Here is a 57671-nt window from a genome sequence, read left to right on the forward strand (position 1 = left end):
AAGTTGAACATTTGTTGGGGCTAGACTGGAGCCGAATTGCTGAATTGGCCGATTACTATGCTGCCGATGGTGCGCATTTTAAATTGCTGGCAAAAAAATGGCGCGATGACCACAAACTACAGCAACTCTTGACGCTCAAACTTCCTGAATTGTTAGCGGTATTAAAGCAGCAAGGCAGCTATGCCTTATTTGCCCCTCTATATGCGGAAACCCTGAAAAATCTGAGTGATGCAACGAATAAAGTATTGAATAAATGCCCTGATGAGGTCTTACAAGGCTTTCAACAGCATGCGCTGATCCGTGAACTCACCGCATTTATGCAAAGTCTGGACAAGCTCAGTTTTGACCTAGACACGCTGGATAGCTATTTGCAATTCTATCTGGCTTCTCAAGTGAAAAAACGTTTGCCACAAGTCTTGCAGCAAAAAGGTGAAACCACTTTTGCCCAGCAAATTCGTACCTTGGCTGATGCCTTGCAAGATGCGCAAGGTGCGCGCTTTGCGCGTTTTGTCCAAGCGCGTTATCCCTTAATTTTGGTGGATGAATTTCAGGACACCAATCAGGATCAGGACAATATGTTGGCACGCATCTGGCGCGATGCAGGGCATTATGCCAAAGGTTGCATGATCATGGTGGGTGATCCGAAACAGGCGATTTATGGCTTCCGTGGCGGCGACATGCTGACCTATAACAAAGCGCGTGTCGATGTACTGAGTAAGCAAGGTCGCTTATATAGCCTGAAATATAATCACCGCTCTGTGGCTGAACTGGTCACGGTGGTGGATGCCTTATTCCAGAGACAAATCCGATTTGGTGAAGAGGTTGAATATAGCGTAGTTGAGGCAGGACCACGGCCACATCCAGTTTTGGTCGATGCACACGGTCAAAATCATCAGCCTTTACGCTGGCTAATGCTGCAAGACAAGAAAGATGAATTTATCCAAGTGGCGTGGAAAATTCGTGATTTGTTGAATCAGGGGATTCAGCAGCAACTGTATCTGGCGGAAAGTGCAGGCAACCGTGGCATCGATGAAAATGACATTGCGATTTTGTCTAAAAACCATGATGGGCTGGATAAGGTGCAATATGAGCTCGAGCGTTTGGGGATTCGGGTCAATCGACCGTCCAAGCGCAGTGTATTTGATAGCCCGATTGCGCAGGATGTTGCGGCTATTTTGACGGCAATTATGCATCCTTTTGATGAAGCCAAGGTCAAGCGGGCTTTGCTGACACGCTTGCTGAATTTTCAACTCAGTCAGTTGATGGAATTGGAGCAACGTCCTGAAGGCTTAAGCCAGTTTATTGAGGATTTTGATTACATTCGGGAAATGTGGTTTAACACGGGTTTTTTAAGTGCTTGGCAATATGCCTTGAATTTGTTTAAGGCGTGGTCGAATCTGGTGGCCAGCCAAAGCCGCGACAATGAACGCAGTGTGGTGAATTTACGCCATTTAACCGAATTACTCAGTCAGCACAGTGAGCATTTTCAGGGACCGCAGGCGCTCTATCACTGGTATCTCAGACAGATTCAAGCGCCAAGTGAGCGTGAGTGGGAGCTGGAACGCAAACTGTCGAGTGAGGCAGGCGTGCAGTTAATGACCATTCACCAATCCAAAGGTCTAGAATTTAAGATCGTTTTCCTGCTGGGCGCAGATAAAGATTTTCGGGAAATGAATAAGACCCTGAATTTCTCCACCCAGCAATTGCCCGATCCTGTGACAGGGCAGCCTGAAATGCAGCGCGTGATTGCAGTGAATGATAAACATCTTTTGGATGACGTGGCGATTCAACAGCACAATGCCCGTGCCGAAGCAGAGCAGCATCGGTTGTGGTATGTGGCACTGACCCGGGCCAGTCATCGGGTTTATGCCATGTTGCAAGATCAGGCGGGGAAGTCGACCACCGGTTTGGCATTCTGGCGTGGGCATGCCGATCAGGTTTTTCAGCACCCACATAGTGCAGATGAAGCGGTATTAAGCGAATGTCCTATAGCTTTAAAGCGTACACAGGATCAGCAGCTTCCTGAGTTGTATGCGATGGCGTTTCCAACGCAACGTTTTTATCCGCGTGCCAAAACCAGTTTTAGTGCCTTGGCACAGCATCTGAGTCGGCAGCAAGCACTGGACGCGCTCGCGGTACAGCGTGAACAACTACAAAGTGCCGCGGATGAAATCAATCTGAACGTGATGGAGCAACCTGAAGCAATTGCCCAACCGATCAGTTGGATCAAACGTCAATTTCCGATGGGGACACTGGCAGGTAATTTCTTGCATGAAATATTTGAGCATATTGATTTTCAACAGCAACAGGACTGGAAAATCGAAGTGCGTCGCCGTTTTAAAAATGATTATCCAAGTTTGTGGAGCGCCTTGTGCGAGAAATATCAGCAAGACTTTCAGCAACTGGATGAAGAGCAGTTGCTGCTCTGGATGAGCGAATGGCTGGCGCAGGTGTTGTCGACCCCATTGCATCAACAGTTTTGTCTAAACCAGTTGAGTGCAGAGTCTCATTTGGCAGAATTTCCATTCTATTTGGCGTTGTCCAATCATGTCTTGGCGATTAAGCGCATACAGGACTTATATGCTGAATACGGCATTTTCATGCCTGAACTGAATGCTGCCAATTCAGCACGCTATTTAACCGGTTCCATCGATTTGGTCTATTTTGATGGGCAGCGTTACCAAATTGCCGACTACAAGAGTAATTTCTTGGGTGCCGATATTGCCGATTACACGCCGTCAAAATTACAGGAAAGCATGTCACACGCCAGTTACTGGTTACAAGCGGGGCTGTATTTGGTGGCATTACATCGTTATTTACAAGTGCAGTTGGAAGATTACGACATTCAAAAACATTTGGGCGGTGCCAGCTATCTGTATTTGCGTGGCATGCGTGGCGATGCGCAATATGGGGTCAACTATTGGTGCCCTGATGCAGAATTTATTCTGCGATTGGATGCATTATTGGGCTATTTTGCTGAAGAGCATGTTCATAAAAGTGCATAAGTAGCGCTTACTCTGATGTAAAAACAATGAATTAGATTGTGGATAACTTTGAGGATAACTGTGTGGAAAACAAGCAGGAACAGCCATTGAATGCCGAATGGATCAAGTCGTGGAGCCAATACATTCAGCAGCCTCCTTTTTGTGCAACACCTAATCTACAGGCAGATGCTGTTGTCCAGGCGGTGTTCGAAGCGATGTTGCAGGGCAATAGTTGTGTGCCTGTTGAGGCAAATGCCCTGCAAAATCTAGGTCACTTGGCAGTCAGTGCGGGAGAAGTGTCGAGCCGAGTGGCGCCTTTTATTTACGACACGCAGTATTTATATCTTTACCGTTATTGGAAACAGGAAGATAGTTTGGCACGGCATGTAGCACGCTTACAGCAACAAGCCGTCGCAATGGTTGATCCGCAAGCGTATGCCACTTTGCTGAGTGACCAGCATCAGCAACAGGCACTGCGTATGGTGTGTCAGCAAGCCTTGAATATTATTACGGGTGGACCAGGCACAGGCAAAACCTATACCTTGGCACGTATTATTGCAGCATTGAATCAGTCATTACCCAATTTACGCATCGCCATGGCAGCTCCGACCGGTAAGGCAGCGCAGCGTATGAAAGAAGCCCTGCAAAAAGCCCTGAATGATGAAAACCTGCAAGCTTTGGTCACACCTGCATTAAAGCAATTAAATCCGGTTACCCTGCATCGTTTGTTGGGTCTGGGGCATTCCGCACGACCTCGCTATGATGCCACACAGCCTTTACCTTATGATGTGATAGTGGTGGATGAAGCGTCTATGCTGGATCTGAATCTCGCCAGCATGTTGTTTGCTGCTGTACCCAATCAGGCGCGACTGATTCTCTTGGGTGATGCCAATCAATTGGCGTCGGTTGATGTTGGGGCGGTGCTGGCAGATTTGCAACAAGTTCCTGCGTTGCAGAGCAATCGGGTGCATTTACAGACCAGTCGACGTTTTGATGGAGAGGCTTTGATTGGACAAATGGCTGCATTTATTCAGCAGCCTCCTGAAGTCACTTCTTCTCAAGCTTTACTCGAGCAGTTTCAGCAACAAGTGATTGCTCCGACTGAACTTGAAACTGTGCCACTGCTAGCCAATATGCCGAATGTGTTGCAATTGGAGTATTTCGCGGAGGAGGTTCAAGTCACAGAGCCGTATTACGATAAACTGATGCTGGGCTATCTGCGTTATATTGAAGCCTTGAAGACCCATTTGAGTGCTGAAGATCCTGAAGCGTCTATTCCGCATGTCATTCAAGTTTTTGATGATTATCGTATTCTCACGGCCATTCGCCACGGTGCATTTGGCTTAAAGCAACTCAATCAACAGATGGAGCAGCGCTTACTGCAAGGGCTGAGCCGCTATACGGCCAAACAGGGCGACTGGTATGTCGGACGTCCTGTGATGATGACCTACAATGATTACCAGTTGGGACTCTCGAATGGTGATATCGGCATTTGTTTTAAGCGGCAACGTCAGGGGCAGACACAGTTTGAGGTCTACTTCCCGAGTCTGGAGAAATGGGTGCTGGCAACCCGTTTACCTAAGAACATAGAAACCGCTTTTGCGTTGACCATTCATAAATCTCAAGGTTCGGAGTTTAGCCATACGGCTGTGGTCTTAGATGCGCAAGCACAAAACTTATTGAGTCAGGAGTTGCTTTATACCGCCATTACGCGTGCTAAAACCGTGGTAAGTGTGTTGGCAGATCCTCAAGCATTGATGCAAGCTTTGTCAAAAAGAACCACCCGAGTCAGTGGAGTTTTAGAAAAAATAAAGGGTATTCTGGATTATTAACCTGTACTACATAATGTGTGGTTTTGTACGAAAAAGCTTACATTGATTCGAGATATTTGCGCATAGAGCTTTGATTCGGTTTCTGAGAAGATGAGTTCACATAAAGAGCACAACACGGAACGTTGAGCCATAATCGCAAAAGGATAATAACAAAGTCGGAATAGGACAGCGAACTTACAGTGAAGTAGGTGAAAGAGGAAACTTACAGCCGCTAAGCCTTGTAGTTTTGGGAGAGACTACAGGGCTTTTTTATTGCTGCGAGTTTTGTATGGTTTGCGGCATTCAACTTCTTTAATCCAAATCCACGCCGTTCAGCGGCTGTAAGTTTAAACGTACATCGTGTTAGGAAAAATACCTCTAGTCTTCTTTTTTTATTGTGGCAAAATGTTACACATAAGGACATCTTGGTGGAAACAAGGACTGTTTGCACAATAAGCGCATAATGCGCAAAAATAAGAACAATGATAAAAATAAATATAAGAACTACAGCGCAATGAAAAAAGCCCAAGCTGAGCTTGGGCTTTTTTCTTTTTGCGATTATTGAGTTGGTGGATTGGCATAAAGTATCAAAAAGGGACTTGTTTATATTTAGAGGTAATCGGTATTTATTGATGTTTTATGAGAATTAACGCACGGTTTTTAGGGGGGTGTATCTGCTTGTAGGGGATCACTCAGCTGCTTTTGATTAGGCTTAAATTTTATTCTGCACTTGCCGCATTAAAACGCTGCTTGATTAAAATGTCGGCTGTGTATTCTGGCTTAAGACAAGCGGTCTACAGGATTTGCATCTCACTGCATATGACAATGTGGTGCTAAGAGTTAAATGGATGTAAAAATGTGATTTATTATTCATTTTTTATTTTTAAATCCAAGCCTAAGCAACATTTCATACCAAAGTTGTATGCGAGTGATTGAAAAGAAAAGTTTATTTATTTAGAAAATTTAAATAGTGCGCATATTTTGCAATCAGCACCGTTTTCCCTTAAAATATCGCTCTTGCTGTAGTGATGCACGGCAGTCAAATTGGTTTTGAAGAATCAGTTTGATTTGTATCAAATGTAACTTATTAAGCATCTCGGAGAAATCGAATGGCTTTAACAAACGCAGATCGCGCAGAAATCATCGCTAAATTTGCTCGTGCTGAAAACGACACTGGTTCACCAGAAGTTCAAGTAGCGCTTTTAACTGCTCAAATCAATGACTTACAAGGTCACTTTAAAGAGCACAAACACGACCACCATAGCCGTCGCGGTCTTATCCGTATGGTTAACCAACGTCGTAAGTTACTTGACTACCTAAATGGTAAAGATCACGGCCGTTATGTTGCTTTGATCGGTGCTTTAGGTTTACGTCGTTAATTCGATTGAAACTTTTATTTTCGGATTATTGCATGTTGAATGCTGTATTGCTGAAAACTAAAGTCTATCTAGCTACGTCTAGATAATGGGGAAGGGGCGAATGTTTCGCTCCTTCTTTGTGTTTAAAAATGGTGTATCTAGTGAGGTCGGCTTCTAAGCTTTGTCATTTGCGCAAACTTTAGGTTGTGAATGCCAAACCTTAGGGGTCTCCACTAGAATAAAATCAGGAAAGAAAAATATATGTCGATGTTTAATATTGTTCGTAAAGAATTCCAATATGGTCAGTACAATGTAGTACTTGAAACAGGTCGTGTTGCACGTCAAGCAAATACAGTTTTAATCACCATGGGTGGCGTGACTGTATTGGTTGCAGTTGTGGCTCAACCGACTGCTAAAGCGGGTCAAGACTTCTTCCCATTGACTGTGAACTACCAAGAAAAACAATATGCAGCGGGTCGTATCCCAGGTGGTTATGGCAAACGTGAAGGCCGTGCTTCAGAAGCTGAAACTTTAATTTCACGCTTAATTGACCGTCCAATCCGTCCGTTGTTCCCAGAAGGTTATTACAACGAAATTCAAGTTACAGCAACGGTTGTGTCTTCTGACAAAACGATGGATGCTGACATTGCTGCAATGCTTGGTACTTCTGCTGCATTGGCAATTGCGGGTACACCGTTCCGTGGTCCAATTGGTGCTGCACGTGTTGGTTTAATCAACGGTGAATATGTTCTTAACCCGAACTTTGAACAAATGGCGCAATCTGACCTTGACCTTGTGGTTGCAGGTACAGAATCAGCAGTATTGATGGTTGAATCAGAAGCGAAAGAACTTTCAGAAGACCAAATGTTAGGTGCCGTGCTTTTCGGTCATGACGAAATGCAAATTGCTGTACAAGCAATTAAAGAATTTGCTGCTGCTGCGGGTGCAACAGAGTCTACTTGGACTGCACCAGCGAAAAATGAAGACCTTCGTACTAAATTAAAAGAAGCGTTTGAAGCGAAAATTTCTGAAGCGTATACCATTGCGGTTAAGCAAGACCGTTATGCAGCATTAGATGCAATCCAAGCAGAAGCGGTTGCACAGTTCGTTCCTGAAAATGACGAAGCGGGTATTGCAGATGACTTGAACGAATTGTTCGAAGATTTGAAATACCGCACTGTGCGTGACAACATCTTGTCGGGTAAACCACGTATCGATGGTCGTGACACCAAAACTGTACGTGCATTAGACGTACAAGTGGGTGTTTTAGGTCGTGCGCACGGTTCTGCATTGTTCACACGTGGTGAAACTCAGGCGTTGGTAACCACTACTTTGGGTAATACACGTGATGCCTTGATGGTTGATACCCTTGCAGGGACTAAAACTGACAACTTCATGTTGCACTACAACTTCCCTGCATACTCTGTAGGTGAAACGGGTCGTGAATCTGGTCCTAAGCGTCGTGAAATCGGTCACGGTCGTTTGGCACGTCGTGGTGTACAAGCGGTTCTTCCAGCAGCTGATCGCTTCCCATACGTCATCCGTATCGTATCTGATATTACAGAATCGAACGGTTCATCTTCTATGGCTTCTGTATGTGGTGCTTCATTATCACTTATGGATGCAGGTGTGCCATTGAAAGCACCAGTTGCGGGCATCGCAATGGGTCTTGTGAAAGAAGGCGAGCGTTTCGCAGTTCTTTCTGACATCTTGGGTGACGAAGACCACCTTGGCGACATGGACTTTAAAGTAGCTGGTTCTGCCAACGGTATTACTGCACTTCAAATGGACATCAAGATCGAAGGGATTACCGAAGAGATCATGGAAGTTGCGTTAAACCAAGCGTATGCAGGTCGTATGCACATCCTTAACGCCATGAACCAAGTGATTTCACGTGCACGCCCTGAAATTTCAATGCATGCGCCAACATTCCAAGTCATCAACATCAACCCAGACAAAATCCGTGACGTGATTGGTAAGGGTGGTGCAACAATCCGTGCCATTACTGAAGAAACTAAAGCAGCGATTGACATCGAAGACAACGGTACAGTGCGCGTATTTGGTGAAACTAAAGCGGCTGCACAAGCTGCGATTGCGAAAATCCAAGCGCTGACTGCTGAAGTTGAACCAGGTACAATTTACACAGGTAAAGTGATTCGTATCGTTGAATTCGGTGCGTTCGTAAACATCCTTCCAGGTACTGACGGTTTACTTCACATCTCTCAAATTTCAAATGAGCGTATTGCCAACGTTGCGGACGTATTATCTGAAGGTCAGGAAGTGAAAGTACAAGTTGCGGATGTTGATAACCGTGGTCGTATTAAATTGACGATGAAAGATATTGAGCAAGCATAATCTACTGCGCTTAATCTAAAAAAAAGCCTGCTCAATTGAGTGGGCTTTTTTATGCCTGAATCTTAGGAATAAAGATGAAATAGAGAAAGTTTGTGGTGAAATTGCGATAAAAATGAATCTTTTCAGTTGAATGCAGTACACTCGAAGCCATGAATTGAATAACAAGATTGACGGAATAGAGTGACGAGATAGATGCAGAGTTACTATTTTTATCAACATCTGACTGATGCTTATCTGTATGTACAACAACAGCCATTGCAAGAGATTGAGCCAGAATTTATTTGGGTCGACAGCACGCGTGATGATGTGGTGAATCATGCTGAACACTGGCAAAACCAAATCTTTGAACTGACTGGCATTAGCCTGAATGAATTCCATCTTAAGGATATTTTGAATCTGGAACATCCCTGTGCTTTCGATGCCATGGAAGATTATGACCTCTTAATTTTCCGTAAATTGATTACACCCGATGACAAGATTCAGGTTGGTGAGCAAGCCTTAGAGCAGCATGAGCGTTTTTTCGGACTGTCGACTACACCCATTAGCTTTGTCTTGACCTCACAAGTGTTGATTACGGTGCGGGAAAAGGGTAATCAGGTGGTGGAGCAATATATTGAACGGATCAACGCGATTGCAGCCCGTGCATTGGATGAGCAAAACAAGCCGCGTAAACTGTCGCACAGCCCTTTAGATTTAGCATTGCGCCTATTGAACGCCATGGTGGATGGTTATTTGGATTTGCGAGTGCCCTTAACTAGACGGGTGGAATATTGGCAGCAGGAACTGTTACAAGGACATCGTCGCTTTACTAGATGGAATCAGTTGTTGCAAGAGAACATGGCCTTTCAGCAAATTGAAAATTTGTGTGAAGAACAAATTGAAGTCCTGCAAGAATTACGCGATGAAATTGTGGAAAACTATTCCCACTTAAAACCGAAAAAGCGCTCGGAAAAACGCGATATTGTCTTGGTGCGTACCGATGATTTGGTCAGTCATGTCGAGCGCATTCAAAAACACACCACGCGCTTACGTAGTGCGGTGCAGGCGGCAATTGAATTGCATTTCTCCGCCATTGCCAATCAGACCAATGAAAACATGCGCATTCTTGCGATTATTACCGCCATTTTTGCGCCACTGACCTTGCTCACGGGAATTTATGGCATGAACTTCGAGTTTATTCCAGGGCTGAAATCTCCGATTGGATTTTGGATCATGTTGATGGTGATGCTGGTGACGACTATCTGGTTGATTTTGTATTTTTATCGACGTCATTTGGTTGGACGCGGAGAAAAAAGCGTGATTGATATGCTGGCACAGCAACATCAGGACCAGCATGTGGGCTTGTTGTGGTTCTTGGATTATGAGCCGATCAAGCAGGGCGTTAAAGTCACCTTAAAAGAAGTGGAAAAATTGACCAAGTTGAAATAATCACGATCTAATACAAGAAGATGTCATGAAAATGACATCTTCTTTTTTTATGCTTTATACAGCCAAAAGTGGATGATCTGATTTTATTCTAATGCACTTATCATTCGGCAGATAAAGTATAATGCGCGTTCGGAGTTCACTTAGACTTGTGAACTGGCATGATGCTGAAGCAGGCGATAAATTTCATCTTTAAGACGGAGTTTTTTACGCTTGAGGGCTTCAATATCATCATTAATACGAAACACAGGATTGAGCTCACGCTGGCAAATTTCCTGATCGAGTATTTCGTGCTCTTCAAAAATTTTCGCAAAATGCGGATTGTCTTGGCGTAATTGCGGAATAATTTCACGATGCTCTGGGAACATCAGTTTGACTTTTTTATTGCATTCTTTTGTTTTCATGGAACCGTATTTCTCTCGTATTAGCGATCAAAGAAGAAACCCATTCAATGATGTTTTGGCATCAGGGAATGGGTTATGTTTTGGTTTATGATTGTTGATGATGTGAATGTCGAACTTGGCGACGTAATTGTTGTACTTCATCAATCAGGTCCAGCATCATAGCCACTGCGGAAAAACTAGCATCAAAGTCACGTTGTAAACGATAGGCTTTACGCGCACGCGAAACATCTTCACCAAAAAATTGATGAATGCGTTCTTCTGGACGGGTCGGCAAAATATCGTATTCCAACAGCTGTAAAACCCATTCAGGGCTTTGACCACAGGCTTCGGCAAAATGTTTTAAATCGAAACTACGATGTTCATCGACGATCTCTGCGGTGCTATAACCGTCGCAAATAATTTCTCGATAATGAATAGTTGTCATAGCGTTCTCCTTAAAGTTGTCGAGGCTTAAACTGCGAAAAGGCTTCGGCAAAGGCGTGGTAAGCACGTTCTTGCTCTGCACTCTGCGCAGGTGGATTCACAATGTTAAGAATTAAAAATAAATGTCCTGCTATTTTATTGGGAATCCCTTGATTTTTTAAACGTAATTGTTGTCCTGTTTGCGCATTCTTCGGCAGATTAACCTGAACTTTTGTCCCTGCTGGCGTCAGTAATTCGATCTGTTGTCCCAAGGCTGCTTCCCATGGCGTCACGGGAATGGTGTAATAAATATCGGCACCTTCAACGCGGTACTGCGCGGTATCCTTATAATAAATTTCGATATACAGGTCGCCATTTTCGCCGCCACGTACACCGACTTGTCCTTGTCCAGTCAAACGAATTTGCTGTCCTTCTTTCATTCCTTTGGGAATTTTGACCTGTAAGGTCTTGCGCTGAACTTCTGGCTCTCCAAAGGCGTTGATGGTTGGAATTTGCAGGGTAATCTGCTGTGAAGTGCCGTGGAAGGCAACATCTAAGTCAACCTCAAGCTTGGCGTGTTGATCTTCACCACGGAAAGATTGCTGTCGTTGTTTATATTGATAGTTTCCTCCTCCAAAACCTGTACCAAAGCGACCAAACAGGTCTTCAAAGCCTGAAAAATCGGAAGAATTGCCTTGACCAAATCCTTGCCGATAAAATTCAGCCCCATCAAATCCTGAGGCACCAGCTTGTCCCCCAAAGCCTGAAAAACCTTCAGGATGATCTAAGATGAAGTCATATTCTTTTTTCTTTTCTTCGTTGCTGAGGGTGTCGTATGCGACATTCACTTCTTGCATACGGGCTTCAGCATCACTTTCTTTACTTATGTCGGGGTGGTACTTTCGTGCCAACTTCCGATACGCTTTTTTAATTTGATCTGGGGCTGCGTCGCGAGTTACCCCAAGGATTTCGTAATAATTCTTAGGCATAAGAGCATTGTTAAATTGATGATATTTTCATCAATATTATTATGTCTTTCGGAAAGTGGGAAGTAGTGTAGAACTGTTCGTATTTGTTTCAAATCATGACAATGACAAAAAGCCCACTTGGGGCTTTTTATGTGGAACGGGTCGCAGTAGTTAATTCACTTTCACCCATGTCATGTGACGTACATTGGACGAGCCTATAACCTGACCACGAATTTGTAGATATTTGTCTTGCTGACCCAAATGGGCTTCTGAAACATATTGCTGCCCAGAGAGGGGATCCAGAAACTTGCCCTCAATAAATTGGTTACGCTTTTCAGGATCGCGTTTTAAGCCCGACAAAATGGTTAAGCCAATCATCGGTTGATCTTTCAGATTGCCTGTGCATTTTTGACAGGTGCTCAATTTTTCTTTGCCAGGTAGGGGGCGGATTTCGGTGACTTGGGCACTGTACAGATTGTTTTGATCTTTGCTGATGATCACATCTGCCAGTGAATGTCCTGTACGATCATCCATGGTTTTCCATTTACCAATTAGGGGATCTGTCGCTGCCAAGCTGTGCGCGCTATAAAGCAACGCAGAAAGGAAAACCGTGCGGGAAAGAGAAGAAGTTCCCATGGAACATTACCTCAATATCAATGTATAAAATTAGAATGAATCACATATTAAAATTATGGATTTATTGTCATATCTGGACGCTGTTCAACAAATGACTGTTATCTAGGTCGCAGTATTTTATAGAGTGTTTTGGTTATTTGAATAAATACGATTTTAGTCCAATAGATTCAAAAACTAAGATAAGTTTGATGCAGATAAGCACGGTGAGAGGAATGCTGTAGGATGGTTTCGGGAGGGGATGACTGCCTGTAGTTCATGAACGGAGTCGATGTGTACAGGCAGACGAGAACATTTAATCCTTAGCTTAAATGCTCACCAAACAATCCAAGCGCTTCTTCAGCGGTAAATTGATATTGGGTATTACAGAATTGGCAATCCATGGTAATTGGATTTTGATGCTCTAAGGTTTCACGTACTGCTTCGACCCCAATTTGTTGTAGGGCATTGGCACAACGATCTTTAGAGCAGGTGCAACCGAACTTGAGTTGTTCAATTTCAGGCAGACGCACGTCTTCTTCATTGTATAAACGGTACAGAATTTCATTGGCTTCCAAGTCCGTCAACTCTTCCACTTTTAGCGTTTCCGTAAGCATGGTCAGACGCGGCCATAAATCTTCATCTACACGTTGCTGTTCTTCTTCACTGATACGCGGTAACAGTTGAATCAGTAAACCGCCTGAACGTTGTGCCGTACTTGCCAACACAATACGCGTCGGAATTTGCGCAGACAGGTCGTAATACTGCATTAAGCAGCCCGCCAGAGTCGGTTGATCTAGCGGTACGATGCCTTGATAACGCTCACCAAATTCAGGTTCAATGTTTATGAACAATACAGGACTGACTAATGCTTTTAGGACAGTGCTGCTGTCGCTTGCGGCTTGGAAGCGCGGATCTTCTTCATAGTCTGCTAAGGCACGGACTTCACCTAAATGGTTGCATTCCGCCATTGCCCATTTGAATGTTCCAGAGGCTTGAATTTGTAAGCTGATACGCCCTTTAATTTTTAGCGTGCTGGCCAACAAGGCGGTCGCACTGAGCATTTCACCCAGTAAAATTTGTACCGCTTGTGCATAGTCACGTTGGGCAAGAATCGTTTGTAAGGTTTCTTCTAAATGAACGACTTCACCACGCACAGGGCAATCTTCAATATAAAAGCGTTGACGTATATCAGACATAATTTTCTCCAAAACCCTGCTTTAATGGTGGCGATATTGTAAAACACAAGTCATTTTGCTTCATCTCGTGTCACATCTATTCGAGTAGAATCTAAACCGCGCTGTAAATCCACGCCTGTTTCGACTGCACGAATTTCAGCATCACGCTCAAACAGATGTTCCAGTTCAGCCAGGGCATTGCGATGCGATTCATATACCTTCTGTTCGTCGGTATAGACGCGTTGTTGCTGTGCCAGTAGCTGTTCATCATAATCGCGAAAGAGCTCAATACTTTTCTTGGCATCGCTGTCACTCACACCTAAATCACACAAGGCGCGATAGGCCATCCCGAGTGAAGATAAATAGGTTTCTCGCCAAATATGCTGCACACCTAAGTCACGTAATAAGTGTACATGATGTCGGTCTCGTGCTCTGACTAATAACTGTAACTCAGGGTAATTCAGGCGAATATGGCGTGCGACATTCATGGAGTCCTCAATGTCATCAATCGCCAGAATAAATACCTTGGCCTGTTGAATGCCCGCGGCTCTTAAAATGTCAGGATGGGTGGCATCGCCATAATACAGATGACCGCCATAATTACGCACAAAATCGACTTTTTCCAGATTGCTGTCGATGGCAGTAAACTTTTGGTGTTGCAGATGCGCCACCCGTGCAATGGTTTGTCCAAAACGACCAAAACCGGCAATGATCATCGTAGGTTGCTGATCTAGAATTTCATCATAAGCGGGTACGGTGACAGGCCTAAGATGAGGCACAATTCCTTGGCGAATAATCCAGTATAAAACTGGGGTAAGGATCATCGAGATAATCACGATTAAGGTGATTGGCGCGATAATCGCTTCTGATAGCAGTTGTTCACTTTGTGCCACACTGAATATGACAAAGGCAAATTCTCCCCCCTGTGCCAAACAACTGGCCAGAAGTAAGCTGTTGGGCCAAGACAGCTGATAATAACGGGCAATTGCCGTTAATAGGGCAAACTTGATCAACAGCAAGAGTAGTGCGCCCGCCAAGATAAACTGCGGTTGTTGCCATAAAAGCTGAATGGGGGTCAGCATCCCCACGGTCATAAAGAACAGCCCCAGTAACAGCCCTTTAAAAGGTGCAATACTGGCTTCCAGCTCATGCCGAAACTCAGAATCTGCCAGCAATACTCCCGTTAAGAATGCACCTAACGTGGTGCTGATATTGAGCAGATCCATGAGTAACACAACAGCGAGAACAATGAATAAACTGATCGCCGTAATTAACTCATGTGCACCAGTTTTCACGATAAAGCGGAAAAAAGGTCGAATTAAAAAGCGACTAAACAAAAATAGTCCAGTAAATGCCGCCACGATTGCCGCAAAATAGGCGATGCCATAATGGGTGGATTCATTCCCCGCGAGTAGGGGAATCACGGCAATTAGCGGAATTGCGGCTATATCCTGAAACAGTAAAATCGAGAAAGACTGTTGACCATAACTGGTATTCAGTTGCTGCTTTTCGGTCAACAGTTGCAAGACAAATGCGGTTGAGGACAGTGCCAGTGCACTGCCAATCACCAGACTGGTCGCAATGCCTTGTTGTAACAGGAAAAACAGAATGGTACCAATCACCACCGCAGTGATCCCTACCTGCGCACTGCCGATGACAAAAATGGATTGACGCATGGTCCAGAGCCGTTGTGGTCGCAGCTCCAACCCAATTAAAAACATCAGGAAAATCACGCCAAATTCAGCTAATTTGTGTATCGCTTCGGGATCATTGGCAATATTCAGCACATGTGGTCCCAAAACAATACCCGTGATGAGATAGCCCAAGACTGTAGCAATACCCAAGCGTTTTAGTAGCGGCACCACCAGCAGGGCGGCACCGAGAAAAAGCGTGATTTGCAACAATAACGACATGCATCTGTCCTGAAAGATAGTTTTAAGCGTGATTAGCTGGGGATGCTCCCCGTTTAGCTAAATTCTTGTGGATCGACATCCAGACTCAGTTTCATGCTGGCTGGCTTATGCTGCAACATATTTTGCCACCATGCTCTTAAGTAGTAATGTAAACGTGCGCGATCTTTAGACAATAGCACCATATGTGCCTGATAACGACCTGCTTTACGCTCCATCGGTGCTGGAATTGGTCCCCAAATATCGATATTCAATTCCGAGATCTGGCGCAATTGCTGGGCATGCTCGGTCAGGTATTGCTGATTTTGTTCCTGACTTTTCGACTCACAGCGAATCAGCGCGGCATAACGATAAGGCGGAAATAAAGCCTGTTGCCGTTCTTTTAGGGTCTGGCGTGCAAACTGTCGATAATCCCCATCAACCAAAGTATGCAATAAGGGATGTTCTGGGCGCAGGGTTTGTAAATAGACATCGCCTTTTTTCTCGCCCCGACCCGCACGACCTGCGACTTGTACAATCAGTTGTGCGGTACGCTCGGGCGCACGAAAATCAACACTGAGCAAACCTGAATCAATATCCAAAATCGCGACCAAAGACACAAAAGGGAAATGATGTCCTTTGGCCAGCATTTGCGTGCCGAGCAAAATCACAGGTTCACTTTTTTGAATCCGATCATAAATTTTTTGCCAGCTACCCACACGACTGGTCGAATCGCGATCCACTCGAATCACATCAAACTCGGGGAATAACTCGTTTAAACTTTCCTCGACTTTGGCTGTGCCCATGCCAATTGGTTTTAGTTCGGTATGCTGGCATTGCGGACAGTGATCGGGGACGCGATGAATGGTGCCACAATGGTGGCAATGCAAGTGCTGATAGGGTTGAGTGTGTAAGGTGAAATTGGCATCGCAATGCGGGCATTTCGCCTGCCAAGCGCAACTTTCACAAATCAGCACGGGTGCGTAACCGCGTCGATTCAGAAAAATCAGCATTTGTTCTTTGCGTGCCAAGCGCTTGTGCATTTCATCCAGCAAAAACTGGCTAAAGCCATGCTGTTTGCGCCCGAGTTTTAAATCCAAGATATGCAGTTTGGGCAGCAGTGCGGTGCCTGCACGTTCATTCAATTCCAGACAGGTTAATTTACCTTGATTGACCAGTGCATAGCTTTCCATACTTGGCGTTGCGGAACCAAGAATAATCGGGCAGTTTTCCAGATGTGCCCGATACAGTGCCACATCGCGCGCATGGTAGCGAAAGCCTTCCTGCTGTTTAAACGACAGATCATGTTCTTCATCTAAAATGATCAAGCCCAAATTATGCAGTGGGGTATAAATCGCCGAACGGGTGCCGAGAATAATCGAGGCTTTGCCCATTTGTGCACTTTGCCAGGCTTGCAGACGTTTGGCATCGGTCAGTCCCGAATGCAGCAGCGCAATATGACAGTGAAAACGTGATTGGAAACGGCTGATGGTTTGAGGGGTAAGTCCAATTTCAGGTACAAGCACCAACACCTGTTTACCCTGTTTCAGTACCTCATGCATGATTTGCAAATACACTTCAGTTTTGCCGCTGCCGGTTAAACCATCTAGTAAATAGGCGTGATACGACGACAGTGATTTCAATACCTGCTGAATGGCATGCTTCTGATCTGGATTGGCCGTCAGCGGCATTTGCGCCAAGCTCATGCTTTGCGGACTAAAATCTTTCTGTTCTAAATAGGCTTCGCAGATACCTTTCTTTTCCAGAGCCTTTAAAGTGGCAGTTTCAATGCCAGCCAGATTTAAAATATTTTCAGACGTGCCTGCAGGGTGCAGCTTTAAAATTTTATAAGCATGTTGCTGTTTTTCAGAGCGCTTGATTTTGTCTTCAGCATGTTGATCTTGCAGGCGCCACATATGTGCCAGTAAATCATAAGGTTTGCCTTGGCGTAATAAAGTTGGCAGTGCACTCTGCACCACTTCACCAATTGGGAATTGGTAATATTGTGCCGCCCATGTCAACAAAGTTAAAACTTTGCCATCTAAAATCGCGTCATCATCTAACAGGGCTTGAATAGACTTTAGCTTGAACTTGGGATTACTTGGGGCATCTAGTGCCAGTTTCTCCATAATCACGCCAATTAAGTTGCGAGGCCCAAAAGGCACCGCTACGCGTGCGCCAACATGTGCTCGTGCATAATCTTCCGCGGAAATTTGATAGTCAAAACAGTCGTAGACATGTGCTGGAACGGCAACACGGATGCGATATGGGGTTAAGGCAGGCGATACAGGATTTGGCATAAACAGGTCAAAGGTTCCAGCTGAAAGGTCGTCGTGTGTAGTCTAGAGTTATGTTAGAGTGTGCAAATAAAATTTATATTGAAGAATATGAATGATTTTAGTGGTCAGACGCAACTGCGCTGCAACAAATTTTGGAAAATTAGAGCATTACAATGCCTGCATATCAATTTACCGCCATTGATGCTTTAGGGAAGCAGCAAAAAGGGGTGCTCGAAGGAGATTCGGCACGCCAGATTCGTCAGCAGTTACGTGAGCAATCACTGATCCCAATTACTGTTGACCCTGTAGAACATAAAGCCAAACAGCAAGGCACGCGTTGGTTTCAAAAAAGTATTACCGCTTATGATTTAGCGCTGTTTACCCGTCAGTTGTCTGTGTTGGTCGCCGCTGCCATTCCGTTGGAAGAAGCGTTGCGTGCCGTGGCCAAACAAAGTGAAAAAGCCCATGTGCAGCAACTGGTGCTGTCCGTGCGCTCAAAAGTACTGGAAGGGCATTCCTTGGCGAGTGCTTTACAGCAGTCTGGGCGCTTTCCAGAACTGTATCGTGCCACCATTGCTGCTGGCGAGCGTTCAGGGCATTTGGATTTAATTCTGGAGCAATTGGCAGATTACACCGAGAACCGTTTTGCCATGCAAAAGAAAATTCAAGGTGCCATGATCTATCCGATTATTCTGATGTTGATGTCCTTTGCGATTGTGATGGGCTTAATGACCTATGTCGTGCCTGATATCGTCAAAACCTTCGATCAGAATAAAGATGCCTTACCTTGGATTACCGTGGCACTGATGAAAGCCAGTGCCTTTATTCGCGTGGCTTGGCCGTTTTTAATTGTGTTCACAGTATTGGGCATTGTTTTTTTATTACGATTTTTAAAGAGCACAGCGGGACATTATGCTTTTGATCGTTTAACGCTCAGGTTGCCATTATTTGGTAAATTGTCGCGTGGTATTAATTCAGCTCGCTTGGCCAGTACACTGTCTATTTTGACCAAGTCGGGTGTGCCGCTGGTGGATGCTTTACGCATTGGTGCCGCTGTGAGCAGTAACTGGGTTATTCGTGATTCTGTCGATTTGGCCGCAGAAAAAGTCACCGAGGGAGGCAACTTGGCAACCCAGCTGGAGCGCAGTGGTTATTTCCCGCCGATGATGGTACAAATGATCAAAAGTGGCGAAGCCTCGGGCGAATTAGATCGGATGCTGGAGCGTGCGTCCAATATGCAAGATCGGGAAGTGACCACGCTGATTTCGACCTTGCTGGCATTGCTGGAGCCTTTAATGCTGGTACTGATGGCGAGCATTGTTTTGGTGATTGTGATTGCGGTTATGCTGCCAATCGTCAATATGAACAATATGATTTAAGAAGTAAAAGAGTTTAGAGTGAGTTGTTGCATGCAAATGAATAAATATCCAGCCCAGCAATCGGGTTTTACTTTAATTGAAGTGATGGTGGTGATTGTTATTTTAGGTGTATTGGCTGCGCTGATTGTCCCGAATGTGATGGGACGTGGTGAAAAAGCCAAAGTGGATACCACGGTGATTACCTTGAAGGGCGTTGCGGGTGCGCTGGATCAATATAAATTGGACAACGGTAAATACCCATCTATGCAAGATGGTGGTTTAGATGCTTTGGTGAATCAGCCTGCTTCAGCGAAGAACTGGATGCAAGGGGGCTATGTCAAAGGTGGCTATCCAAAAGACAGTTGGGAAAATGACATTCAGTATATTAGTCCGGGTGCGGAAGGTCGTGCTTTTGACTTATATTCTTTTGGTGCTGATGGCAAAGAAGGCGGTGAAGGCACCGATGCTGATATTTATTATCAACCCTAAATAATAGGTTTTTGAATTTATGGAAATTATCACTTTATATGATTGAGTGTTCCAATTAAAAATAAAGTGATAATCTTTCTTATTTATTAATTTAAATATAAGATATTGATAAATAATAATTAAATATAATAATAGTTTTTTGAGAGTTATAATAAGAATTATTCCTAACCGTAATGTTTACAAAAATCGTCAAGTATGTAGATAAATAGACTTTTTATTTAAAAAAAACCTAGCATAATGATTTTAAGAACAAAAAGTGTGCTGGGGAGAATAGAATGAAAGCATTCGTTTTATCAGATGAAATCACCCAATTTCATTGGGCGATGCTGAAATCTGTTCTGTTGATTTTGACCATCTTGCCACTGATGAATGGGGCAGTGACCTTATGGCAGCATACTGAGGGCAGTAGCCAGATCATGATTGGCTTTTTTGCCTTGAGTGTCATGAGTGCTTGGTTGGTGGTGTGTTTCATGACGGCTCTTAAAGCCACGCTCTGGCAGGTGCAAACTCAGCACTCTGTAATGGAGCAAAAAATCTTTCAGGCTTATCGTTATGTGCCGATGCTGTTCTTATCCAGTCTAGTGGCCTATTTGGCGAGTCAATTTACAGTCATGTTTTAAGCTATTTTAGCTTTCAAAAGTTTGCTTGAATTTCAATATAAAAAAAAGGGGATTTTAAAAATCCCCTTTTGATTAGCGTCGTGATTTAAACGAAATATCCACTTTGCGTGGGCGGAAGAACCAGCCCATGATCAAGAGTAGCGCTGAAAATCCGAGGATAGGCCAGTCACTTAGACGGGTATACAGGGTTTGACCTTGCATGGCAGGTAAATCGCCACGTAACACCGTGCGTTGATCAATCGGAGCTTGGCGCACAATATGCCCGTTCTCATTAATAAAGGCGGTGACCCCTGTATTGGTGGCACGAATAAACCAACGTCCATTCTCTTTGGCACGCATTTGCACCATTTGTAGGTGTTGCCATGGACCAGCGGTCCCTGTAAACCATGCATCATTCGACACGGTCACCAAGAAATCACTGTTGCTGGCATTGCGACGAGTCAGATTCGGATAGGCAACTTCATAACAAATCGCGGCAGCTAAATTATGCTGCTTGATGTGTAAGGGTTGCTGATCTGAAGCACCACGTGAAAAACCACTGACCGAAGGATCGTTTTGTAATGCAGGCAACACCCAGCTCAGCATGCCTGACAGTGGAATGTATTCCCCAAAAGGCACCAAACGTTGCTTCTTGTAGAGGCCATCGGCATCATCACCCAATGCCATGATGCTGTTGTAGAACATTGGAGAGCCTTCTTGCTTGGAGGCTGCTAAATCCCAATACGGAATACCTGTGACCCATGCTGTTCCTTTTTTTTCTGCCTGTACTTTCATGGCATCTAAAAAGGGCTGAATGTCAGTCTGGAACATCGGAATAGAAGATTCAGGCCACACGATTAAATCTCGGCCCCATTCACTACGGCTGAGTTCTGCGTAGATCATCAAGGTCTGCGTTTGGTATTCGGTCAGCCATTTCAGGTCTTGAGGAATATTGCCTTGAATTAGAGAAACCGAAAGTGGTTTTTCATTCTTGGGTTGTACAAACTGGATTTGTGCTGCGCCCCAAGCCCCTAGCAGTAACAGGAGCGAAGGAACCAACCAGAATAGACGCTTATTGAGGATTTCCACGATAGCACAAGCCAGCAGGATCACGACAAAAGAAACCCCGAATACTCCAAACAGCGGTGCATAGCCATCGAGGAAACGTTCAGTGAAGGCATAACCGACAAATAGCCACGGAAAGCCTGTAAACACCCAAGTTTTTGCCCATTCAAACAAGACCCAGAGTGGTGCGAAGGTTAACGGTGTTTCAGGAAAAAACCGGCGATAAATCCAAGTTTGCAGTGCCGTAAACAGCCCCATCGCCAAAGCCATGATCGCAATCATGATGACACTGAGGACCGCACTGGTATCGCCATAGACGTGAATTGAAGTGTAAAGCCAGAACGCCCCCACAAACCACAGCCCAAAACCATAGCCCCATCCAATGAAGAAGGCTTGTTTGGCTGAGCGTTGGCGCAGGCAGGCATACAACAAGGCTGGCGAGAGCAGTGCAATCCACCAATAATAGTAAGGTGCCAATGCGAAACTCAGCATGGCACCCGAACATAAGGAAATAATAAAAGGTAAAATCATGGGGAGCTGTTTTTGTTGTTGTGAAGACGTTAACAGCGCATGAAAGTATGTTCTCATTTAAGTACAGCTCGAATCAGATGAATAGTGCGTGCATCTGCTTCTACAATGGTAAATTCCCAATCGCCAATTTCAATGACTTGACCTTGTAAATCGCTCACTAAACCAATTTCTTGAAGCAACAAACCGCCCATAGTTTCTACTTCATCTTCTGGAAAATCAGCATCTAAAAGATTGTTAAAATGTTCAATTGGTGTAAGTGCCTGAACCATCCACGTATTAGCGGTTTTCGGATCATCATCAGGCACGATGTATTGTGCTTCTTCATCGACCATGTCATGTTCATCTTCAATTTCACCGACAATTTCTTCCAAAATGTCTTCTAGCGTTACTAGACCAGATGTCGTGCCATATTCATCAATCACCACCGCAATATGCGTCTGGGTGTTTTTCAGCATACGCAGTACTTGATCCGAGCGCGCACTTTCAGGAACGAACAGTGGTTGGCGCATCAAGACCCGAATGTCGACTTTGCTGGCTTTTTCAGTCAGAAAAGGCAGTAAATCTTTCGCCAACAGAATCCCAACCACATTATCAGGCAGGTCTGAAGAAAATACGGGAAAGCGTGAATGTGCCGATTCAATCAAGACATGCAGAATATCAAGTAATTCATCATCTTCTTGCAGGCTAATCATTGCGGTACGCGGCGTCATGACTTCGCGAATTTTGGTCGCAGGCAGGTCAAGCACACCTTCTAGCATGGCGACCGTATCAGGTTCTAAAAAACGACGTGAATCTTGTACGAGTTTGAGCAATTCGTCGCGAGTTTCTGGTGCGGTTCCTAACCACTTTCTTAAGCCACGCATGCCCCACGACGGGCTGGATTCATCGTGCATGATCTTTCCTAAAGACTCTAGATATGAAAAAAATTATTTTCATCATACCTTAGAAAATGCAGATGTCTATGCAAAAAATACAGCAAAATATGAATGTTATCGTCATAATTTGAGGTCATTCTTCGACTCAAACTGGCATTTGATGGCTGACTATTTTGTGCACCATGGGGTGAATAGCAAGCGCTGCTGTGTCCAGTCGAGTTATGTTAGAATAGCGCTGAAATTGAACCAAGAGTGCCTAGATGTCTGAATCCTCTGTTACCCCGACCCTGCAATTAAATACCCGTGGTTTGCGTTGTCCTGAACCTGTAATGATGTTGCATCAAGCCATTCGTAAATCTAAATCAGGGGATGTGGTGGAAGTGTTTGCAACGGACAATTCAACCTCTTGGGATATTCCTAAATTTTGTATGCATTTGGGGCATGAATTGTTGCTGCAAGAAGAACGTTTAGATGAAAACGGCAATAAAGAGTTCCATTACTTGGTAAAAAAGGGCTAAGTCGATATTGAGCGCTGTTGCTGCTGCGCTTGAACTCAATGATCACAAGTGTTTGAAACAATAAATGCAGTTCATCTCGGGACATAAAATGAAAATGAGTTCGCTATGTTTAGGGTTGGGTATTTTTGCCTTATGTAGTTCAGTGGCATGGTCGAAACCTTGTGAAATTCCAGTACAGAGCATGAATGTCGCAGGTTTAAAAGTTGGGCAAAGCATCGGAGAGTTTCAAAAGCAGCATCCCACAGTGAAATCTGTGGTGTTAGGGGGTAATAATTACCAATTAGAATTTGCTGATGGGGTTGATTCACGGATTAAACAAGCAGGTGTGAGCTGGGTTCAGCATATCCGCTATGATCCGCACTCAAAAATGATTACTTCCTATAGTTTAAGTTTTTTGGATGGACCCATGGCAAGCTATGAGACGGATTTGAACCTTTTTAAAACTAGAATTCTTAAAAAGTTTAAAGTGGCTCAAAAAGGCTGGATAAAACAACAAAATAAATATATTTATCAATGCCATGATTATCGAATTGAAATTTATCAGGATCATGGCGTCGGGCATACAGCGATAGGACCGACCGTCATGGTCTTTAGCAAAAACTCAGAGTTTTTCTAGACAAAAAATCCCCTCAAGTGAGGGGATTTTTTTTATGGAGATCATGCAGATCTCCAGAGTGAGGTCGGGCATAGCCCGAACCTAGGTGAATTACATATTAGGGTAATTCGGACCACCGCCACCTTCAGGCGTTACCCATGTGATGTTCTGTGATGGATCTTTAATGTCACAGGTCTTACAGTGAACACAGTTCGCTGCGTTAATCTGGAAACGTTTTGAACCATCATCATTTTCCATGATTTCGTAAACACCCGCAGGGCAGTAGCGCTGAGCAGGCTCATCCCATTTTGGTAAGTTCACGTTCACAGGAATTGAAGCATCAGTCAGTTTCAAATGTGCAGGCTGATTTTCTTCATGCACGGTGTTTGAAACAAAGACTGAAGACAAACGGTCAAAGGTTAACTTGCCATCTGGTTTTGGATAGTTTGGTTTAACGCTTGCCGCATCGACAGTTTTTAATGTGCTGAAGTCAGGTACCAAGTCATGTAGTGTGAATGGCACTTTAAAGATGTTTTGGTCGATGAAGTTAAATGCACCACCGCCGAACGTGCCAAATTTATGCATCGCTGGACCAAAGTTACGCGCGTTGTATAACTCTTCTTTTAACCAGCTGTTGTTGAATTTTTCAGTATAAGCCGTGAGTTCTTTCGCGAAGAAGTCTTCACCTTCGGTGACACGAGCAATGGCAAGATCACCACCTTTTTCAACACCCGCTTGAATCGCTTCAAATACCGCTTCACCACACAACATGCCTGATTTCATGGCCGTGTGAGAACCTTTAATTTTGGCAAAGTTAAGGAAGCCTGCATCATCACCAATTAAAGAACCGCCCGGGAAGGTGAATTTAGGCAGCGAGTTGAAACCACCTTTCACAACTGCACGTGCACCATAAGAAATACGTTTGCCGCCTTCCAGATACTGTTTCACCAGCGGATGGGTTTTCCAGCGCTGCATTTCTGCAAATGGGTACATATGTGGGTTTTCATAAGATAAATCCACGATCATGCCCAAAGTCACTTGGTTGTTTTCTGCATGGTATAACCACCAACCGCCTGAAGAACCTGTTTCACTTAAAGGCCAGCCTGCACCGTGCATCACCAAACCTGGTTTGTGTTTTGCAGGGTCAATTTCCCAAAGTTCTTTAATCCCGATACCGTAGTGTTGCGGATCGGCATCTTTGTCCAAATCAAACTTGGCAATTAAGCGCTTACCTAAATGACCACGACAGCCTTCAGCAAAAATGGTGTATTTGGCATGCAGTTCATAACCCGGCGTAAAGTTATGCGTTGGTTCGCCATCTTTACCAATGCCCATGTCACCCGTTTGAATACCTTTGACTGTACCATCTGCATGGTAAAGGACTTCAGCTGCCGCAAAGCCCGGGAAAATTGAAACTTCAAGTTCTTCAGCTTTTTGACCTAACCAGCGGACCACGTTACCTAAAGAGATCACGTAGTTGCCATCATTGTGCATGGTTTTAGGTACCATCCAATGTGGCGCTTCTTGCGCTTTTTCAGGCGACATCAAGAAATAGGTTTTATCTTCCGTGACTGGAACATTTAAAGGCGCGCCTTCTTCTTTCCAGTTCGGGAATAATTCATTGATTGCACGTGGTTCTAGTACAGCACCAGAAAGAATATGCGCACCGACTTCGGAGCCCTTTTCTACCACACAAACGGATAAATCAGATAAATTGTTTTCAATCGCAAGTTGACGAATTTTGATCGCAGCAGAAAGACCTGCAGGGCCTGCGCCTACGATAACGACGTCAAACTCCATCGATTCACGTTCGATGTGTTCCATGTAGGACTCCTCATATTACTTAAAGGTGGCAACTGTATGACTCTTTACAGTGCTGCCATGAGTGTTCTTAAATATTCGGCACAGATGGATTATCGTGCCTTTTATATTGTGGGCTAGTATAGTTTTAAACCGCGGTCTAGCCAATTGGCTGAATCATAATATTTTTACGTCAGGGAGGCATTAATTCATGGTAAATCAAACTAATTCCATCAGTCCGACGAATAATTCAGCGAAAAATGATGATAAAAACTTAATGAGTATTGTACAAGACTTAAAAAGTGCACAGGGCGGTCACAAAAGGTCAATCCCCCCTTTGGAGCAATGGCAGCCAAAGCATTGTGGCAAAATGGATTTGAAGGTTTTTGCGAATGGAGAATGGTGGCACGAAGGTCAATTGATTAAGCGCCAGTCCTTACTGGACCTGTTTTCGAGCGTTCTATGGAAAGAAGAGGGGCGCTTTTATTTAAAGACACCTGTAGAGCAAATTGAAATTGAGGTGGAAGACGAAGCGTTATTCGTCAACCAAGTTGACTCTACGGTCATTGATGGGCAGAAATTCATTCAATTCACCACCACCAATCAGGATGTGATTCTTGTGGATGAAGAACATCCAATTTTTATGCGTGAATTTGCAGGAGAACTGCGCCCATATGTGCATGTACGCTGGGGCATGAATGCCTTGATTCAACGTTCCGCCTTTTTTCATCTGATCGAGATGGGCGAGCTGCTTGAAAATGCACAGGGCGATACCATTTTAAACCTACAAAGCGGTGATTTTCACTTGCAATTGGGCACCTGAGGTTTAAGCTTGATCCATTCCCATCTTTTCTTTGTAAATAGCGTGTCATGACAGCGATCCATCCGATTTACCCTTTAGTTAATCCCATGCCCAAAGCGCAATTGGATGCCCCGATTGGTATTTTTGATTCAGGCATTGGTGGGTTATCGGTGGCGCAGGAAATTGCACATTATTTGCCAAATGAACGCATTCTCTATTTTGCCGATACCGCTAATGTCCCTTATGGCCCGCGCGAGGATCAGGAGATTCGCGAGCTGACTGCGCGTGCGATTGAATGGTTATATCGACAAGGTTGTAAAGTGGCTGTGGTCGCCTGTAATACTGCTTCCGCTTTTAGTCTGGATTATTTGCGTGAGCATTATGGGGAGAATTTCCCGATTATTGGTTTGGTGCCTGCACTCAAGCCTGCGGTGCTGCAAAGTCAGAGTAAAACCGTTGCCGTGCTGGCAACACCTGCAACTTTTCGCGGTAAATTAATTCACGATGTGGTGCAGCGCTTTGCCGAGCCTTCACATGTCACCGTCATTCCTGTCACTTGTTTAGATTTGGTGCCGTTTGTCGAAAATGGACAGCAAATGAGTCCTGCCTGTTTAACGACGCTAAAACAGATTTTACAGCCCGTGGTGGACCAAGGCGCAGACTATTTGGTGCTCGGCTGTACGCATTACCCGTTCTTAAAACCAGCGATTGAATCAATTTTTGGGCAAAAAATGACATTAATTGACTCTGGATATGCCGTTGCGCGTCAAACTTCCCGTATTTTGTTAAAAAATGAGTTATTATTTGAACAAAGACGGAAGGATGGCTTACCGCGCATAGAATGTTATGTCAGTGGGAATAATGCCGCGCATTTAGAACCGATATTGCAACATCTGATTCAGCCTGATTTGAGTTGGAGTATCCACAATATCTCGATGCAATAAATGCAGAACAATAATCCGTCTTAACACTTGAGTATCAATATTAAAAATTGGGGTTGTAATACCACAAGACCTTGATTGTGGGATGCAAAGAAAGGATGAGGATAACCAATGATCGATAAGCGTTATCAAGTATTTATTTCGACATCTGGTGCGGAGATGCAACCAGAACGGATGGTTTTGTCCCAAACTTTGGTGGGCATGGGTTTTTTCTCTTGGGGATTAGAACAACGAACACCCCTGAGTACCGCTTTTGCACGTCGCCAGATTGATGATTGTGATTATGTGATTCTGCTTTTAGGCAGCCAATACGGGGAGCAGTCGGTTTCGGGTGTGGGCTATATGCATCTGGAATATATTTATGCCGTGACCAAGCAAAAGCCGATTATCGTATTTATGCATGATGATCCTGCTGCACGTGACCCCGCCTTACATGATCAAAAGCCTGAGCTGAAAGAAAAGTTCAACGAGTTCCGTAAACTGTTGCAGCAGGAAGTCGATCAAGTCTTTAGCTATCGTACTTTGCGTGATCTAGAGATGGCGGTACGTTTGAATATGACGCAAATGCTGGAACGTTATCCTGCTACAGGATGGGTGCGTCCACAAAATACTCAAGCTTTGCATGATGAAATTGATCGCCTAAAAGCCAAAATGGCGCAATTAGAACGCGATTTGGGAACACGAGAAGCAGATCCATTTTTGACCTTGCCCAAAGTGGCGATGAATGAAGCTTTTAGTTTTGAGTATCGTGTACATGCCTATCAAGATGGCAATTTTAAAGAATTGAAAATTCAGAAAACCCTGACATGGGCGGAATTATTGGCGGTATTGGGCAGTACCTTTGTTAATCCCACCCCTGAAGAATATTTTTCAAAACGCATCAATGAGTTCTTGAATGAAATTGGACTGCAAGATGCGCGGATGGAAATGCCACGCGCGCATGCGGTTGCACGTGCTCAAATCAACATTCGAGCTTTACATAATATTAAAATGCAGATGCGTCAGAATGAATGGATCAGTCCTGCGGGGCGGGATGATCGTCAACGCTTGTTGTGGAAGTTGACGCAGAAGGGACATAACCTGATCGAAAGTCATTTGCTTTCAGATGATCGTGTTTCTCTATCGAAATAATTGTATTAATTCATATTTAATTTAACTCAAAAGTTGATAAAGTGAGTGGGTTGAATTAGAAATGAAGATTGCATAATGCCTGCGGAAAAAGCAAAGATCAGCGTTATTTTGGCCAATTTGGGGACACCTGATGCACCCACGGCACCTGCAGTAAGAAAGTTTTTACAACAATTTCTGTCTGATCAACGCGTGATTGAAATTCCCAAGCCGTTATGGCAAATCATTTTGCGCTTATTTATTTTGCCGTTTCGTCCGAAACGTGTGGCACATGCCTACGCCAGTGTCTGGGCTGAAGATTCTCCGATGCGGGAAATTCTCCTCGCGCAAGTCGCACAGGTTCGTGAGACTTTATTGGCACAATATCCAGAGTTTGAGTTAAACGTGGTTCCTGCCATGACCTATGGTCAACCGGGCATGGTCACTGTACTGGACAAGCTCAGTCAAACCCCGCAAGACCATATTATTTTACTGCCATTGTTTCCACAGTATTCAGCGACCTCGACCGCGCCTTTGTATGATTTATTGTCCCAGTGGATGCAAAAGCAGCGTAATTTGCCGGGTATTTCGATTGTGCGGGATTACTATCAGCATCCTTTATATATTCAGTCTTTGGCACAGAGCGTCCAAGAGTATTGGGCAGCTCATGGTCAGGCGGAAAAGTTATTGATGTCTTTCCATGGTATTCCGCAACCTTATGCCGATAAGGGCGATCCCTATGCAGATCGTTGTCGTCAAACCGCGCAATTGCTGGCTCAAGCCCTGAATTTGAGGGAAGATCAATGGGCCATTAGCTTCCAATCTCGTTTTGGGAAACAGGAATGGGTCAAGCCTTATACCGATCAATTGTTACAAGATTGGGCGGAGCAAGGGGTGAAATCGGTGCAGATTATGAGCCCTGCATTTTCAGCCGATTGTTTGGAAACCTTAGAAGAATTGGCGATTCAGAATGCAGAGTTATTCTTGTCTCATGGTGGTGAGCACTACGCTTATATCCCTGCGTTGAATGCGCGTGAAGATCATCTGCAATTGCTCTTGAGCTTATTGCAAGCTAATCTTGATGGCTTAAAACAAACATTGGCATCTGCTTAAGAGAGAGCTGCGACTATGCTTCAAGTGAAAATTGTACCTGTAACTGCATTTCAGCAGAACTGTTCGATTCTTTGGGATTCAGAGAGTAAAGAAGCAGTGCTGATTGATGCAGGCGGTGAACCTGAAAAATTACAGGCAGAAGTTGAAGCATTGGGTTTGAAGGTCAAAGCGTTGTGGTTAACCCATGGGCATTTAGATCATGCAGGTGCAGTCGGTGCGCTGAGCCGTATCTGGAATGTACCTGTGATAGGTCCACATAAAGAAGACCAGTTCTGGTTGGATATGCTGCAAGACGTTTCCGCACGTTATGGTTTTCCAATTCCAGAAAAAGTTGAAGTTACGCAATGGCTGGAAGGTGGTGAGACCTTACAGCTTGGTTCGCAAAGTTTTGAAGTTCGTTTTGCACCCGGTCATACCCCAGGTCATGTGATGTTCTATAACGCTGAAAATGCATTGTTATGGACAGGGGATGTGTTGTTTAAAGGCTCGATTGGTCGCACTGATTTCCCGCGTGGTAATCACCAGCAGCTGATTGATTCAATCAAGCGTGAATGTTTTAGTTTGCCTGATGAAACACAATTTATTTCAGGTCATGGACCTTTAAGCACCATTGGTTTTGAAAAACAGCACAATCCGTTTGTAGCGGGTAAGGCGGGTTAATCTTCGTAATCATCTTCGTGGCGCTGCAAGCCAGCTTGCGGTGCATCCTCGGTAGGTAATTTATATTCATCATTTGCCCAAGCACCCAAATCAATCAATTTACAACGCTCTGAGCAAAATGGTCGAAATGGATTGCCTTCCCAAGTTGAAGGTTCGCCACAACGTGGGCAAGCAAAGGTCTTCGGCATGATTGGCTCCTGAGAAAAGGCTGGGAAGATTTGGTCAAAACTTTGTGCAGTGTTAGACTGGCGCAGATTTTCTTTAGTTTGATCTGATTATGCCGATTCGTCAATTTCAAGCACAGCACATGCATGCCCCTCGTGATTTTATCATGATTGATTCAGACCCGATTTGTGTGGAAATTGGAGCAGGTAAGGGGAAACATGCCTTATTGTTTACCCGTGAACATCCAGACAGCCAATTGATTGCCATTGAACGCACACGCGAAAAATTCTTGGCGATGCAAAAACAGCATCAACTGGAAGGTCAAACCAATTTACAAACAGTGCATGCCGATGCTCTACCGTGGATTGTGCATGCCTTGGCACCACAGCAAGTACAGCAATTCTTTATTTTATATCCAAATCCAGAACCACATAATCCAGCACAGCGCTGGTTAAACATGCCGTTCTTCGAGTTCTTATTGTCTCGTTTACGAGTCGGTGGACAAATTACCCTTGCCAGTAATATTCCTGAATATATTGCAGAAGCAGAACAGCAATTACTCGAAGTATGGAAACTGCCTTATGTGAAAGAAGTCATCGCTTCAGATTCAGCACGTACGCATTTTGAAATCAAATATTTGGAACGTGGTGAATTGTGCCAGCAATTACTGATTCAAAAGCCTGAACATTACCGCACGCGTTTTGATGATTTTCAGGCTTTGGCAGGTGTAAATGTGCCAAAACACACTACTACCGATACGCCAAGTGATGCCTAAGTCATGAAGCAACGCATTGCAATTATTGGGGCGGGTCCTGCGGGTTTAATGGCAGCCGAAGTCTTGAGCCAATGGGACTATGAAGTGCATGTGTATGAGCAGAAACCCTCTGCTGCGCGTAAGTTTTTGATGGCAGGCAAGACGGGATTGAATATTTCACATGCCGAGCCACTTGCGCAATTTATTCAGCGTTATGATCAGGCAGAGTGGTTGGCAGATTGGATCCGCCGTTGGGATGCCACGTGGATTCAGCATTGGATGCAGGGCTTGGGAGTGGAATCTTATGTCGGTTCCTCAGGGCGTATTTTCCCAATTGAGATGAAAGCCGCACCCTTGTTAAGAGCATGGTTAAAACGTTTGGCTGAACAAGGCGTGCAATTCCATTACCGACACAGTTGCATGGGAATTCAATCGAATACCTTGCAGATTAAAGATTTACTCCAGCAACACGAGTTTTCTGAAGATTTTGCTGCGATTGTACTGGCATGTGGCGCTGTTTCTTGGCCGCAATTGGGCAGTGATGGGCAGTGGCAAAACTGGCTGTCTAACGAACAGTTGAATCCGTTTCAAGCCAGTAATGCAGGTGTTGAACGCGCATGGTCGAATTTTATGCAGCCAGTTTTTGGGCAACCCCTGAAACGAGTGGTTGCTTGGGTCGATCCTACACAAAAGAGTCAGGGGGATATCGTCATCACCCATTATGGCTTGGAAAGTGGACTGATTTATAAACTGGGCAGAGCGTTAAGGGAGCAGTCGAAAAAGCAGTTAATGCTAGATCTGTTGCCTGAACTGAGTCATGCACAATTGGTACAAAAACTACAGCCGAGCAAGAAACAATCTTTAAGCAATGTCTGGCGTAAAGCAGGTCTGGATGCCGCAAAGGCCAGTTTAATTCGTGAATTGGTGCCAAAAGCGGGCTGGAATGACCCTGAAAAATTGGCGTCGCAGATTAAACAGTTGCCAATTGCTTTAACGGGTTTTCGTCCAATTGAGGAAGCGATTAGCTGTGCAGGCGGCGTGAAACGTGAAGCACTGACGACTCATTTGCAGTTAAAACAGCAGCCACAGATTTTTTGTTGTGGCGAAATGCTGGATTGGGATGCGCCAACAGGTGGTTATCTCTTAACGGCGTGTTTTGCCACCGGACGTGCCGCAGGTGAAGGGGTGCATGCCTATCTGTCTCAGCAACAAAAAGTGATGTAAAGCCTGACAGAGTCATGCTAGTTTAAAACTCCTCTAATCACAGGGCAGAACTGATGTCACAACAATATTATGCGGGAAGCTGTTTATGTGGGGCAATTCGTTACGAAGTGCGCGGTGAAATTGGCGATGTGGTGCAGTGTCACTGCCAGCGTTGCCGTAAAGCCAATGGGACAGCCTTTGCCACCAACGCGCCAATTAAAAAGTTAGACTTTCAGTTGGTACAAGGTGAACAATTTTTAAAATCGTACCAGTCAACTGCCACCACAGAACGCTGTTTCTGTAGTGAATGTGGTTCACCTATTATGAGCGTTAAAGCGGATACACCAGAGTATTACCGTTTGCGTATTGGGACTTTGGATACGCCGTTAGCACAAAAGCCAAGCATGCATATTTTTGTTGATTCTAAGGCGGAATGGGATGTGATTTGCGATCAATTGCCGCAATACCCTGAACGTCCTTGAGACAGTGATCATGAAAATGAAAAGACCAGAGGTTTATGACTTTCTGGTCTTTTTTATGTGCAGCTCTTTTATTTAACGAGGCTTAAGACTTAGTTTTTTCAGTACTTGGATATTGTGCTTCCCAATGATCCAATTGTTCTTGTGCATGCAGGAATTCACCCAAGCCTTTAATATTGTCTGGGGTCGAGTTGGGAATATCTTGGGAGGTTTTGCTGGTGTTGTTCAGAAGCTTGGCTTGATTTTCCCAATACTGTGCCATCAGTCCTTGAATATATCGCCCTTGTTCGGTTTTTAAATCCAGATCTTTGAGCATGGTCAATGCCGATTGGATATTGTCCTGTTTGCGGCTGCGGGCAAACTCATCGGTGAGGTTGCCATTGTCCCGCATCTTAATCAGTTCATCTTCCATTTCATCGCTCATTTCACTAAAACGACGGTCATAGTCAAGGAGCAGGGCAATATCATGCTGATCATCTGCAGTTTGCGGGAATTCTTTAATTGGGGAAGATTCCAGCTCCTGCATCATCCGATCTTCGGAAGGATCTGGGGCATCAGCTTCGTTGTTTTTACTGCACCCCGTGAACAGTAGCAAGCTGCAAAGCAGAGGCAGTAAATAGGCTTTAAAGTTACGCATCGTGGTTATCCTAAAGAATATTTTATGTTGTTTTCTTAAAATTATACGCGTAGGTGACATAAGGGAAAGCAATTTCGTCATGTGGCGCTTTACCCGTGTAATCGGTAACAATCTGTTCAAACTGTGCTTTTAACTGCTGTTGCTGAATGGCTGGCATTGCGGCAATAAAACTGGTCGAGAGCAAGCGCTTGGACACCACTTCATCAACCCGTCCAAAATGCACATGCGGGAAGGTTTTGATCTGATCCAGTTCAAACAAAAACTGCTGTTCAAACACCTGTTGCCATTGCCCGCTATGAAAGCGCGGCGTGTCACCTTCGAGGGGTTCGAGCACATCTGCCAATGCTTTGACCCAATCGACCTGAATATCGCGTTGATTCCAGACCAAACCCAGTTGCCCATTGGGTTTTAAGACTTGATGGATTTCGTTCAGGCTTTCAATCGTGGCAAACCAGTGAAAAGATTGTGCACAAATCACTGCATCGATACTTTCCGAGGCAATCGGCAGTTGTTCACTGCTGGCTTGCAAGGTTGAAACCTGCGGATAGGCATGTTTTAACTGCGCCAACATTTCACTGATCGGTTCAACCGCGATGATCTTGCTGGTCACTTGTTGCAGGTAAGGCAGGAATTTTCCTGTACCCGAGCCCAAATCGACCACTGTCGATTGCGCATCTAAATTTAATTGTTGTAACCAAGTCACGATCTGCTGTGGATAATTTGGACGTGCTTGTTGATAAAGTTCAGCGGCAGAACTGAAGCCTTGTTGTGCGGCAGGATGAAGTGATTGTGTCATATTTTGCGCTTTTTTATCTGCTGGGCATCTATAAAATAACATAGTCCCTGTTGATGGATATTAGCAAGCCTGAGCTGGATGTGTTTTTCTGATACATACATCTGCTGATGCATACGTTAAAATGCTGCCACGGATCTGTGATGCCGTTGAATTATCTTGTTGTTGATTGTGATTGAGATGACAGTCAGCACATTCTCCTACATAGACAGCGTGATAGGCTGCTGGACTATGAATTTTATTGATACAAAAAATTAGGGCCGATTTGTTTCGGTGTGGACATGGATAAACACATTATTTTTGAAGACGAACAAATTCGCGCTATTTTTTTAAAAGGTTCGTCAGACGAGTTAGTTTTTTCTTTTGGTGACTTGATTACCCGTGCCAAAGGACTTGCAATAAACGCTGAAAAATCATTAGCCAAATTTGAGTTTAATGTGATTGGCATTATGCCCAAAGAAAAATCATGGTTTCCTGCGGAGTCCATGCACAATTTATTCCAAGCCATTGAAGAGCTGATTGCACCCTTCCAAAAACGCATTGGCTATGGTGGTTCAATGGGTGGCTATGCCGCCATTAAGTATTCCAATTTGTTGGGCTTAAGTCGTGTAGTGTCTTTGGTGCCGCAGTTTTCGATTGACCCAGAGGTGGTTGAAGACAGCCGTTATAACATGTTCTATCACCCAGAACTGAATGCAGATATGCAGGTTCAGGCGCAGGATATTGAGGCAGACTGCGAATATATCGTGGTCTATGACCCTTACTGTGCCGAAGATCGCGCGCACTTTGTTGAATTAGAACAAGTGATTCCTGAGATTAAAGTGCTGAACTTGCCGTTTACAGGACATGATGCCATCGCTGTGCTGGCAAGTTCCGAGTTGCTCAAAGACTTTTTAACCCGTGAATTTGACAGTGTCTATTTCTATCAAAAAATTCGTCAGGTGAAAAAGGGCAGTAAGTTCTATTACCGCAAAGTCATTGAAACCCTGTTGCCGCATCACCGCCGTTCGCTGGGGAAAATTCTCAGAAATAATGACATGCAGCTCGACAGCCAGTTCTTCGATGCCAAGCTCAAACAAAGCATTATCCGTCAGTTGCTCAGCAACCGTCAGGTCAGTGAGCAGGACTTGCTGAAACTGGGCATTCAGGTGAACTTGCCACAGGAAAGCAACAGTCAGTTGCTGGACAGTTTTGGGCATGGTCTGGTGTTTAACGTGATTAGCCAGAAAATTGAAAGTTATGCGCAAAATGCGATTAACCTGAACCATAAGTTCCTGATTCCGATTTTTGCCAAGGGTACAGGGCTGGTACAGATTAGTCTGAATGATGAGCGTTATGTGATTGCCATGAATGACCGTCATGTGATGAAACTGTTTAAAGAACAGGATGAATTGTCAGGCGGTATGCATCCACTGGTGTTAAAAAAATATAGCGACTATTACTTGCTCAGCTATAAGCAATTTAACCTCAGCAGTGATGAATATGGCGGCAATGACTTTGTTGAAGATACGCCAGATACTGCCAAGTTCATGACGCAGCCAGAAGAATCGGAAGAACCTGAACAGGCTTAAAAATTAGGTGAATCTTATTCGATTTGTATCGCTTGATTTTTAATTGAATAGGTTTAAGATTGAAGGAGTGGATAAAAAACATCCACTCTTTTTTATTATTCACTCAAGGTCAGGTTGTATGAATAGGATATTTATACCTGCTGTACTTTTGTCTATCACACTGATTCTCAGTTTGATTTATCTCATTTCTCAAGGTTTTGATCTGGCAGCGATGGTCTTTGTCAGTGGCGTCTTGGTGCTGCTGATGTTGGCAAGTTATGTCTATCAGCAAATTCGACTGTCGGTGCGTGAGTGTATAAAGGAATCCACAAAATAGTGGATTTTTCTTTTTTCACACGCATGTATTGAACCCAAACCTGCTTTGGCTTTTAATGAACTGCATACAGGTCATGAGCAACATCAGCAGGAGCGTCGAATGAAAGCAGTATTTTTAGATGTGGAATCTTTAGATCAGCACGATCTGGATTTGAGTCCCTTAACTGCTGCTTTTGATGCGTTGACACTTTATCCTGCCACTGCACCTGATCAGGTGTTACCACGGGTGCAGGATGTGAATGTCATCATCACCAATAAAGTCCAGATTTCTGCACAAGTGATGCAGCAATGTCCGCAGTTAAAACTGATCTTAATTTCTGCCACGGGCACCAATAACGTCGACTTGGTTCAAGCCAAAGCGCAAGGTATTGTAGTATGTAATTGTCAGGGTTATGGCACTTCGGCGGTGGCACAGCATACCTTGGCGTTGATGCTGGCACTGGCGACTTCACTGTTGAAATATGACCGTGCAGTGAAGCAGGGCGCATGGAATACCGCTAAACAATTTTGTTTGTTGGACTTTCCAATTGTGGAATTGGCAGGCAAAACTTTGGGGATAGTCGGTTACGGTGAGTTGGGACAGGCGGTAGCCAAGCTGGCACAAGCATTTGATATGCGGGTCTTGATTGCAGGCTTGCCTGATCGCCCGCAACGTGAAGGTCGTTTGCCTTTGGCGGAGCTATTGCCTCAGGTCGATTTTCTTAGCTTACATTGTCCATTGACTGAATCTACCCGAAATTTAATCAGTACGGATGAACTGGAAATTATGAAAACCAGTGCCTTTCTGATTAATTGTGCCCGCGGGGGCATTGTGGATGAAGCGGCTTTGGCACAAGCATTACGTGAAGGGCGGATTGCAGGTGCTGCAACTGATGTATTGACGGTGGAACCACCGAAAGCGGGTAATGTTTTATTGGCAGAGGATATTCCAAACCTGATTATTACCCCGCACAGTGCATGGGGCAGTGTCGATGCCAGACAGCGTATTGTGCAGCAAATGTTGGAAAACTTTATGGCTTATCAGCAGGGGCAACCGATTCGCCAAGTCGCTTAAGCTGATGTGATATTTTCACGTTTCAAATGAGAAAAGCGCAGTGTTTATGCTGCGCTTTTTAATTTTGAGACAGAGCAAATGGACTTAAAGCTGTCCATTCTGAGCAGGTGCGTTATTCGGTTGACTTAATGGATGTGATTCAATTGGGACAGGTGGGCTGTTTGGATCGCCTAAGACGCTGGCTTTGGCTTCATGCCATTTTTTATTGACTGTCGCAGCCGCTTTTTGTGAGTTTTCCTTGGCAATTTCTGCCTGTTCTTCACTATAGGTTTTGGTGCCTTCCCAAGTTTCAGCCACTTTCGGTCTGACTTTGGCAATGCCTTCTTGGGTAGTACGATCTACGGCATTGGCGGCATCTTGTGCGGTATCTAAGGTTTTTTGCCCCAGCACTTCAAAAATATTGGGATTGTCTCCATAGCCTTTTTTCTTGCTACTTTCTGCGGCATGGGCAGGGAGCGCCATAACCATAAACACCGTACTCGAAATTAAGGCGGCTTTCATCAACTGCATGCACATAGTCCTCTATTGCTCTGCACTATGTAGGCGAAAACACGCTGTGGGCTGGCATGTTTTGCATAGTGTCACGACCGAATGGATACCCCATATTCTGCTGTATCCCATCGGACGTCAAGAATTTTCATTGCGTGCTAATGCACAGCTTGGTTTAAAAATGTGTCTATTCAAACGGATTGGCAGAATTATTTTGGTGTGTTCACTGTTGTTTGTGATGAAACTCCAACCTGAGTTTTGGCAACTGGAGTATGTACTCCCACTTGTGCGCTCACATCTGCCTGTGCGGGTTGGGTCAATGCCGTTTTAGTCTTGTTCCAAGTACGCTCAGTTGAGGTTTTACCTTGCTGCATTTTTTGTCCTAAATAGGCTTGAGTACGTTCAGCTTTCTCTGCACTGTAATTTTTGGCTTTGCTTGCGCCTTGATTAATGTTTTGCGCTTGTTCTGCGCTGAACTGTTTGGTGTTGTTCCATGCCGCTTTACTGGTAGATTTAGTGTGTTCAGCACCATTTTCGATGCCTTGACCGACGCGCTGGGTTGCTGTGCTGAGTCCCTGTCCAACTTGGGTAGTCGCATGTTGAATGCCATGCCCAGCATTTTCTGTTGCTGTACTTAAACCATTACCGACTTTTTGGGTAGATGTACTTACACCTTCATGAATATTGTGTAGTACGCCGTGCGCATTGCCTTGTGCTTCGGCAGAGGCATTGACCTGTCCATTGACTGCTACGTTAGCAAAGACCGATGCAGAAGCAAAAAATGCGGTACTCATTAGCGCTGTTTTCATCATGTTCATGTTAGATATTCCTCTATGACGTCACTCCGTATTATGGGAGTGCTAAATGAGAGCCATCATAAACAGGTTTAAAGCGTGTTTTGCGCTTTGAGATGAAAGTTACACAGTTCCGCACAGCAGTTTTACAGTTGGCGCACGATTGTAGAGATACACGTTCGTTTGAGGGTGTTGATGTGTCTGAATGCTGCCATTTGTTGGCATCAGCAACGTTATGTAAGCGCAGGGAAGATGTGGAAAATGAATTTATGGCTTTGAATTTTAAGCATTCTTGAAAGGCTTTACGTCATGTGGACGCAAAGCCTGTGTGTCTTTTAGTCACATTGTGCAACGGCATCTTTAGCGAAGTTTTTACGTAACTTGATAAAGTTTTGTTGAACATCGGCATTATTCAGGTCAAAATTGCTGGCTTGGCTGGTGCCATCTTTCGCGAAGGTTGCTGTAGCGCCTGTAATGAGCGTGTTGCCTCTAAATGACCATTGTTCAACGACTTTGTTGCCGTCTAAATTCCCCGTAAATTCGATGACGCATTTGTCTGCAAATTTGGTCAGTTTGGCTTTGTTATCAGTGGTGTTCGGATATACATCTAGGTTTTGAACTTCTTGCAGTACACCTGTTTCCATTTGTGGAATTTTAGGAGATGAAGTACATGCTGTAAGTGCTGCGCAAGTGAAGCCCGTAAGTAAAAGTGTTTTTAATTTCATATAACGTTCTTTCTTGTTGAGTGTTGTTAGCTTGAGTATAGGGAATTGAATTTAGATTGGCTAGTTCGATATTAAGGGATATATCCTGAAGCACCTAATCGATCTCGGCTGAGATAATATGCTCCTTTATAATTTAATAAAGTCAGTAAATATTTCCGTAATAGATCGCTAACATCTCTTCGGTCTTCTATAGCTTGCTCCATATAATTTTCATCTCCGAACGGTAATAAAATGCCTTCGTGGATCATTCTATGACGTTTCATTAAGAAAGGCGTTATTTCATCCCTATTAAAATGGGATGCTTCAAACATTCTCAATGTCATTTCAGTTGATGTAATTTGACCATACATTTTATGTACATATTTTTTTCTTTTCCCTTTAGGTAACCAATAATCTTCTACGTTTGTAGGTGGATTATCCAAAGGTGGAAAATCTTTATGCGTGAAATGTTGTCCTGAATATTCATATCGATTATCTAGCGCAAACGTATTTTTTAGATTTTCTATCGCAACGTAATGTGAAATTAGAGTTATCTCTAAAGCTAAAGTGGAGCGATTGGCTTCACATAAATAACCGAAGACTACCGTAAGCTGTCTAATCGATTTGAGTTTTTTAAAAGTTGGATAAGTTTGCTCAATAAAGTTGCGGATTTCTTTACCACTATCTTCAATTATTGTACGAAGTGGATTAACAGCAGCTCCTGAACAGTTTGTTCCATATTCGGCTGAACCGATTTTATGGCTATAGCGTCGAACTGGAGATTGTTGAGCAAACGACAGTAGCCAGCAAAGATCATCAATGACTTCTAAAACATGCTCAACTTGATCGGAACTAATGTTTTCAATAGTAATTTTAGTGGTAATTAAACTTTGATTTATAAATTCACTTTGCTTTAGGTGGATATTAAGCTGCTTAAATTCAAACTTAAAACCTTCACATTCTATGACTGTTGTATCACGAATTCGCTGATTATTATGGTTAGAGAGGTTTTCACCTAACATGAATAAATTGATAAGAAAGACTTCTAAATTTTCCATATTTATTTTTAATAAAAAACCCCACTAATTTATAGCGGGGTTCTCTTTAATTTACAATCAATTAAGGCTTAGTGCTGCAACACTGAAATATCCGCAACACTTGTAAACAAGCCACGTAACTGAGCCAGTAAACGTAAACGGTTGGCTTTCAATTCTGCATCATCCGCCATCACCATTACGCCATCAAAGAAGGCATCAATTGGCGCGCGAAGGGCAGCTAATTTAGAAAGTGCTTCGGTGTAGTCTTTCGCAGCCAATAATGGCTCAACCACTGGAGTAATCGCTTGAAGTTCTGCGAATAAAGCTTTTTCAGCATCTTCAACCAGCTTCGCTTCAACTACTACCGCACCTTCTGGTGTCGTTTCTTTCGCAAGAATGTTGGCAACACGTTTGTTTGCCGCAGCAAGCGCAGCCGCTTCAGCCAAGTTACGGAAGTGATTGACCGCATTCACACGCTTGTCAAAATCAAGTGGAGATTTTGGAGACAAGGCTTGAACCGCTTGAATCACATCAATCGCAACACCTTGGTCTTCATATTTCGCACGGTAACGACCTTCTAAGAATGCAACTGCATCTGCCAAAGTCTTGTCGTGATCTTTCAATACATCGCCATACGCCGCTAAAGCCAACTTGATGAGTGCTTCAATTGAAACGTCAAGGTTGTTTTCAGTCACTAAACGCAAAATACCAATCGCAGAACGACGTAATGCAAATGGGTCTTTTGAACCTGTAGGCGCTTGACCAATACCAAAAATACCTGTGAGCGTGTCTAAACGGTCAGCAAGGGCAATGGTGGTGCCTGTCTTGGTTTGTGGTAATACATCACCCGCAAATTTAGGTAGATACTGCTCGCCTAAAGCTTCAGCCACTTCGTCATTTTCGCCTTCAAGACGTGCGTAGTAAGTACCCGCAATACCTTGAAGTTCTGGGAATTCACCCACAAGTTCAGAAGTTAAGTCACATTTTGCTAGAAGTGCTGCTTTTTCAGCATCAGCAACGGTTGCACCTGTAATTGGCGCAAGCGCTACAGCGAGTTTTGCAATACGTGTAGATTTGTCCCAAAGCGTACCCAATTGTGCTTGGAAGACCATGTTGGCAAGCTTTTCTGAACGAGAAGCCAATGGTTGCTTTTGGTCTTGCAAGAAGAAGAATTCAGCATCCGACAAACGTGGACGTACCACTTTCTCGTTACCTTCAATAATTTGTGTTGGGTCTTTAGACTCAATGTTTGAAACGGTAATGAAGTAAGGTTGTAACTTGTTGTCTGCATTCACCAAACAGAAGTACTTTTGGTTGTCCTGCATGGTGGTAATCAAGGCTTCTTGAGGAACAGCAAGGAAGCGTTCTTCAAAGTTGGCACGTAATGCGACAGGCCATTCAACCAATGCAGTCACTTCATCACGCAGATCCGCAGGTACAATTGCAATCGCATTCACTTCATCTGCCAATGCTTTGACTTGCTGGTCGATGATCGCTTGACGTTCTTCAAAATTCGCTACAACTTTCGCTGCACGAAGCGCATCTAAGTAAGCATCTGCATTCGCTAAAGTAATCGCTTCGGGCGCATGGAAACGGTGACCATAAGTCACGTTGCCAGCTTTGTGATCCTGGATGGTCGCTTCAACCACTTGATCGTCTTTCAGTAATACGACCCATTTTACAGGACGTACGAATTCGGTACGGCTTGCCGCAGAACGCATACGTTTTGCAATTGGCAAGTTGTCCAAAGCTGTTTGTAAAATTTGTGGCAAGAGTGCTTCAAGGCTTTGACCTTTCACATCTTTCAAGAAGCACACTTTTTCAACTTTACCTGCTTGGAACGTCGAAACTTGATCTGCTGTAATGCCTTGACCGCGCATAAAGCCTTCTAAAGCTTTAGTCGGTTTGCCTTCAGCATCGTAGGCTGCTTGAACCGCAGGACCATCAAAACGCTTTTGCGTGTCAGCTTGTGCTGCATCAACATTGACAATTTTAAGGGCTAAACGACGTGGCGCTGCATAGGCTTCAATCGCATCAAATGCCAAGCCTGCATCTTTTAAGCCTTTTTCAGTTTCAGCTTTTAGGGCATCGCGTAAAGTTTTGAGGCTTTTTGGTGGAAGTTCTTCACAGCCAAGTTCAAATAAAACAGTATGTTTAGACATTATTTGTTCTCCGCTGCTTTTTCTGCTTGAGCAGCTTCTGCTTCAACCTGAGCTTTGAGTTGCGCTAAAACTTCATCACGTAAATGTGGCTCTGCCATTGGGAAGCCCAATTCCGCACGCGCTGCTACATAGCTTTGTGCAATCGCACGTGCCAAAGTACGCACACGTAAAATGTAACGTTGACGTTCAGTCACCGAAATAGCACCACGTGCATCAAGTAAGTTAAAGGTATGTGATGCTTTAACTACTTGTTCATAAGCAGGAAGAGACAATTTCGCTTCAATTAAACGGTTGGCTTCGCCTTCGTAGAAATCGAACAATTCAAACAATTTGTCGACAGGGGCATATTCGAAGTTATAGGTCGATTGTTCTACTTCATTTTGATGGAACACATCGCCATAAGTCACTGTACCGAACTGACCTTTGGTCCAAACCAAGTCGTAAACCGAGTCTACACCTTGGAGATACATCGCCAGACGCTCTAGACCATAAGTGATTTCACCTGTCACAGGGTAGCACTCAACACCACCGACTTGCTGGAAGTAAGTGAACTGAGTCACTTCCATACCGTTCAACCAAACCTCCCAACCTAAGCCCCACGCACCGAGCGTTGGAGATTCCCAGTTGTCTTCTACAAAACGGATGTCATGAACCAGTGGGTCAATCCCTATTGCTTTTAAAGAGTCGAGGTAAAGCTGTTGGATATTGTCTGGGTTTGGCTTCAGTACCACTTGGAATTGGTAGTAGTGCTGTAAACGGTTCGGGTTTTCGCCATAACGACCATCTTTCGGACGACGTGAAGGTTGTACATAAGCCGCGTTCCACGTCTCTGGGCCTAAGGCACGAAGGAATGTCGCAGTGTGGAAAGTTCCTGCACCCATCTCCATGTCATAGGGTTGTAAAACCACACAACCTTGTTCAGCCCAGTAGTTTTGTAAGGCAAGAATTAAGCCTTGAAATGTATCAATATGCGATATGGCGCGACTCATGGTGCATCCATTAAAAATTAGAGAAAAATTGCCCCTAAGTATAAGGATTTTGCAGGGGAGTGGCAAAGGGTTCAGTTGGAATCAGCAATTTAATATTTGTGCACAGCTTTGTGGTTTTTCGGTTTAAAAGTCGGTTGATAAGCGGTGATCCGAAGCTTAGGTATTTATCTTGCAAGATACCGCATACGTTTTGTGATTTGGGGAATGATTCTGCATTTTGCTATAGTGAGGACAATGCATAACAACAAAAGCCATAACCTATGCTGAAATCGATTTCTTTTATTTTATTGCTCACACTTTTTTGTAGTGGCGCGGTCTATGCGCAACCAGCTCAAGAAGAGCCTGATCCTTATAATGCGTGTGTTGAGCAAACCATTCAAGAACAGCAGCTTGCCAGTATCAATAACAGCGTGGTACAGATTTGTTCCGACCAAGCCAAGCACGGCTATGAAAAGCAAATTGTGGCCTTGCTCGATCAAATTCGGGTACAAAGTGCAGATTGGAAGCAGCCTGAGCGTTACCAAGCCATTTTGAAATCACAGCGTTTGTGGAAAACTTATGTCGATCAAGAATGTGAGAATGCAGGGCAGTATATTGGTTCACCGATGTATGCTTATTGCCCGATGCAACACTATGCAGAGCGGGTGTTGCAGTTACAGCTCTATATCGACTAAATCTTAAAGGTTTAAGAATTAAAAAAGTTGATTGTTATAACCTGTAAAATAGATACATCTTATTGTTTAGCCCACGTATAATTTGCAAGCCTGCCTAGAATAAAGAAGGATGACCGTGTTTCAGACTCAGCTTGAATGGTTAAATCATCTCAAACCCAATTTTAAAGTGTTACCTTTGAAGGAACGCCTAGTCTGCGGTTTCGGTGCATTATTGGGTCTGACACTGTCATCTTTGATCAGTTGGTGGGTACTAGGTGATATTAACGCATGGTATATCGCCCCTATGGGCGCTTCATCTGTCTTGTTGTTTGCTGTACCTTCCAGTCCATTGGCACAGCCGTGGAATATGATCATTGGCAATACGTTGGCGGGTTTTATTGGCGTAACGTGTGCGCTGTATCTGCCGAATTTAACGGAAGCCTTTAGTATTGCGGTGGCGTTGTCTATTTTCCTGATGATGACCACAGATTCTTTACATCCGCCCAGTGGTGCAGTCGCCATTACTGCGGTACTGGGTGGGAAAAACGTACATGACATGGGCTATGCGTTTATTGCCTATCCAGTGCTGTTGAATTCGCTGTTGTTGTTGCTGATTGCGATTGGGTTTAATCGGATGTTGGGGCGTCAATATCCGCAAACGGCACAGCTCAATTTACGTTCTAATGATCCGACCCCAACGCAAAAAGTCACCATTCAGCCACAAGATATTCAGAATGTCTTGGAACATCAGCCGCAGTTGCTGGATATCAGTGAATATGATTTACAGAAGATTATTCTGAAGGCACAGCAAATTGCCAACGCGCGTGCGGTGAATGAACTAACCTGCCAAGACCTCATGTCTAAAGATGTCACCATGTTGAATGCGCAGGATGATATTCATCTGGCTTTGGATAAGTTCAAGCAGATTAACTTGATGAGCTTGCCTGTGGTGAATGATGCACGGCAGTTGGTGGGGACTTTGGCGCTGTATGATGTGGTGGAATGGTTTAAACGTGCTGCTGACCCTAAAGCCAGTTGGGAACATCAGGTGCAACAGATTATGAATCGACAAGTGGTGACGGTGCAGCCAAGTCAACCCATCCAAGATTTGGTGCCGTACTTTGTTGAGCGCTCATTTAACTATATTCCTGTGGTTGAGCAGCAACAACTGGTCGGTATGATTAGTCGCGCAGATATGATTGCGGCATTGAACCAGCAATTGATTCAACTGAAACAGCAAAAATGATGGGCTGATATAAAAAAAGCTACGACTCTTTGGGGAAAAAGCCGTAGCGACCAAAACGGTAGGTCAAATGATGTTCATGAAAACCTATAATGGCGATTTGTGATTATTTACGGTCCGCATTGGACGCTGGTAATTCGATGAATCGGAATAACTCTCGTCCTGACGTTTTGGAATCACTAACCATAAAACCAAATACACAAGAATGCCTGGAAAAGCGGCACTCATCACTGAAACTAAAAAGAAGATAATTCTTAATAAGTTTGCGTTCCAACCAAAACGTTCAGCAATACCGCCCATAACACCTGCAATTATATTTTGGCGATTCGAACGATATAAACCAACATTGGCCATCGAGGTCTCCTTAGAAAATAACTGAGAGATTTTATGTAATCTCATAATTAATAAATGGTGATGCAATTCAATTTTTAAAGCAAAGCCAGCATGAAAATAGTTAAGTTATGTAAAGAAAGATTTGCTCTGAGCTGCGCTGTACATAAAATGTGATCAAATTTACAGATGCCTTTATTTTTGACAAGCAAATACAGGCACTTGCGATGCTATTGCTGAATTTAAGGAAAAATAATGCCATAGCATTTTTTACCCTTTGGGTGCTCGGTCAAATGAAAGTGGATTGTGTATTAACGTGATGAAATGGAACAGTTTAAAACTTCGTCCGAAGTTCGGCTGGCAGCTCTTGGGTTGCCTATGCGCCAGTCTGGTGGTCGCGGCGTGTAGCCGATCGTCAACGCCAGCGGATGAGCCGACGGCTTCTGCCGCAGAAGAGCAGCCCGCATCAGTTGTCAATCCGCCTCAGTCTGGTAAAAAACTCACGGAACTGGCAGGGCAGGCAAGTATGCCGGACAATGAAGCAGCATCTACGGTACAACAGGCTTCAGCCGAGGATAAAGCCCCTTATATTGGGCGCTATCACGTTCAGATTTCCTGTAAAGATGATTTTGTGCAATGCTCGGAAGGCTCTGCAGAATATATTTTGACCTTGGCTGCTGATGGTTCTGCGTATCGCAGTATCATTTATACGGGAAAACTGTTTAGCGAAAAAATGGCGGAAGACAGTAATATTCGCACTTACCGCCGAGATACATGGTCGGTCAATCCTGAAAATGCTGAACTGGTGGTGCATTTAGAAGAAGGTGCAAAATTTTATTATCGGGTCGACCAGCAACATAATTTAATTCTAGATATAGATCGAACTTTAGACTTGAATAATCAAACCAATCAGCACTTTTTCGCAGCAGGTTATCCCATGCCGACACAAGCGTATCGCTTGATCAAAGATCAATAATACTGGGCTTAAATTTGTTGAAGAGCTAAAAAAATATAAACGCAAGCTTAGAGCTTGAGAGCAGCAGTGCTGAAGAGAAATAAATTTGAAGAAGCTTTGAAATAAATGGTGGGTCGTCCGCGACTCGAACGCGGGACCAACGGATTAAAAGTCCGCTGCTCTACCAACTGAGCTAACGACCCATTTAGAATGCTTTCATATTATGACAGCTTTTTAATCAAGCTTAAAGATGGTGGGTCGTCCGCGACTCGAACGCGGGACCAACGGATTAAAAGTCCGCTGCTCTACCAACTGAGCTAACGACCCATCAGGAATCAAAATAAGTGGTGGGTCGTCCGCGACTCGAACGCGGGACCAACGGATTAAAAGTCCGCTGCTCTACCAACTGAGCTAACGACCCATCTCGTTTTGATGGAGCGTATTGTAGCAAGATATGACACGAGCGCAAGAGAAAAATCGCAAAGTTGTTGATGTTTGATTATAAATACAACAACTTTGCCTGATTTTATGCAAAAAAATGCCGATTTCTCAGTTTAGAAGCGGTATTGGTACTGCTGAATGTTGCTATAGATTTCTGTATCCATATCGCAATAGGCACTGCTATTCGGTAATAAGACCAAAATTTGCTCATCAGTTTTTTCAGGATTGAATGCTTGCTCTTTCAGTTTATTCTTCTGATATTTAAAGGTGCCTGTGGTTTCAACCTGTTTCTGTACCCGTAAAAATACTGGGACAGCATAGGCAGGCAGACTCTTTTTAAAGCAGTTGACCATGGCTTGCAGGTCTTGCTCATTCAGTTGAACTTGTTCTGCCAACGTGATGGCGGCCATACCTGCGCGACCATTGGTATGCGGGATTTCCACGCCATAAACGACAGCTTCAACAATTTTAGGGTACTCACACAGCATGTTTTCCACTTCGGTGGTAGAGACGTTTTCACCTTTCCAGCGGAAGGTATCTCCCAAACGGTCGACAAACTGTGCATGACGGAAGCCAATATCGCGGACCAAATCACCCGTATTAAAGAAGGCATCTCCTTGTTTAAACACATTTTGCATGATCACGGATTTGTTCTTTTCAGGGTCGGTATAGCCATCAAAAGGTGAGCGGCGGGTAATTTTTCCGACTAACAAACCAACCTCGCCTTTTGCGACTTTTTGACACCAGCCTTGTGCATCACGAATCGGCTCATTCTTTTCTTTGTCGAATTGAATAATCGCATACGGTGTAGGCGAGAAACCCACGGTATTGTCGAAATTAAACACGTTGCTAAAGCCGACATTGCCTTCACTCGAGGCATACAGTTCCAGTACTTCTTCAACACCAAAACGTTGCTTGAATTTGTCCCAAATATTTGGGCGCATGCCATTGCCAATCATCTTTTTCACACGATGGGCACGGTCTAAATCCGATGCAGGTGCATCCATTAAGTAGCGGCACAACTCTCCGACATAGCCAATTGCAGAGGCATCAAATTTCTGTACGTCTTTCCAGAAAGAGGAGGTGGAGTATTTACGACGCAGGGCCAATGCGGCACTCCCTGCAATCACGCCACACCAGCACACCACAATGCCTGTGGCATGGTAGAGCGGCAGGGTCACATACATTACGTCTTTGCTGTTTAAGCCCAGCACATGCCCGTACGTGCCATAAGCGAGGGTCCAGCGGCTGTGGGTGAAAATCACGGCTTTCGGCAAGCCAGTGGTTCCCGAGGTGTAGATATAAAATAAACCGTCTTTGCCTTTGACACTGTGTGTAGTTGGCGTGTTAAAGGTTGGGAAGGTGATAATTTCATTGGCCAAATTCAGATATTGCGCAGGTGCATTACCTGCATCTTGACGTGTTTCTTGATCGGCAAACCAGTAAAAACGCTGTTCAGGCAAATTCAGCTCTTGACGAATTTCATCGACCGCTTTGCGGCATTCTTCACCGACAATCAAAGCAATTGGATGAACTAAATTGATGCTATGCGCCAGTACCTTGCCCACTTGGGAGGTGTTCACCAGTGCTGCAGTCACGCCAATTTTAGCCAATGCCAGTACCGTGGCAACCAGTTCAGGGCGGTTTTCAATCATGACCGCAATCACATCGCCTTTTTGCGCGCCAATCGACAAATAATAATGTCCAATCTGGTTGGCCCAGTCGTTGAGCTGCTGGTAAGTATATTTTTGTTCTTCAAATAGGAGTGCAGCGCCATGAGGATTGCGTTTGACCGCTTTTTCAAAGGCAATCCCTAAACCAGCAGGAGAATTTGGGGTGCGGATATAGGCTTGTTTCAACCCTGTAACCAGATGCGGCAGTTTTCCAAGAAATTGTGGGATTTTGGCAGCGACGTCTGTAATTCCAATAAGATCGCTTTGTGTGGTTTGGCTCATAAGAATCCTATTTATTTTTCGTGTCCAATACGATGTCTTTGTCTACAGGTTGAACGAGGTAATCTGTACAGTTGTCCTTTTAATCGTTTCTTTCTAGTGCAATCAACCTAATCTGCTCAAAATAACAAAAAAAACCTAGCCATCGAAATGACTAGGTTTTAATTTTTTCACAGCAATTGGGTAAATACTTACTCTGCTGTTGGATTGGCTTTCTTCGGTGGACGACCACGTGGACGACGCGGACGAGCTTTTTCTTTCTCTTCCTTTTCAGCCGCAGTGTCTTCTGTCGTAACTGCTTCAGGGGCTGTCTCTTCAACCACATCTACAGCCAGTTCAGTTTGTACAGGTTCTGCCTTGGCTTTAGCTTTCGCAGGGGCTTTCGCTTCAACCACAACTTCTTCAACTACAGCAGGGGCTGGTGCTTCAGCAACAACTTCAGTTGCTGTAACTTCAGCAACGACCGCTACAGGCTCAGCAATAGCAGGAGCTTCTTCTACAACTGGAGCAGCTGGTTCAGCGGCAACAGGAGCATCTTCCACTTGTGCTTGTTTGGCTTGCGCATGGGCTTGTTCAGCCGCTTGTTTGGCTAAACGACGACGTTCACGCGGGTCATTGGCAACACGCTTTTCTGACTCAGGCTTTGGTGGAGTTAAATCCAACACTGGTGCTGGTTCAGCTTCAGGCGTAGCTTTCGCCACTTCTACATCACGTGTAACAGGCTTCTTCTCTGCTTCAGCAGCAGGAGCGCTGCTTAAGCTGGCTGCATACTCTGTCGTGAACTTTTGTAGCGCACGGTTGAACGTTGGAATTAGACCAAATTGTTCAATCAGTACGGCACAGTCTTCACCATAGACATGGCGGATTAAGCTGCCCACTGTGTATTGCGCCAAAGTCGGCACTTGTGAAGGGTTGAGCTTAGGTGCTTGCGCTTGTTTAGCGTGCGCTTCACGTTGCTGACGACGACGCATACGCGGATCGTTGCTGGCACGTTTCACTTCAGAACGCGGCTTTTGCTCTTCTTTTTCAACGCTTGGCGTAGCTTCTGGTTGAGCTTCTGCCTTGCTTTCTGCTTCCACAGCCACAGGTGCAGTTTTCACGGCTTTTACAGGTTCAGCCGCAACTGGAGCTGCAGCTTCAACCGCAGCGACTGGCGCAGTGTTGTTGATGGCTACGATTTCGCTTTGTGCTTGATCAACATTCACCACCAATGCCGTAGGTAGCATGTCTTGACGTGGCGCATCAATGAGTTCCACTTTGACCTGTTGCTCATCTACAACCACTGGTGCTGGAGCTGCTGCCGCAGGTTGTTGCTGCTCGTTAAATACGCTTTGGTCGCGGTGGCGATTTGGGCGATTTGGACGTTGCTGGTTGTTACGGTCACGACGTGGTACAGCTTGTTCAGCTTGAACTTCATTTTGTTGTTCAGGCTGTTGTTGACGTTGTTGTTGACGTTGACGCTTTTGTTCACGCTGTTCTTGGCGTTGCTCTTGACGCGACATTTGTACAACTTCTTCAACCACTTGATTTTGTTCTTGTGGTTGCTGTTCGCGTGGTTCACGTTGCTTGTTGTTATTACGTTTTTTGTTGTGACGTTGCGATCTTTCTTCTTTCTCTGCATTTTTCTCAGCAAAGTCACGTTGCTCAGTTTTTTGTGGAGCAGGTGTTGAAGATAGGTACGCGTTGTTGCTTGCTACAGGTGCTGGTGCGGCAGCAGCAGGTGTTGTCACTTGACCAAATTGACCACGGCTAACGGCACCGCCATTCACCATTTGTTCGATTGCAGCAGCTGCGTTATTTGCTGTACGCGCTTGGTCTACAGTTGCCGCTTGCTTTTGAACAAACAGGTTTTCTAACCATGCACATGGGCTGCTTGATGCAGCTGGTGCAGCGACAGGGGCTTGCTGTTGTTGTTGAGTCGCTTGTTGTGGTTTTTTCTTGCCGTGTTTTTCAGCAACAGGTGCAACACTTGGTTGTTGATCAGCATCTTCTAAGTGCCAATCTGAAGCTTCATAACCCAATTCTTTTTCGCTAGAACGTGTTGCTTCAGTACGTTCATAGCTGGTTGGCGCGAAGCCTTCAGGGTTATAGGAAATCTCGTAATGAGGTGTTTCTAAGTGCGGGTGTGGTAATACCGTTACACGTACATTTGACGTTTGTTCTAGGTAAACTAAGCTGTGACGTTTTTCATTCAGCATGAATGCTGCAATTTCTACCGGTACTTCAACCTGTACTTCACCATGACGTTCACGTAAGGCAATTTCTTCCACTTTACGCATAATTGATAGTGAAAGTGAACGTAGGTCACGCACCATGCCTGTGCCATGACAGCGTGGGCAGACATAACCTGTTGCTTCTTCTAAAGATGGACGTAAGCGTTGACGGCTCATTTCCATTAAACCGAAGCGAGACAATTGACCAAACTGAATACGTGCGCGGTCACTTTGTGTTGCTTCGCGTAATTTCGCTTCAACCATGCGCTGGTTGCGGTCTTTGGTCATGTCGATGAAATCGATCACCACCAAACCACCAATATCACGCAAGCGTAATTGACGCGCAATTTCTTCTGCGGCTTCAAGGTTGGTGTTCAGTGCAGTTTCTTCAACATCATGTCCGCGTGTAGATTTCGCAGAGTTAATGTCAATTGAAACTAAAGCTTCTGTTTGGTCAATCACGATTGAACCGCCAGAAGGCAATTTTACTTCACGTTCATAAGCTGTTTGAATTTGGCTTTCGATACCAAAATGCGCAAATAATGGCTCATTTAACGTATAGGTTTTTAACTTATCGATTTGACGAGGCATCACCGCTTTTACGAAGTTATAGGCTTCGTTATAGGCTTGCTCTGAGTCAATTAGGATTTCAGCCACATCATCACGTAAGTAATCACGAATCGCACGTGTCACTACACCTGCTTCTTGATGCACCAACATTGGTGATGGACCAGAACTCGCCGTGCTTTGAATTTGTGCCCAAAGGTCAAGCAAGTGTTGAAGATCAAGTTGTAATTCTTCTTGAGAACGACCAATCCCCGCAGTGCGTACAATCACGCTCATGCCACGCGGTACATTCAATGAAGCCAACATTTCTTTCAATTCTTCACGAACTGCACCCGAAATTTGACGGCTAATGCCACCACCTTTTGGATTGTTTGGCATCAACACTAAATAGCGACCAGCCAAAGAAATGAAAGTCGAAAGCGCAGCACCTTTGTTGCCACGTTCTTCTTTTTCAACTTGAACCAAAAGCTCAGTGCCTTCAGTAATCAGTTCACGAATATTCGAAGTTTGGCGAGGGTCAGCTTTGTAGTATGAGTTTGCGATTTCGCGCATAGACAGGAAGCCTTGGCGTCCCGCACCGTATTCAACAAATACGGCTTCTAGAGAAGGCTCAACGCGAGTCACGTGACCTTTGTAGATATTCGATTTTTTTTGTTCACGGGTACGATTTTCTAAATCGAAATCGTAAAGACGCTGACCTGTAACCAGTGCAACGCGGATTTCCTCGGCATGTGTTGCATTAATCAACATACGTTTCATGGGTGTAACACCTTATAGTGATACACAGCAAAAAATCGCTATACACGTAGCGAACATCAAACATCACGGATCAAACTCAGATCTCAAATAAACCGATTGCGGTCTGAGGGTTTACACTGGCCTGTTTTAAGGTGGGCTCCAGTTTTGATTCACGTATTGATGATGGCAATACGGCTTCAATCTTTAAACGATTAAAGTCACCTGTACACTTCACTGGCAAACAAGCGGTGCATTGGATGTGAGTAACTTTCACTGTCACATTGCTCGAAGAGCATCCCTACAAAATAAGAGTGTCTTGATACGGAATTATCGTCGTATCTTTACAAATTGTGCAGATCCAATGCATCAGACGCTGTAGCCTGAATGTGGTTTCAGGGTGCGACTAATCTGATGTGTATCAGTTTACGTTTAAAAACCAACTTGAGGTTGGCGACATATTTTTTCAGGCAAACTGATTTATGTACCTGAGGTACAATTAAACGCAACAGTTTGCAGTTTTGCCGATATAATAAGCCTTCGGCGTCGGCATAATTCTTTTGGGACCTTTCCGAGTTTATAATCAAAATTTCAGCCATATTTCAATATGAATATAATTGAAATGTGTTGACGATGATTCACTTACGGTGGTTTCCGTGCGCTGACTATAGCAAACCTTGCATCATCTGCCTATGGGCTAAGCTTACGTTTCTAGTGAAAAGTATAGCCTAAATGATCAGTTTTTAATCAATTTTAGTATTTTTTTAGGTCACAGTATCTGTATGAATTCTACGCAAGAATGGCAAAGTGTCACTTGGTTTGAAGTGGATGAGCATCAAGCGGGTCAACGCATCGATAATTTTTTATTTAGTCGACTCAAAGGTGTACCGAAAAGTCGCATTTATCGTTTGATTCGTGAAGGGCAGGTGCGCGTGAATAAAAAGCGCATTAAAGCCGAAACCAAATTGGCGATTGGTGACCAAATTCGCGTTGCACCGATTCGCTATGAACAAAAAGATGAAACGGCTGCACCTGTATCGGACAAAGTGGCGCAGAGTTTACTCAGCCGTGTGGTGTATGAAGATGAAGGTCTGATGGTGGTGAATAAGCCATCGGGCATTGCGGTACATGGTGGCAGTGGTGTGGCCTATGGTCTGATTGAAGGCTTGCGTGCGGCTACAGGCAAAAAATATTTAGAATTGATTCACCGTATTGACCGTGATACGTCAGGTCTGGTGATGATTTCTAAAAAGCGTAGTGTGTTAAAAACCTTACAAGACCTGTTGCGTGAGCACAAAATCAAGAAAACCTACGCGGCTGTCGTGAAAGGTGTGGTGAGTTTAGACAAGCAACTGATAGATGCACCGTTACACCGCTATGAACTTTCGAATGGCGAACGTCGTGTGCGCGTATCGAAAGAAGGCAAGGACTCGAAAACCCAATGGAATGTGGCGGAACGTTTTATGCATGCCACTTTGGTGTATGCATCGCCTCTTTCAGGTCGTACTCATCAAATTCGTGTGCATGGTTTAAGTATTGGTCATCCGCTGGTGGGGGATGAAAAATATGGACATGAAACTGAGTACAATGGTCCTAAACCACGTCGTTTATGTCTACACGCGATGCGTTTGGATATTCCGGGTTATCCGCCGATTGAAGCACCGTTGCCTGAAGATATGCAGAGTATTGTGGCGCAGTTGAGAGCACAGAAAAAGGACTAAGCCTTTTCCCTCTCTAACTAGGAGAGGGGTAGGGAGAGGTGCTAAAACAGCACCTCTTTTGTCGTGATTAACTGGAAATGATGCGGTATTGGTCATCTTTACTTTTCAGCGATGAAAAGTAACAAAAATCATTTGTTGAGCTGATGGAACGTACTTGTACCATAGCTCAATGGCGACATCCTTGTCGCCATCATGTAGCAAATGCATCGTGTAAATTTTCTTCATAAAAGCAAATATTGGAACCCCAGCATGAATAAACCTGTAGAACTGATTATCTTTGATTGGGACGGTACTTTATTTGATTCAGTCGGGCAAATCGTGGCGAGTTTGTTGTTTGCAGCACAGCAATTTTCGCAACCACTCACGCGTGAAGATGCCAAAAGTATTATTGGTTTAGGTTTGCCTGAAGTTGCACAACGTTTATTCCCGCAAGTGCCTGAATTACACACCGAGATTTTGCAATGTTATGCCGAGCATTATGTCGCAAATTCTAAAGGCGATGTCTGGTTTGATGGCGTAGCTAACATGCTCAATGAACTACGCGAAGCTGGTCTATTATTGGCGGTTGCAACGGGCAAAAGCCGTAAAGGTTTGGATCGTGTTTTGGCGCAAACCAATAGCCACGAGTTATTTGTTGCGACACGTGCTGCCAGTGAAACCCGTTCTAAACCTGACCCGTTGATGTTGCAGGAAATTTTGCAGGTGACTGGACTGCATGCAGAACAAGCGATTATGGTCGGTGATACCAGCTACGACTTGGAAATGGCGAGAAATATTGCCATGCCTCGCGTGGGGGTGAGTTATGGTGTGCATACGCCTGAAACCTTAAAACAGTATCAACCTTTAACCATTGCTGATGATGTTGCCAGTTTAGCTCAGTTTTTAAATCGGCAAGTCAAGGCTGCTGATGTGGCATAAGCAAAGTTGATTATTTTTCAAGGCGTATCAGGATATGCGCCTAAAATGACTTTTGAATAACAAGAAAATAGGCTATGAGTCGTTCTATTCGATTACTGCATTTATTACAGCATCTCCGTGAACAGCGTTATCCTGTTACGGCGCAACGTTTGGCTGAACATCTAGACATCAGTGTAAGAAGTGTTTATCGAGATATTGAAAGTTTACGTGATCAAGGCGTCAATATTGAGGGAAGTGTCGGTGTAGGCTTTCAATTGAAAGAAAACTTTCTTCTTCCCCCCATGAGTTTGGATGAATCAGAAATTGAGGCCATGTATCTGGCCTTACAATGGGCCAAATCCATTCCTGATCAAGCCTTACAACAGGCTTCACATTCGGTATTAAGTAAATTAAGAGCAGTATTACCCCAAAGAAAACAAGAATTTTTAAATGATACTTATCTAAAATCGATTCATTCGTGGATTGAGGTCGACTCAACTGTTGTTGAACAAGTGCGTATTGCCATTCGTTTACAAACTAAAATTCAGATTGATTATCTAGATGAGCACAAACAGATTTCACACAGGCAATTATGGCCGTTTGCATTGGGATATTTTAACGACAAAATGTTGTTGGCTGCATGGTGTGAATTACGGGAAGATTTTAGAAATTTCCGTTTAGATCGCATACAAACGCTGGTATTGACTGAACATATCTATCCTCAGTTTAAACGTCATTTATTTCAGCAATGGTGTCAAAAAGAATTTTCAAATTCAGAACAATCAGCCAGCACTACTGACAAAAACTGACACAGCTCAGGTCTATTCTAAAAAAACAATATACACAGAGGATAGAACAATGGCTTTAACTTTATATACAAATAAGCAATCTCGAGGCGTTGTAGTGGATTGGCTCTTGCTTGATTTGGGGATTGAGGTTGAGCGGATAGAAGTCGCTTATGGCGCGGAAATGAAATCAGCCGAATTTTTAAAACTCAACCCATTTGGTAAAGTGCCTGTGTTGGTGGATGGCGAAGTGGTAATTTATGAATTAGATGCCATTTGTGCATATTTGGCAGATAAATTCGCTGAAAAAGGTTTAGCGCCTGCACTCGATGATCCGAAAAGAGGTTTATATTATCGTTGGTTGTTCTTTGCTGCAGGTCCGTTTGCAGCAGCTTCCGACAATGAACATTTAAAAGTTCAGGTGGCACCCGAGCAAAAAATGTTTATGGGCTATGGCGATTATCAGGATACCTATCAAGCCTTGATTCAAGGTTTGGAGCAGGCGAGTCCGTATTTATGCGGTGCACAGTTTACGGCAGCCGATATCAGTTTAGGGGCAATGCTTATGTGGCAATTAAAGATGAATTTATTAAAGCCACATCCTACAATTGACCGCTATGTATTGGCCATACAGCAACGTGAAAGTTTAAAGAACAATCCTGCTTTGTTTGCGGCATAACGCCATTTGACTCAAAAAGCCTCTGATCTAAGAGGCTTTTTAAAGTTGTAGATCTATCTCAATAGACTGCTCGCGTATTATTTTTTAGTCGTAGTTGAAAAATTCAATTCACTCTATAACGTTGAATTCTGAATGATTAGCGCATTTTTCTCTTTGATTTTTCTACATTGTTTATTTTGATGAGTAAAACAAACAAAGATTAATAAGTTCTAGCTATTGTAAAAAATAAAATAAGTATTGGCATAAAATCGCCAATTTTCCGATGCTTAAGCTGTCTAAATATACACGTTTTAGCGGTGGTTAGGGACAGCCATCAGATTTCATTTCGCACTTTCGTTAAATCGAAAAGATGCTGTCTACACGCTTCTCTCGCGCAAAACGTTATCTATCTTTATTTGCAGTTTAAGGAAACATAGATGTCGAATTCTGCTGTTGTTGAATCCGTTGCCTTAGCACTTCGTAACGCTGAGCTTACACAGACTGCGATTGCTCCTATTCGCCCACAACTGGGTGCGGAACAAGCAGACGTCGATATTGCGTATGCGGTTCAGGAAGTAAATACCCTGCGTGCCTTAAGCGAAGGTCGTCGTTTAGTCGGACGCAAAATTGGTCTGACCTCCAAAGTGGTTCAAGCACAACTTGGCGTAGATCAGCCTGACTTTGGAATGCTGTTTGCCGATATGGCTTATGGAGATGGCGAAGCCATTCCTGCGGGATTGTTGATTCAGCCCAAAGTCGAAGCTGAAATAGCGCTGGTCATCAACAAAGACTTGACCCAAGAAAAACATAGCTATGCCGATATTATCAGTGCCACAGCCTATGCCTTGCCTGCAATTGAAGTGGTGGATAGCCGCATTGAAAACTGGAAAATTTCATTGATTGATACGGTGGCAGACAACGCTTCATCGGCTGCGTTTGTATTGGGCTCACGTCCAGTCAAATTAGATCAACTTGATTTGGTCAATTGCACAATGACCATGACGCGTGGTGAAGACGTGGTTTCGCAAGGTGTGGGTAAGGCGTGTTTAGCCAATCCACTGAATGCTGCGGTATGGCTTGCCGATGAGATGGTACGCCGTGGTCGTCCATTGCTTGCAGGCGACATTATTTTAACCGGTGCTTTGGGACCTATGGTGGTTGCCCATCCTGGGGACGAATTCAAGGTTGAAATTGAAGGATTTGGCTCAGTGGTCGCTGCGTTTGCTGCGGAATAAATTGGATTTTTGAGAGAGTAGA

General features: G+C 44.2%; 51 protein-coding genes and 3 tRNA genes (1 of these 54 cut by a window edge). 29 read left to right on the forward strand and 25 right to left on the reverse strand.

The features are described from left to right. The 5 genes from GWK51_RS07075 to GWK51_RS07095 form a co-directional block, all read left to right on the forward strand. Window positions 1-3005: the 3' portion of a UvrD-helicase domain-containing protein gene (locus tag GWK51_RS07075; RefSeq protein ID WP_171519153.1), read on the forward strand. The gene continues 706 nt to the left of window position 1, outside the view; only the last 3005 of its 3711 coding nucleotides appear in the window; its start codon lies off the left edge, out of view; its stop codon occupies window positions 3003-3005. 62 nt (window positions 3006-3067) lie between these two features. Next, on the forward strand, window positions 3068-4816 hold the full coding sequence (recD, locus tag GWK51_RS07080; protein WP_328703731.1) for an exodeoxyribonuclease V subunit alpha: 1749 nt from the start codon (window positions 3068-3070) through the stop codon (window positions 4814-4816). Between the two features lie 1088 nt (window positions 4817-5904). After that, a complete protein-coding gene (gene rpsO, locus GWK51_RS07085) occupies window positions 5905-6174 on the forward strand; it encodes a 30S ribosomal protein S15 (protein ID WP_004637724.1) in 270 nt (89 codons plus the stop codon). 246 nt (window positions 6175-6420) lie between these two features. Then, window positions 6421-8508, forward strand: coding sequence for a polyribonucleotide nucleotidyltransferase (gene pnp, locus GWK51_RS07090; protein WP_171334019.1), 2088 nt, complete (start codon window positions 6421-6423; stop codon window positions 8506-8508). A 192-nt stretch (window positions 8509-8700) separates the two neighbouring features. Beyond that, window positions 8701-9936, forward strand: coding sequence for a magnesium transporter CorA family protein (locus tag GWK51_RS07095; RefSeq protein WP_161933176.1), 1236 nt, complete (start codon window positions 8701-8703; stop codon window positions 9934-9936). Window positions 9937-10076: 140 nt separating this feature from the next. On the opposite strand, the gene GWK51_RS07100 is transcribed toward GWK51_RS07095, so the two are convergent. From GWK51_RS07100 to GWK51_RS07130, 7 genes are all read right to left on the reverse strand, one after another. Continuing rightward, window positions 10077-10337, reverse strand: a complete 261-nt coding sequence (locus tag GWK51_RS07100) for a YdcH family protein (RefSeq protein WP_100240456.1) — start codon at window positions 10335-10337, stop codon at window positions 10077-10079. A gap of 85 nt (window positions 10338-10422) precedes the next feature. Beyond that, a complete protein-coding gene (locus tag GWK51_RS07105) occupies window positions 10423-10761 on the reverse strand; it encodes a chaperone modulator CbpM (RefSeq protein ID WP_100240457.1) in 339 nt (112 codons plus the stop codon). Window positions 10762-10771: 10 nt separating this feature from the next. Next, entirely contained in the window at window positions 10772-11728 is a 957-nt protein-coding gene (locus GWK51_RS07110; protein ID WP_161933177.1) for a DnaJ C-terminal domain-containing protein, read from the reverse strand. Between the two features lie 150 nt (window positions 11729-11878). Then, entirely contained in the window at window positions 11879-12343 is a 465-nt protein-coding gene (locus GWK51_RS07115) for a DUF2147 domain-containing protein (protein ID WP_161933178.1), read from the reverse strand. 299 nt (window positions 12344-12642) lie between these two features. Then, window positions 12643-13518, reverse strand: coding sequence for an Hsp33 family molecular chaperone HslO (hslO, locus tag GWK51_RS07120; protein WP_142769632.1), 876 nt, complete (start codon window positions 13516-13518; stop codon window positions 12643-12645). Window positions 13519-13568: 50 nt separating this feature from the next. Next, complete coding sequence (locus GWK51_RS07125) at window positions 13569-15410, reverse strand: monovalent cation:proton antiporter-2 (CPA2) family protein (protein ID WP_161933179.1); 1842 nt, start codon at window positions 15408-15410, stop codon at window positions 13569-13571. 53 nt (window positions 15411-15463) lie between these two features. Next, window positions 15464-17686 carry a primosomal protein N' gene (locus GWK51_RS07130; protein ID WP_161933180.1) on the reverse strand — a complete coding sequence of 741 codons (2223 nt, stop codon included), beginning with the start codon at window positions 17684-17686 and terminating at the stop codon, window positions 15464-15466. Window positions 17687-17838: 152 nt separating this feature from the next. Here GWK51_RS07130 and gspF point away from each other — a divergent pair, with 152 nt between their 5' ends. The 3 genes from gspF to GWK51_RS07145 all read left to right on the forward strand — a co-directional run bounded on the left by gspF (window position 17839) and on the right by GWK51_RS07145 (window position 20132). Next, window positions 17839-19044 carry a type II secretion system inner membrane protein GspF gene (gene gspF, locus GWK51_RS07135; RefSeq protein ID WP_161933181.1) on the forward strand — a complete coding sequence of 402 codons (1206 nt, stop codon included), beginning with the start codon at window positions 17839-17841 and terminating at the stop codon, window positions 19042-19044. A gap of 30 nt (window positions 19045-19074) precedes the next feature. Continuing rightward, on the forward strand, window positions 19075-19512 hold the full coding sequence (gene gspG, locus GWK51_RS07140) for a type II secretion system major pseudopilin GspG (protein WP_100240464.1): 438 nt from the start codon (window positions 19075-19077) through the stop codon (window positions 19510-19512). A gap of 275 nt (window positions 19513-19787) precedes the next feature. Beyond that, window positions 19788-20132, forward strand: a complete 345-nt coding sequence (locus tag GWK51_RS07145) for a hypothetical protein (protein ID WP_161933182.1) — start codon at window positions 19788-19790, stop codon at window positions 20130-20132. A 72-nt stretch (window positions 20133-20204) separates the two neighbouring features. Here GWK51_RS07145 and lnt read toward each other — a convergent pair whose 3' ends face one another. Next, window positions 20205-21764, reverse strand: a complete 1560-nt coding sequence (gene lnt, locus GWK51_RS07150; RefSeq protein ID WP_161933183.1) for an apolipoprotein N-acyltransferase — start codon at window positions 21762-21764, stop codon at window positions 20205-20207. Further along, a complete protein-coding gene (locus GWK51_RS07155) occupies window positions 21761-22600 on the reverse strand; it encodes an HlyC/CorC family transporter (RefSeq protein WP_161933184.1) in 840 nt (279 codons plus the stop codon). The genes lnt and GWK51_RS07155 overlap by 4 nt, the downstream gene beginning before the upstream one ends. Before the next feature lie 242 nt (window positions 22601-22842). Here GWK51_RS07155 and tusA point away from each other — a divergent pair, with 242 nt between their 5' ends. Then, on the forward strand, window positions 22843-23100 hold the full coding sequence (tusA, locus tag GWK51_RS07160; RefSeq protein WP_016168359.1) for a sulfurtransferase TusA: 258 nt from the start codon (window positions 22843-22845) through the stop codon (window positions 23098-23100). Between the two features lie 88 nt (window positions 23101-23188). Beyond that, window positions 23189-23716: a hypothetical protein gene (locus GWK51_RS07165; protein WP_161933185.1), complete on the forward strand. Its 528-nt coding sequence runs from the start codon at window positions 23189-23191 to the stop codon at window positions 23714-23716. Between the two features lie 90 nt (window positions 23717-23806). On the opposite strand, the gene GWK51_RS07170 is transcribed toward GWK51_RS07165, so the two are convergent. Next, window positions 23807-25519: an electron transfer flavoprotein-ubiquinone oxidoreductase gene (locus GWK51_RS07170; protein WP_161933186.1), complete on the reverse strand. Its 1713-nt coding sequence runs from the start codon at window positions 25517-25519 to the stop codon at window positions 23807-23809. A gap of 187 nt (window positions 25520-25706) precedes the next feature. On the opposite strand from GWK51_RS07170, the gene GWK51_RS07175 reads away from it, so the two are divergent. The 5 genes from GWK51_RS07175 (at window position 25707) to GWK51_RS07195 (ending at window position 30118) form a co-directional block, all read left to right on the forward strand. Next, window positions 25707-26318 (forward strand): DUF1285 domain-containing protein, encoded by a 612-nt coding sequence (locus GWK51_RS07175; RefSeq protein WP_161933187.1) that lies wholly within the window; start codon window positions 25707-25709, stop codon window positions 26316-26318. A 47-nt stretch (window positions 26319-26365) separates the two neighbouring features. Next, window positions 26366-27241: a glutamate racemase gene (gene murI / locus GWK51_RS07180; protein WP_100240472.1), complete on the forward strand. Its 876-nt coding sequence runs from the start codon at window positions 26366-26368 to the stop codon at window positions 27239-27241. Between the two features lie 108 nt (window positions 27242-27349). Continuing rightward, window positions 27350-28369, forward strand: a complete 1020-nt coding sequence (locus tag GWK51_RS07185; protein WP_161933188.1) for a DUF4062 domain-containing protein — start codon at window positions 27350-27352, stop codon at window positions 28367-28369. A gap of 75 nt (window positions 28370-28444) precedes the next feature. Beyond that, entirely contained in the window at window positions 28445-29458 is a 1014-nt protein-coding gene (hemH, locus tag GWK51_RS07190; protein ID WP_161933189.1) for a ferrochelatase, read from the forward strand. A gap of 15 nt (window positions 29459-29473) precedes the next feature. Beyond that, window positions 29474-30118, forward strand: coding sequence for an MBL fold metallo-hydrolase (locus GWK51_RS07195; protein ID WP_161933190.1), 645 nt, complete (start codon window positions 29474-29476; stop codon window positions 30116-30118). Here GWK51_RS07195 and GWK51_RS07200 read toward each other — a convergent pair. After that, a complete protein-coding gene (locus tag GWK51_RS07200) occupies window positions 30115-30306 on the reverse strand; it encodes a DNA gyrase inhibitor YacG (protein ID WP_161933191.1) in 192 nt (63 codons plus the stop codon). The genes GWK51_RS07195 and GWK51_RS07200 overlap by 4 nt on opposite strands. Window positions 30307-30389: 83 nt before the next feature. Between GWK51_RS07200 and GWK51_RS07205 the strand changes: the two genes are divergently transcribed. Genes GWK51_RS07205 through GWK51_RS07215 form a run of 3 tightly spaced genes read left to right on the forward strand, consistent with a single transcriptional unit; the run spans window position 30390 to window position 32722 of the window. Beyond that, complete coding sequence (locus GWK51_RS07205) at window positions 30390-31058, forward strand: class I SAM-dependent methyltransferase (protein ID WP_171519159.1); 669 nt, start codon at window positions 30390-30392, stop codon at window positions 31056-31058. Window positions 31059-31061: 3 nt separating this feature from the next. Continuing rightward, window positions 31062-32261, forward strand: a complete 1200-nt coding sequence (locus GWK51_RS07210; protein WP_161933193.1) for a TIGR03862 family flavoprotein — start codon at window positions 31062-31064, stop codon at window positions 32259-32261. Window positions 32262-32314: 53 nt separating this feature from the next. After that, window positions 32315-32722 (forward strand): GFA family protein, encoded by a 408-nt coding sequence (locus tag GWK51_RS07215; protein ID WP_161933194.1) that lies wholly within the window; start codon window positions 32315-32317, stop codon window positions 32720-32722. Between the two features lie 82 nt (window positions 32723-32804). Here GWK51_RS07215 and GWK51_RS07220 read toward each other — a convergent pair whose 3' ends face one another. Both GWK51_RS07220 and GWK51_RS07225 read right to left on the reverse strand, forming a co-directional pair. Continuing rightward, window positions 32805-33356 (reverse strand): hypothetical protein, encoded by a 552-nt coding sequence (locus GWK51_RS07220; protein WP_161933195.1) that lies wholly within the window; start codon window positions 33354-33356, stop codon window positions 32805-32807. A 22-nt stretch (window positions 33357-33378) separates the two neighbouring features. Continuing rightward, complete coding sequence (locus tag GWK51_RS07225) at window positions 33379-34152, reverse strand: class I SAM-dependent methyltransferase (protein WP_161933196.1); 774 nt, start codon at window positions 34150-34152, stop codon at window positions 33379-33381. Between the two features lie 278 nt (window positions 34153-34430). Here GWK51_RS07225 and GWK51_RS07230 point away from each other — a divergent pair, with 278 nt between their 5' ends. The 3 genes from GWK51_RS07230 to GWK51_RS07240 all read left to right on the forward strand — a co-directional run bounded on the left by GWK51_RS07230 (window position 34431) and on the right by GWK51_RS07240 (window position 37089). Continuing rightward, a complete protein-coding gene (locus tag GWK51_RS07230; RefSeq protein ID WP_161933197.1) occupies window positions 34431-35720 on the forward strand; it encodes a hypothetical protein in 1290 nt (429 codons plus the stop codon). Window positions 35721-35838: 118 nt separating this feature from the next. Continuing rightward, complete coding sequence (locus GWK51_RS07235) at window positions 35839-36036, forward strand: hypothetical protein (RefSeq protein WP_142769613.1); 198 nt, start codon at window positions 35839-35841, stop codon at window positions 36034-36036. Window positions 36037-36135: 99 nt separating this feature from the next. After that, window positions 36136-37089: a 2-hydroxyacid dehydrogenase gene (locus tag GWK51_RS07240; protein ID WP_161933198.1), complete on the forward strand. Its 954-nt coding sequence runs from the start codon at window positions 36136-36138 to the stop codon at window positions 37087-37089. Window positions 37090-37173: 84 nt separating this feature from the next. On the opposite strand, the gene GWK51_RS07245 is transcribed toward GWK51_RS07240, so the two are convergent. From GWK51_RS07245 to glyQ, 6 genes are all read right to left on the reverse strand, one after another. Beyond that, entirely contained in the window at window positions 37174-37599 is a 426-nt protein-coding gene (locus tag GWK51_RS07245; RefSeq protein ID WP_161933199.1) for a hypothetical protein, read from the reverse strand. A gap of 188 nt (window positions 37600-37787) precedes the next feature. After that, window positions 37788-38396: a hypothetical protein gene (locus GWK51_RS07250; protein ID WP_161933200.1), complete on the reverse strand. Its 609-nt coding sequence runs from the start codon at window positions 38394-38396 to the stop codon at window positions 37788-37790. Window positions 38397-38707: 311 nt separating this feature from the next. Further along, window positions 38708-39097, reverse strand: a complete 390-nt coding sequence (locus GWK51_RS07255; RefSeq protein ID WP_161933201.1) for a hypothetical protein — start codon at window positions 39095-39097, stop codon at window positions 38708-38710. A gap of 71 nt (window positions 39098-39168) precedes the next feature. Next, window positions 39169-40134, reverse strand: a complete 966-nt coding sequence (locus GWK51_RS07260) for a hypothetical protein (RefSeq protein ID WP_161933202.1) — start codon at window positions 40132-40134, stop codon at window positions 39169-39171. Window positions 40135-40202: 68 nt separating this feature from the next. Then, window positions 40203-42275 (reverse strand): glycine--tRNA ligase subunit beta, encoded by a 2073-nt coding sequence (gene glyS / locus GWK51_RS07265; protein WP_161933203.1) that lies wholly within the window; start codon window positions 42273-42275, stop codon window positions 40203-40205. Further along, window positions 42275-43264, reverse strand: coding sequence for a glycine--tRNA ligase subunit alpha (gene glyQ, locus GWK51_RS07270; protein WP_100240491.1), 990 nt, complete (start codon window positions 43262-43264; stop codon window positions 42275-42277). Before glyQ ends, glyS begins: the two co-directional genes overlap by 1 nt. Before the next feature lie 260 nt (window positions 43265-43524). On the opposite strand from glyQ, the gene GWK51_RS07275 reads away from it, so the two are divergent. Both GWK51_RS07275 and GWK51_RS07280 read left to right on the forward strand, forming a co-directional pair. Further along, a complete protein-coding gene (locus GWK51_RS07275; RefSeq protein WP_161933204.1) occupies window positions 43525-43938 on the forward strand; it encodes a lysozyme inhibitor LprI family protein in 414 nt (137 codons plus the stop codon). A gap of 115 nt (window positions 43939-44053) precedes the next feature. Then, window positions 44054-45163: an HPP family protein gene (locus tag GWK51_RS07280; protein WP_161933336.1), complete on the forward strand. Its 1110-nt coding sequence runs from the start codon at window positions 44054-44056 to the stop codon at window positions 45161-45163. An 84-nt stretch (window positions 45164-45247) separates the two neighbouring features. Here GWK51_RS07280 and GWK51_RS07285 read toward each other — a convergent pair whose 3' ends face one another. After that, on the reverse strand, window positions 45248-45514 hold the full coding sequence (locus GWK51_RS07285) for a PspC domain-containing protein (protein ID WP_100240493.1): 267 nt from the start codon (window positions 45512-45514) through the stop codon (window positions 45248-45250). A 292-nt stretch (window positions 45515-45806) separates the two neighbouring features. Here GWK51_RS07285 and GWK51_RS07290 point away from each other — a divergent pair, with 292 nt between their 5' ends. Then, a complete protein-coding gene (locus GWK51_RS07290; RefSeq protein WP_161933205.1) occupies window positions 45807-46466 on the forward strand; it encodes a hypothetical protein in 660 nt (219 codons plus the stop codon). Between the two features lie 106 nt (window positions 46467-46572). Here the strand turns inward: GWK51_RS07290 and GWK51_RS07295 are convergent. The 5 genes from GWK51_RS07295 to GWK51_RS07315 all read right to left on the reverse strand — a co-directional run bounded on the left by GWK51_RS07295 (window position 46573) and on the right by GWK51_RS07315 (window position 52377). After that, window positions 46573-46648 (reverse strand) — tRNA-Lys (locus tag GWK51_RS07295). A gap of 48 nt (window positions 46649-46696) precedes the next feature. Beyond that, window positions 46697-46772: transfer RNA gene (locus tag GWK51_RS07300), tRNA-Lys, on the reverse strand. Window positions 46773-46790: 18 nt separating this feature from the next. Then, window positions 46791-46866 (reverse strand) — tRNA-Lys (locus tag GWK51_RS07305). A 133-nt stretch (window positions 46867-46999) separates the two neighbouring features. Then, the gene (locus GWK51_RS07310) at window positions 47000-48841 is read right to left on the reverse strand and encodes a long-chain-acyl-CoA synthetase (protein ID WP_161933206.1); all 1842 of its coding nucleotides are present in this window, start codon (window positions 48839-48841) and stop codon (window positions 47000-47002) included. Window positions 48842-49029: 188 nt separating this feature from the next. Beyond that, a complete protein-coding gene (locus tag GWK51_RS07315) occupies window positions 49030-52377 on the reverse strand; it encodes an Rne/Rng family ribonuclease (protein ID WP_161933207.1) in 3348 nt (1115 codons plus the stop codon). A gap of 758 nt (window positions 52378-53135) precedes the next feature. On the opposite strand from GWK51_RS07315, the gene GWK51_RS07320 reads away from it, so the two are divergent. The 5 genes from GWK51_RS07320 to GWK51_RS07340 all read left to right on the forward strand — a co-directional run bounded on the left by GWK51_RS07320 (window position 53136) and on the right by GWK51_RS07340 (window position 57649). Beyond that, on the forward strand, window positions 53136-54074 hold the full coding sequence (locus tag GWK51_RS07320; protein WP_161933208.1) for an RluA family pseudouridine synthase: 939 nt from the start codon (window positions 53136-53138) through the stop codon (window positions 54072-54074). A gap of 249 nt (window positions 54075-54323) precedes the next feature. After that, entirely contained in the window at window positions 54324-54992 is a 669-nt protein-coding gene (locus GWK51_RS07325) for an HAD-IA family hydrolase (protein WP_161933209.1), read from the forward strand. A 74-nt stretch (window positions 54993-55066) separates the two neighbouring features. Next, window positions 55067-55780, forward strand: a complete 714-nt coding sequence (locus GWK51_RS07330; RefSeq protein WP_161933210.1) for a helix-turn-helix transcriptional regulator — start codon at window positions 55067-55069, stop codon at window positions 55778-55780. A gap of 49 nt (window positions 55781-55829) precedes the next feature. Then, a complete protein-coding gene (locus GWK51_RS07335) occupies window positions 55830-56435 on the forward strand; it encodes a glutathione S-transferase family protein (protein ID WP_161933211.1) in 606 nt (201 codons plus the stop codon). 416 nt (window positions 56436-56851) lie between these two features. Continuing rightward, complete coding sequence (locus GWK51_RS07340; protein ID WP_161933212.1) at window positions 56852-57649, forward strand: fumarylacetoacetate hydrolase family protein; 798 nt, start codon at window positions 56852-56854, stop codon at window positions 57647-57649. The last annotated feature ends 22 nt before the right edge of the window (window positions 57650-57671 follow it).

Origin of the sequence: Acinetobacter kanungonis, assembly GCF_009939195.1 — a bacterium.
Lineage (GTDB): Bacteria > Pseudomonadota > Gammaproteobacteria > Pseudomonadales > Moraxellaceae > Acinetobacter > Acinetobacter kanungonis.

What these genes read in the sequence shown, in the direction of transcription:
- rpsO (WP_004637724.1), top strand. Translation starts at nt 5,905, where the DNA reads ATGGCTTTAACAAACGCAGATCGCGCAGAAATCATCGCTAAATTTGCT.
- pnp (WP_171334019.1), top strand. Translation starts at nt 6,421, where the DNA reads ATGTTTAATATTGTTCGTAAAGAATTCCAATATGGTCAGTACAATGTA.
- GWK51_RS07095 (WP_161933176.1), top strand. Translation starts at nt 8,701, where the DNA reads ATGCAGAGTTACTATTTTTATCAACATCTGACTGATGCTTATCTGTAT.
- GWK51_RS07100 (WP_100240456.1), bottom strand. Translation starts at nt 10,337, where the DNA reads ATGAAAACAAAAGAATGCAATAAAAAAGTCAAACTGATGTTCCCAGAG.
- GWK51_RS07105 (WP_100240457.1), bottom strand. Translation starts at nt 10,761, where the DNA reads ATGACAACTATTCATTATCGAGAAATTATTTGCGACGGTTATAGCACC.
- GWK51_RS07110 (WP_161933177.1), bottom strand. Translation starts at nt 11,728, where the DNA reads ATGCCTAAGAATTATTACGAAATCCTTGGGGTAACTCGCGACGCAGCC.
- GWK51_RS07115 (WP_161933178.1), bottom strand. Translation starts at nt 12,343, where the DNA reads ATGGGAACTTCTTCTCTTTCCCGCACGGTTTTCCTTTCTGCGTTGCTT.
- hslO (WP_142769632.1), bottom strand. Translation starts at nt 13,518, where the DNA reads ATGTCTGATATACGTCAACGCTTTTATATTGAAGATTGCCCTGTGCGT.
- GWK51_RS07125 (WP_161933179.1), bottom strand. Translation starts at nt 15,410, where the DNA reads ATGTCGTTATTGTTGCAAATCACGCTTTTTCTCGGTGCCGCCCTGCTG.
- GWK51_RS07130 (WP_161933180.1), bottom strand. Translation starts at nt 17,686, where the DNA reads ATGCCAAATCCTGTATCGCCTGCCTTAACCCCATATCGCATCCGTGTT.
- gspF (WP_161933181.1), top strand. Translation starts at nt 17,839, where the DNA reads ATGCCTGCATATCAATTTACCGCCATTGATGCTTTAGGGAAGCAGCAA.
- gspG (WP_100240464.1), top strand. Translation starts at nt 19,075, where the DNA reads ATGCAAATGAATAAATATCCAGCCCAGCAATCGGGTTTTACTTTAATT.
- GWK51_RS07145 (WP_161933182.1), top strand. Translation starts at nt 19,788, where the DNA reads ATGAAAGCATTCGTTTTATCAGATGAAATCACCCAATTTCATTGGGCG.
- lnt (WP_161933183.1), bottom strand. Translation starts at nt 21,764, where the DNA reads ATGAGAACATACTTTCATGCGCTGTTAACGTCTTCACAACAACAAAAA.
- GWK51_RS07155 (WP_161933184.1), bottom strand. Translation starts at nt 22,600, where the DNA reads ATGCACGATGAATCCAGCCCGTCGTGGGGCATGCGTGGCTTAAGAAAG.
- tusA (WP_016168359.1), top strand. Translation starts at nt 22,843, where the DNA reads ATGTCTGAATCCTCTGTTACCCCGACCCTGCAATTAAATACCCGTGGT.
- GWK51_RS07165 (WP_161933185.1), top strand. Translation starts at nt 23,189, where the DNA reads ATGAAAATGAGTTCGCTATGTTTAGGGTTGGGTATTTTTGCCTTATGT.
- GWK51_RS07170 (WP_161933186.1), bottom strand. Translation starts at nt 25,519, where the DNA reads ATGGAACACATCGAACGTGAATCGATGGAGTTTGACGTCGTTATCGTA.
- GWK51_RS07175 (WP_161933187.1), top strand. Translation starts at nt 25,707, where the DNA reads ATGGTAAATCAAACTAATTCCATCAGTCCGACGAATAATTCAGCGAAA.
- murI (WP_100240472.1), top strand. Translation starts at nt 26,366, where the DNA reads ATGACAGCGATCCATCCGATTTACCCTTTAGTTAATCCCATGCCCAAA.
- GWK51_RS07185 (WP_161933188.1), top strand. Translation starts at nt 27,350, where the DNA reads ATGATCGATAAGCGTTATCAAGTATTTATTTCGACATCTGGTGCGGAG.
- hemH (WP_161933189.1), top strand. Translation starts at nt 28,445, where the DNA reads ATGCCTGCGGAAAAAGCAAAGATCAGCGTTATTTTGGCCAATTTGGGG.
- GWK51_RS07195 (WP_161933190.1), top strand. Translation starts at nt 29,474, where the DNA reads ATGCTTCAAGTGAAAATTGTACCTGTAACTGCATTTCAGCAGAACTGT.
- GWK51_RS07200 (WP_161933191.1), bottom strand. Translation starts at nt 30,306, where the DNA reads ATGCCGAAGACCTTTGCTTGCCCACGTTGTGGCGAACCTTCAACTTGG.
- GWK51_RS07210 (WP_161933193.1), top strand. Translation starts at nt 31,062, where the DNA reads ATGAAGCAACGCATTGCAATTATTGGGGCGGGTCCTGCGGGTTTAATG.
- GWK51_RS07215 (WP_161933194.1), top strand. Translation starts at nt 32,315, where the DNA reads ATGTCACAACAATATTATGCGGGAAGCTGTTTATGTGGGGCAATTCGT.
- GWK51_RS07220 (WP_161933195.1), bottom strand. Translation starts at nt 33,356, where the DNA reads ATGCGTAACTTTAAAGCCTATTTACTGCCTCTGCTTTGCAGCTTGCTA.
- GWK51_RS07225 (WP_161933196.1), bottom strand. Translation starts at nt 34,152, where the DNA reads ATGACACAATCACTTCATCCTGCCGCACAACAAGGCTTCAGTTCTGCC.
- GWK51_RS07230 (WP_161933197.1), top strand. Translation starts at nt 34,431, where the DNA reads ATGGATAAACACATTATTTTTGAAGACGAACAAATTCGCGCTATTTTT.
- GWK51_RS07235 (WP_142769613.1), top strand. Translation starts at nt 35,839, where the DNA reads ATGAATAGGATATTTATACCTGCTGTACTTTTGTCTATCACACTGATT.
- GWK51_RS07240 (WP_161933198.1), top strand. Translation starts at nt 36,136, where the DNA reads ATGAAAGCAGTATTTTTAGATGTGGAATCTTTAGATCAGCACGATCTG.
- GWK51_RS07245 (WP_161933199.1), bottom strand. Translation starts at nt 37,599, where the DNA reads ATGCAGTTGATGAAAGCCGCCTTAATTTCGAGTACGGTGTTTATGGTT.
- GWK51_RS07250 (WP_161933200.1), bottom strand. Translation starts at nt 38,396, where the DNA reads ATGAACATGATGAAAACAGCGCTAATGAGTACCGCATTTTTTGCTTCT.
- GWK51_RS07255 (WP_161933201.1), bottom strand. Translation starts at nt 39,097, where the DNA reads ATGAAATTAAAAACACTTTTACTTACGGGCTTCACTTGCGCAGCACTT.
- GWK51_RS07260 (WP_161933202.1), bottom strand. Translation starts at nt 40,134, where the DNA reads ATGGAAAATTTAGAAGTCTTTCTTATCAATTTATTCATGTTAGGTGAA.
- glyS (WP_161933203.1), bottom strand. Translation starts at nt 42,275, where the DNA reads ATGTCTAAACATACTGTTTTATTTGAACTTGGCTGTGAAGAACTTCCA.
- glyQ (WP_100240491.1), bottom strand. Translation starts at nt 43,264, where the DNA reads ATGAGTCGCGCCATATCGCATATTGATACATTTCAAGGCTTAATTCTT.
- GWK51_RS07275 (WP_161933204.1), top strand. Translation starts at nt 43,525, where the DNA reads ATGCTGAAATCGATTTCTTTTATTTTATTGCTCACACTTTTTTGTAGT.
- GWK51_RS07285 (WP_100240493.1), bottom strand. Translation starts at nt 45,514, where the DNA reads ATGGCCAATGTTGGTTTATATCGTTCGAATCGCCAAAATATAATTGCA.
- GWK51_RS07310 (WP_161933206.1), bottom strand. Translation starts at nt 48,841, where the DNA reads ATGAGCCAAACCACACAAAGCGATCTTATTGGAATTACAGACGTCGCT.
- GWK51_RS07315 (WP_161933207.1), bottom strand. Translation starts at nt 52,377, where the DNA reads ATGAAACGTATGTTGATTAATGCAACACATGCCGAGGAAATCCGCGTT.
- GWK51_RS07320 (WP_161933208.1), top strand. Translation starts at nt 53,136, where the DNA reads ATGAATTCTACGCAAGAATGGCAAAGTGTCACTTGGTTTGAAGTGGAT.
- GWK51_RS07325 (WP_161933209.1), top strand. Translation starts at nt 54,324, where the DNA reads ATGAATAAACCTGTAGAACTGATTATCTTTGATTGGGACGGTACTTTA.
- GWK51_RS07330 (WP_161933210.1), top strand. Translation starts at nt 55,067, where the DNA reads ATGAGTCGTTCTATTCGATTACTGCATTTATTACAGCATCTCCGTGAA.
- GWK51_RS07335 (WP_161933211.1), top strand. Translation starts at nt 55,830, where the DNA reads ATGGCTTTAACTTTATATACAAATAAGCAATCTCGAGGCGTTGTAGTG.
- GWK51_RS07340 (WP_161933212.1), top strand. Translation starts at nt 56,852, where the DNA reads ATGTCGAATTCTGCTGTTGTTGAATCCGTTGCCTTAGCACTTCGTAAC.